At 72.9% G+C, this 55,959-nt stretch carries 59 protein-coding genes (2 of these 59 cut by a window edge); 41 read left to right on the top strand and 18 right to left on the bottom strand.

Annotated features, from left to right (window positions below; translation table 11 throughout):
- Positions 1 to 491: the 5' end (the start) of a DNA polymerase IV gene (dinB, locus tag PSU4_RS04775; RefSeq protein ID WP_147102748.1), read on the bottom strand. 709 nt of this gene lie to the left of the window's left edge; the window shows 491 of its 1,200 coding nt (coding positions 1-491); its start codon is at positions 489 to 491; its stop codon lies beyond the left edge, outside the window.
- A gap of 248 nt (positions 492 to 739) precedes the next feature.
- Between dinB and PSU4_RS04770 the strand changes: the two genes are divergently transcribed.
- The 5 genes from PSU4_RS04770 (at position 740) to PSU4_RS04750 (ending at position 2,517) form a co-directional block, all read left to right on the top strand.
- A complete protein-coding gene (locus PSU4_RS04770; RefSeq protein WP_147102747.1) occupies positions 740 to 1,117 on the top strand; it encodes a hypothetical protein in 378 nt (125 codons plus the stop codon).
- A 20-nt stretch (positions 1,118 to 1,137) separates the two neighbouring features.
- Positions 1,138 to 1,464, top strand: coding sequence for an ArsR/SmtB family transcription factor (locus PSU4_RS04765; RefSeq protein WP_147102745.1), 327 nt, complete (start codon positions 1,138 to 1,140; stop codon positions 1,462 to 1,464).
- Positions 1,457 to 1,888: an SRPBCC domain-containing protein gene (locus tag PSU4_RS04760; protein ID WP_186816740.1), complete on the top strand. Its 432-nt coding sequence runs from the start codon at positions 1,457 to 1,459 to the stop codon at positions 1,886 to 1,888. Before PSU4_RS04765 ends, PSU4_RS04760 begins: the two co-directional genes overlap by 8 nt.
- Positions 1,885 to 2,175, top strand: a complete 291-nt coding sequence (locus tag PSU4_RS04755) for a YciI family protein (protein WP_147102743.1) — start codon at positions 1,885 to 1,887, stop codon at positions 2,173 to 2,175. Before PSU4_RS04760 ends, PSU4_RS04755 begins: the two co-directional genes overlap by 4 nt.
- Before the next feature lie 111 nt (positions 2,176 to 2,286).
- A complete protein-coding gene (locus PSU4_RS04750) occupies positions 2,287 to 2,517 on the top strand; it encodes a hypothetical protein (protein ID WP_147102740.1) in 231 nt (76 codons plus the stop codon).
- On the opposite strand, the gene PSU4_RS04745 is transcribed toward PSU4_RS04750, so the two are convergent.
- Positions 2,463 to 4,733: an FUSC family protein gene (locus tag PSU4_RS04745; RefSeq protein WP_147102738.1), complete on the bottom strand. Its 2,271-nt coding sequence runs from the start codon at positions 4,731 to 4,733 to the stop codon at positions 2,463 to 2,465. The genes PSU4_RS04750 and PSU4_RS04745 overlap by 55 nt on opposite strands.
- A 131-nt stretch (positions 4,734 to 4,864) precedes the next feature.
- Here PSU4_RS04745 and denD point away from each other — a divergent pair, with 131 nt between their 5' ends.
- On the top strand, positions 4,865 to 5,833 hold the full coding sequence (denD, locus tag PSU4_RS04740; RefSeq protein WP_147102736.1) for a D-erythronate dehydrogenase: 969 nt from the start codon (positions 4,865 to 4,867) through the stop codon (positions 5,831 to 5,833).
- Positions 5,834 to 5,900: 67 nt separating this feature from the next.
- On the opposite strand, the gene PSU4_RS04735 is transcribed toward denD, so the two are convergent.
- From PSU4_RS04735 to PSU4_RS04715, 5 genes are all read right to left on the bottom strand, one after another.
- Complete coding sequence (locus PSU4_RS04735; RefSeq protein ID WP_147102735.1) at positions 5,901 to 6,881, bottom strand: aquaporin; 981 nt, start codon at positions 6,879 to 6,881, stop codon at positions 5,901 to 5,903.
- The gene (locus PSU4_RS04730) at positions 6,878 to 7,528 is read right to left on the bottom strand and encodes a MerR family transcriptional regulator (RefSeq protein WP_147102733.1); all 651 of its coding nucleotides are present in this window, start codon (positions 7,526 to 7,528) and stop codon (positions 6,878 to 6,880) included. Before PSU4_RS04730 ends, PSU4_RS04735 begins: the two co-directional genes overlap by 4 nt.
- A gap of 82 nt (positions 7,529 to 7,610) precedes the next feature.
- The gene (locus tag PSU4_RS04725; protein ID WP_186816739.1) at positions 7,611 to 9,209 is read right to left on the bottom strand and encodes an FMN-binding glutamate synthase family protein; all 1,599 of its coding nucleotides are present in this window, start codon (positions 9,207 to 9,209) and stop codon (positions 7,611 to 7,613) included.
- Positions 9,210 to 9,254: 45 nt separating this feature from the next.
- Positions 9,255 to 10,640: an MFS transporter gene (locus tag PSU4_RS04720; protein WP_147102731.1), complete on the bottom strand. Its 1,386-nt coding sequence runs from the start codon at positions 10,638 to 10,640 to the stop codon at positions 9,255 to 9,257.
- A gap of 210 nt (positions 10,641 to 10,850) precedes the next feature.
- Positions 10,851 to 11,621 carry an IclR family transcriptional regulator gene (locus PSU4_RS04715; protein WP_147102730.1) on the bottom strand — a complete coding sequence of 257 codons (771 nt, stop codon included), beginning with the start codon at positions 11,619 to 11,621 and terminating at the stop codon, positions 10,851 to 10,853.
- 163 nt (positions 11,622 to 11,784) lie between these two features.
- Between PSU4_RS04715 and PSU4_RS04710 the strand changes: the two genes are divergently transcribed.
- The 6 genes from PSU4_RS04710 (at position 11,785) to PSU4_RS04685 (ending at position 17,516) form a co-directional block, all read left to right on the top strand.
- Entirely contained in the window at positions 11,785 to 12,678 is an 894-nt protein-coding gene (locus PSU4_RS04710; RefSeq protein WP_147102728.1) for an SRPBCC family protein, read from the top strand.
- A complete protein-coding gene (locus PSU4_RS04705) occupies positions 12,675 to 13,586 on the top strand; it encodes an FAD binding domain-containing protein (RefSeq protein WP_147102726.1) in 912 nt (303 codons plus the stop codon). The genes PSU4_RS04710 and PSU4_RS04705 overlap by 4 nt, the downstream gene beginning before the upstream one ends.
- Positions 13,543 to 15,888 carry a xanthine dehydrogenase family protein molybdopterin-binding subunit gene (locus tag PSU4_RS04700; RefSeq protein WP_147102724.1) on the top strand — a complete coding sequence of 782 codons (2,346 nt, stop codon included), beginning with the start codon at positions 13,543 to 13,545 and terminating at the stop codon, positions 15,886 to 15,888. The genes PSU4_RS04705 and PSU4_RS04700 overlap by 44 nt, the downstream gene beginning before the upstream one ends.
- Positions 15,885 to 16,388, top strand: a complete 504-nt coding sequence (locus tag PSU4_RS04695) for a (2Fe-2S)-binding protein (protein WP_246114938.1) — start codon at positions 15,885 to 15,887, stop codon at positions 16,386 to 16,388. Before PSU4_RS04700 ends, PSU4_RS04695 begins: the two co-directional genes overlap by 4 nt.
- On the top strand, positions 16,385 to 17,161 hold the full coding sequence (locus tag PSU4_RS04690) for an alpha/beta fold hydrolase (protein ID WP_147102722.1): 777 nt from the start codon (positions 16,385 to 16,387) through the stop codon (positions 17,159 to 17,161). Before PSU4_RS04695 ends, PSU4_RS04690 begins: the two co-directional genes overlap by 4 nt.
- 121 nt (positions 17,162 to 17,282) lie before the next feature.
- Positions 17,283 to 17,516 (top strand): hypothetical protein, encoded by a 234-nt coding sequence (locus PSU4_RS04685; RefSeq protein ID WP_147102720.1) that lies wholly within the window; start codon positions 17,283 to 17,285, stop codon positions 17,514 to 17,516.
- Between the two features lie 44 nt (positions 17,517 to 17,560).
- On the opposite strand, the gene PSU4_RS04680 is transcribed toward PSU4_RS04685, so the two are convergent.
- Positions 17,561 to 19,453 (bottom strand): primary-amine oxidase, encoded by a 1,893-nt coding sequence (locus PSU4_RS04680; RefSeq protein ID WP_147102718.1) that lies wholly within the window; start codon positions 19,451 to 19,453, stop codon positions 17,561 to 17,563.
- 15 nt (positions 19,454 to 19,468) lie between these two features.
- Positions 19,469 to 20,938, bottom strand: coding sequence for an APC family permease (locus tag PSU4_RS04675; protein ID WP_147102716.1), 1,470 nt, complete (start codon positions 20,936 to 20,938; stop codon positions 19,469 to 19,471).
- Between the two features lie 310 nt (positions 20,939 to 21,248).
- Between PSU4_RS04675 and PSU4_RS04670 the strand changes: the two genes are divergently transcribed.
- The 5 genes from PSU4_RS04670 (at position 21,249) to PSU4_RS04650 (ending at position 25,479) form a co-directional block, all read left to right on the top strand.
- Positions 21,249 to 22,694: an APC family permease gene (locus PSU4_RS04670; RefSeq protein WP_147102714.1), complete on the top strand. Its 1,446-nt coding sequence runs from the start codon at positions 21,249 to 21,251 to the stop codon at positions 22,692 to 22,694.
- Between the two features lie 47 nt (positions 22,695 to 22,741).
- Complete coding sequence (locus tag PSU4_RS04665) at positions 22,742 to 23,446, top strand: IclR family transcriptional regulator (RefSeq protein ID WP_246114937.1); 705 nt, start codon at positions 22,742 to 22,744, stop codon at positions 23,444 to 23,446.
- A gap of 248 nt (positions 23,447 to 23,694) precedes the next feature.
- Complete coding sequence (locus tag PSU4_RS04660) at positions 23,695 to 24,543, top strand: IclR family transcriptional regulator (RefSeq protein ID WP_246114936.1); 849 nt, start codon at positions 23,695 to 23,697, stop codon at positions 24,541 to 24,543.
- A 115-nt stretch (positions 24,544 to 24,658) separates the two neighbouring features.
- Positions 24,659 to 25,054: a cupin domain-containing protein gene (locus tag PSU4_RS04655; RefSeq protein ID WP_147102711.1), complete on the top strand. Its 396-nt coding sequence runs from the start codon at positions 24,659 to 24,661 to the stop codon at positions 25,052 to 25,054.
- Complete coding sequence (locus PSU4_RS04650) at positions 25,051 to 25,479, top strand: carboxymuconolactone decarboxylase family protein (protein WP_246114935.1); 429 nt, start codon at positions 25,051 to 25,053, stop codon at positions 25,477 to 25,479. The genes PSU4_RS04655 and PSU4_RS04650 overlap by 4 nt, the downstream gene beginning before the upstream one ends.
- Before the next feature lie 3 nt (positions 25,480 to 25,482).
- On the opposite strand, the gene PSU4_RS04645 is transcribed toward PSU4_RS04650, so the two are convergent.
- Together PSU4_RS04645 and PSU4_RS04640 are read right to left on the bottom strand one after the other, a co-directional pair.
- On the bottom strand, positions 25,483 to 27,117 hold the full coding sequence (locus PSU4_RS04645; protein WP_246114934.1) for a class I adenylate-forming enzyme family protein: 1,635 nt from the start codon (positions 27,115 to 27,117) through the stop codon (positions 25,483 to 25,485).
- Positions 27,118 to 27,130: 13 nt separating this feature from the next.
- On the bottom strand, positions 27,131 to 27,889 hold the full coding sequence (locus PSU4_RS04640; protein WP_147102707.1) for an IclR family transcriptional regulator: 759 nt from the start codon (positions 27,887 to 27,889) through the stop codon (positions 27,131 to 27,133).
- Positions 27,890 to 28,261: 372 nt separating this feature from the next.
- Here PSU4_RS04640 and PSU4_RS04635 point away from each other — a divergent pair, with 372 nt between their 5' ends.
- Genes PSU4_RS04635 through PSU4_RS04620 form a run of 4 tightly spaced genes read left to right on the top strand, consistent with a single transcriptional unit; the run spans position 28,262 to position 31,706 of the window.
- Positions 28,262 to 29,152 (top strand): branched-chain amino acid ABC transporter permease, encoded by an 891-nt coding sequence (locus tag PSU4_RS04635; RefSeq protein ID WP_246114943.1) that lies wholly within the window; start codon positions 28,262 to 28,264, stop codon positions 29,150 to 29,152.
- Positions 29,149 to 30,201, top strand: a complete 1,053-nt coding sequence (locus PSU4_RS04630; protein ID WP_147102704.1) for a branched-chain amino acid ABC transporter permease — start codon at positions 29,149 to 29,151, stop codon at positions 30,199 to 30,201. The genes PSU4_RS04635 and PSU4_RS04630 overlap by 4 nt, the downstream gene beginning before the upstream one ends.
- A gap of 3 nt (positions 30,202 to 30,204) precedes the next feature.
- A complete protein-coding gene (locus PSU4_RS04625) occupies positions 30,205 to 30,951 on the top strand; it encodes an ABC transporter ATP-binding protein (protein ID WP_147102702.1) in 747 nt (248 codons plus the stop codon).
- The gene (locus PSU4_RS04620) at positions 30,948 to 31,706 is read left to right on the top strand and encodes an ABC transporter ATP-binding protein (RefSeq protein WP_147102700.1); all 759 of its coding nucleotides are present in this window, start codon (positions 30,948 to 30,950) and stop codon (positions 31,704 to 31,706) included. The genes PSU4_RS04625 and PSU4_RS04620 overlap by 4 nt, the downstream gene beginning before the upstream one ends.
- A 53-nt stretch (positions 31,707 to 31,759) precedes the next feature.
- Here PSU4_RS04620 and PSU4_RS04615 read toward each other — a convergent pair whose 3' ends face one another.
- Positions 31,760 to 32,320, bottom strand: a complete 561-nt coding sequence (locus PSU4_RS04615; RefSeq protein ID WP_147102698.1) for a carboxymuconolactone decarboxylase family protein — start codon at positions 32,318 to 32,320, stop codon at positions 31,760 to 31,762.
- A gap of 193 nt (positions 32,321 to 32,513) precedes the next feature.
- On the opposite strand from PSU4_RS04615, the gene PSU4_RS04610 reads away from it, so the two are divergent.
- From PSU4_RS04610 to PSU4_RS04550, 14 genes are all read left to right on the top strand, one after another.
- Positions 32,514 to 33,335, top strand: a complete 822-nt coding sequence (locus PSU4_RS04610; RefSeq protein ID WP_147102696.1) for an SDR family NAD(P)-dependent oxidoreductase — start codon at positions 32,514 to 32,516, stop codon at positions 33,333 to 33,335.
- A gap of 73 nt (positions 33,336 to 33,408) precedes the next feature.
- Positions 33,409 to 34,359 (top strand): thiamine pyrophosphate-dependent dehydrogenase E1 component subunit alpha, encoded by a 951-nt coding sequence (locus PSU4_RS04605; RefSeq protein WP_147102695.1) that lies wholly within the window; start codon positions 33,409 to 33,411, stop codon positions 34,357 to 34,359.
- Complete coding sequence (locus tag PSU4_RS04600) at positions 34,352 to 35,359, top strand: alpha-ketoacid dehydrogenase subunit beta (protein ID WP_147102693.1); 1,008 nt, start codon at positions 34,352 to 34,354, stop codon at positions 35,357 to 35,359. Before PSU4_RS04605 ends, PSU4_RS04600 begins: the two co-directional genes overlap by 8 nt.
- 10 nt (positions 35,360 to 35,369) lie before the next feature.
- A complete protein-coding gene (locus PSU4_RS04595; protein WP_147102691.1) occupies positions 35,370 to 36,269 on the top strand; it encodes a sugar phosphate isomerase/epimerase family protein in 900 nt (299 codons plus the stop codon).
- Positions 36,266 to 37,522: an ABC transporter substrate-binding protein gene (locus PSU4_RS04590; RefSeq protein WP_147102689.1), complete on the top strand. Its 1,257-nt coding sequence runs from the start codon at positions 36,266 to 36,268 to the stop codon at positions 37,520 to 37,522. The genes PSU4_RS04595 and PSU4_RS04590 overlap by 4 nt, the downstream gene beginning before the upstream one ends.
- 62 nt (positions 37,523 to 37,584) lie before the next feature.
- Positions 37,585 to 38,379, top strand: coding sequence for an SDR family oxidoreductase (locus PSU4_RS04585; RefSeq protein ID WP_147102687.1), 795 nt, complete (start codon positions 37,585 to 37,587; stop codon positions 38,377 to 38,379).
- 8 nt (positions 38,380 to 38,387) lie between these two features.
- A complete protein-coding gene (locus PSU4_RS04580; protein ID WP_186816737.1) occupies positions 38,388 to 39,383 on the top strand; it encodes a Gfo/Idh/MocA family protein in 996 nt (331 codons plus the stop codon).
- Entirely contained in the window at positions 39,380 to 39,733 is a 354-nt protein-coding gene (locus PSU4_RS31140) for a DUF4286 family protein (protein WP_186816736.1), read from the top strand. Before PSU4_RS04580 ends, PSU4_RS31140 begins: the two co-directional genes overlap by 4 nt.
- A complete protein-coding gene (locus PSU4_RS04575) occupies positions 39,730 to 40,434 on the top strand; it encodes an alpha/beta fold hydrolase (RefSeq protein ID WP_186816735.1) in 705 nt (234 codons plus the stop codon). Before PSU4_RS31140 ends, PSU4_RS04575 begins: the two co-directional genes overlap by 4 nt.
- Complete coding sequence (locus PSU4_RS04570; protein WP_186816734.1) at positions 40,431 to 41,336, top strand: amidohydrolase family protein; 906 nt, start codon at positions 40,431 to 40,433, stop codon at positions 41,334 to 41,336. Before PSU4_RS04575 ends, PSU4_RS04570 begins: the two co-directional genes overlap by 4 nt.
- Positions 41,333 to 42,031 (top strand): cyclase family protein, encoded by a 699-nt coding sequence (locus PSU4_RS04565; protein ID WP_147102680.1) that lies wholly within the window; start codon positions 41,333 to 41,335, stop codon positions 42,029 to 42,031. Before PSU4_RS04570 ends, PSU4_RS04565 begins: the two co-directional genes overlap by 4 nt.
- Positions 42,028 to 42,852 carry an SDR family NAD(P)-dependent oxidoreductase gene (locus tag PSU4_RS04560; protein WP_147102679.1) on the top strand — a complete coding sequence of 275 codons (825 nt, stop codon included), beginning with the start codon at positions 42,028 to 42,030 and terminating at the stop codon, positions 42,850 to 42,852. The genes PSU4_RS04565 and PSU4_RS04560 overlap by 4 nt, the downstream gene beginning before the upstream one ends.
- Before the next feature lie 49 nt (positions 42,853 to 42,901).
- On the top strand, positions 42,902 to 43,684 hold the full coding sequence (locus tag PSU4_RS04555) for an IclR family transcriptional regulator (protein WP_147102677.1): 783 nt from the start codon (positions 42,902 to 42,904) through the stop codon (positions 43,682 to 43,684).
- A gap of 2 nt (positions 43,685 to 43,686) precedes the next feature.
- On the top strand, positions 43,687 to 44,634 hold the full coding sequence (locus PSU4_RS04550; RefSeq protein WP_222596164.1) for a D-2-hydroxyacid dehydrogenase family protein: 948 nt from the start codon (positions 43,687 to 43,689) through the stop codon (positions 44,632 to 44,634).
- A gap of 2 nt (positions 44,635 to 44,636) precedes the next feature.
- Here PSU4_RS04550 and PSU4_RS04545 read toward each other — a convergent pair whose 3' ends face one another.
- Positions 44,637 to 45,431: an alpha/beta fold hydrolase gene (locus tag PSU4_RS04545; RefSeq protein WP_147102675.1), complete on the bottom strand. Its 795-nt coding sequence runs from the start codon at positions 45,429 to 45,431 to the stop codon at positions 44,637 to 44,639.
- A 172-nt stretch (positions 45,432 to 45,603) separates the two neighbouring features.
- Here PSU4_RS04545 and PSU4_RS04540 point away from each other — a divergent pair, with 172 nt between their 5' ends.
- From PSU4_RS04540 to PSU4_RS04520, 5 genes are all read left to right on the top strand, one after another.
- Positions 45,604 to 46,503 (top strand): isocitrate lyase/PEP mutase family protein, encoded by a 900-nt coding sequence (locus PSU4_RS04540; RefSeq protein ID WP_222596161.1) that lies wholly within the window; start codon positions 45,604 to 45,606, stop codon positions 46,501 to 46,503.
- A gap of 2 nt (positions 46,504 to 46,505) precedes the next feature.
- Positions 46,506 to 47,351 carry an SDR family NAD(P)-dependent oxidoreductase gene (locus PSU4_RS04535; protein ID WP_147102674.1) on the top strand — a complete coding sequence of 282 codons (846 nt, stop codon included), beginning with the start codon at positions 46,506 to 46,508 and terminating at the stop codon, positions 47,349 to 47,351.
- Between the two features lie 4 nt (positions 47,352 to 47,355).
- Entirely contained in the window at positions 47,356 to 48,051 is a 696-nt protein-coding gene (locus PSU4_RS04530) for a GntR family transcriptional regulator (RefSeq protein WP_147102673.1), read from the top strand.
- A 98-nt stretch (positions 48,052 to 48,149) separates the two neighbouring features.
- The gene (locus PSU4_RS04525) at positions 48,150 to 49,490 is read left to right on the top strand and encodes an MFS transporter (protein ID WP_147102672.1); all 1,341 of its coding nucleotides are present in this window, start codon (positions 48,150 to 48,152) and stop codon (positions 49,488 to 49,490) included.
- Positions 49,487 to 50,407 carry an alpha/beta fold hydrolase gene (locus PSU4_RS04520; RefSeq protein ID WP_147102671.1) on the top strand — a complete coding sequence of 307 codons (921 nt, stop codon included), beginning with the start codon at positions 49,487 to 49,489 and terminating at the stop codon, positions 50,405 to 50,407. The genes PSU4_RS04525 and PSU4_RS04520 overlap by 4 nt, the downstream gene beginning before the upstream one ends.
- A gap of 32 nt (positions 50,408 to 50,439) precedes the next feature.
- On the opposite strand, the gene PSU4_RS04515 is transcribed toward PSU4_RS04520, so the two are convergent.
- From PSU4_RS04515 to PSU4_RS04495, 5 genes are all read right to left on the bottom strand, one after another.
- The gene (locus PSU4_RS04515) at positions 50,440 to 52,152 is read right to left on the bottom strand and encodes a thiamine pyrophosphate-requiring protein (RefSeq protein ID WP_147102670.1); all 1,713 of its coding nucleotides are present in this window, start codon (positions 52,150 to 52,152) and stop codon (positions 50,440 to 50,442) included.
- Entirely contained in the window at positions 52,152 to 52,427 is a 276-nt protein-coding gene (locus tag PSU4_RS04510) for a muconolactone Delta-isomerase (RefSeq protein WP_147102669.1), read from the bottom strand. Before PSU4_RS04510 ends, PSU4_RS04515 begins: the two co-directional genes overlap by 1 nt.
- A 22-nt stretch (positions 52,428 to 52,449) precedes the next feature.
- Positions 52,450 to 53,172, bottom strand: coding sequence for an alpha/beta hydrolase (locus PSU4_RS04505; RefSeq protein WP_147102668.1), 723 nt, complete (start codon positions 53,170 to 53,172; stop codon positions 52,450 to 52,452).
- A 7-nt stretch (positions 53,173 to 53,179) separates the two neighbouring features.
- Entirely contained in the window at positions 53,180 to 54,322 is a 1,143-nt protein-coding gene (locus PSU4_RS04500; RefSeq protein WP_147102667.1) for a cobalamin-independent methionine synthase II family protein, read from the bottom strand.
- A gap of 80 nt (positions 54,323 to 54,402) precedes the next feature.
- Positions 54,403 to 55,086 carry a GntR family transcriptional regulator gene (locus PSU4_RS04495; RefSeq protein WP_147102666.1) on the bottom strand — a complete coding sequence of 228 codons (684 nt, stop codon included), beginning with the start codon at positions 55,084 to 55,086 and terminating at the stop codon, positions 54,403 to 54,405.
- A 248-nt stretch (positions 55,087 to 55,334) separates the two neighbouring features.
- Here PSU4_RS04495 and PSU4_RS04490 point away from each other — a divergent pair, with 248 nt between their 5' ends.
- On the top strand, positions 55,335 to 55,959 hold the 5' portion of the coding sequence (locus PSU4_RS04490) for a PIG-L deacetylase family protein (protein WP_147102665.1). Its footprint extends 119 nt past the window's final position; the window shows 625 of its 744 coding nt (coding positions 1-625); its start codon is at positions 55,335 to 55,337; its stop codon lies off the right edge, out of view.

Raw genomic sequence — 55,959 nt, 5'->3', positions numbered from 1 at the left:
ACCCGCAGCAGCCCGTCGGGTTTGGCGACGCCGCTGGCCACCTTGGCCAGGAACTTGGTGCGTGCCACCCCGACCGTGATGGGCAGCCCCACCTGTTCGGCGACCTCCCGGCGCAGCCGGGCGGCGATGTCCACCGGGGTGCCCGCGATCCGCCACAGGCCGCCCACCTCGAGGAACGCCTCGTCGATCGAGATGCCCTCGACCAGCGGCGTGGTGTCGTGGAACACCGCGAACACCGCCTTGGACGCGGCCGAGTAGGCGTGCATCCGCGGCGCCACGACGATCGCGCCCGGGCACAGCGCGAGCGCCTGCCGCCCGCCCATGGCCGTGCGCACCCCCGCGGCCTTCGCCTCGTAGCTGCACGCGAGTACGACGCCGCCGCCGACGATGACCGGACGGCCACGCAGCGACGGGTCGTCGCGCTGCTCGACGGAGGCGAAGAACGCGTCGAGGTCGGCGTGCAGGATCGTGGCGGCTCCGGACACGAACATATGTTCGCATCGGGCACCGACGATTGGCGAGGGCCGGTGGCGAGGGTGTTCACCGAGGGTCGCACCGCGCGCGAGGGGTCTGCGCCGCAGCGTGTCGAGCTCGGGGCGGAGGCGAACGTCGGTACCTGAAGGGCCGGGTCGGGGGTTCGCCCCCGCGCCCCGGGGGTCCGCCCCCTCGTCCCCGCGCGTCGTGCTCGCGACGCTGACGGCCGGGTCCGGACCGGCCGGACGGGGAGCGGGGGAGCGCGATGGGAGCGGTCACGGCCGTCGGCGTCGGGATGATCATGGGGATCGGTGTGGTGCTGGTCGTGGTGCTCTCGCCGCGCGGCGCGCGCGAGGGCACGGTCGGTGGGGAGTTCCTCGGGCGGTGGCCGACGCCGACGATGCGCTGGACGGCCCTCGCGATGGGTGCGGGGTCGACCGCGGCCGCGGCAGCCCTGCTGGCGGCGGGGCAGCCGGCGGCGGGCCTGGCCGCGGCGTCGTTCGGGGGGCTGGGCGTGTTCCTCGTCGACGCACATCGGCGTGAGGCCGGGTCGCGGCTGGTTCCGCGGGCGGCCACAGGACGGCTGCCGAGCGAGGGCGGCGGGTTCTGGCTCGTCATCCTCCTCTTGTTAGGTGACTCATAGGTCACCTATTGTGGCGCGGGATGGACGACGACCGCATCTTCAAGGCCCTTGCCGACCCGACCCGCCGCATGCTGCTCGACCGGCTCTTCGCACAGGACGGGCGGACCCTCGGCGATCTCGAGGCGGGCGTCGAGATGACGCGGTTCGGGGTGATGAAGCACCTGCGGGTGCTCGAGGACGCGGGACTCGTGGTCACCCGGCGCAACGGCCGGGAGAAGCTCCACTTCCTCAACCCGGTGCCCATCCGCCGCATCCACGACCGTTGGATCGACAAGTACACCGAGGGTCCGGCGTCGTTCCTCGCCGGCCTGCAACGCTCGTTCGAGGAGGAGGACCGGAGTGAGTGACCTCTCCACGCAGCTCTACCAGGTGCTGCTGCGCGCCACCCCCGAGCAGGTCTGGGAGGCCATCACCGCTCCCGACCGGACCCGGCTGTACTTCCACGGCGCCCACGTCGAGAACACCGCCGAGTGGCACACCTCCCGCGGCCCCGACGGCGCCGACTGGGGCGACGGACCGGTGTGCGAGTTCGACCCACCGCGCCGGCTCGTCCACGAGTGGCGCTCGGCCTACGACCCCGAGCTCGCGAAGGAACCACCCAGCCGCGTGAGCTGGGAGATCGAGGACACCGGCGACGGATCGTGCCGGTTGACCGTCGTCCACGACCGGCTCGACGACTCGCCCCGCACCGCCCGCAGCGTGTCCGGGCCCGGCTGGGGCACCGTCCTCGACGGCCTGAAGCGACTCGTGGAGGAGGTGACCGCACCGTGAGCCCGACACTGTTCGTGATGACCTACGAGCCGTCCGACGGCTTCGGCCCGCTCGCGCAGGAGCACGGGCCCGCGCACGTCGCACGGCTGCACGAGTTCCACGACCGTGGGGTCCTCGTGCACGCCGGGCCGCTGCAGGACCCGTTCGACGGCACCGCGATCGGCGTCTTCACCTCCCGCGAGGCGGCCGAGGAGTTCATCGCGGGCGACCCGTTCGTCTCCGGCGGCGTCGTCGCGCGCTGGACGGTCCGCGGCTGGGACGACCTGTTCACCGGCCCCCGGGACTGACCGACGCCCGTGCCGACGCCCGGACCCTGCGCGTCTCGGTCTGGGCGTCGGTCGCGTTCGTGGTGGTGTCGCTGGTGTGGGGGCCGGCCCCGCGAGGAGCTGCTCGCGTGCGTGGAGGACGTGCGGCGCGACCGCGGGTTCGCCGAGGTGTTCCTGCGGGCGTCCAAGGTCGGCAGCAGGCTCGACGTCGAGGTCGACTTCGTCGTCACCCCCGACTCGACGGCGCAGACCGTCACCGACTTCGACGCCGTGCGCGCCGACCTGCGGGACCGCTTCCGGGCGCTCGGTCAGGACCCGTCGATGTCGGTGGGCTTCACCGCCGACCGCTCGTGGGTGGCCTGAGCGGAGGCCGGGCCGGTGGTGCCGGGTGGCGTGGCGACCCGGTCCAGGTCGGCCGTGACCGTGACGAGCCAGGCCCACGCGTCGAGTACCCGCAGCCCGGCCTCGGCGTCGTCGGCCAGGTCGCGGGGCGCGTGCACGGCGACGGCGTCCCGGCACGTCGCGACGACCTGTGCGGGCACCGGCGTGCGCGCCGCGACCGCGTCGGCGGCGGCGCGCAGTGCGGCGGCGACCTCGTCGGCACCGGCCGTGAGCCGGTCCGCCTCGGCGGGCCACGGCAGCGCGGGCGCGTCGGGGTGGCGCTCCCGCAGCGTGGCGGAGTACGTCGACAACCGGTGCACGACGGTGACCGTGGCGAGCCAGTCGATCTCGGGTCCCGGTTCGCCCGGTTCGGTGCGCGACTGGACGTAGGTGTGGTCGAGCAGGTCGGCGAGCCTGTGCAGGTCGGTCGTCGCGGGTCGGGTGCCGCGCGCGAGCAGCGCGATGGTGCCGACGACCTTGTCGGCGCCCGCCCGCAGGGCCTCCGCCGCGATGCGGTGCAGCTCGCCGGAGCCGCCCCGCGGCCACACCGCGGCCCCGATGACGGCGCCGACCAGCCCGCCGAGCACGACGTCCTCCAGGCGCACCTCGGCCAGCTGCCATGTCGACGGGGTGAGCTGCGCGAACAGCAGCGACACGACGATCGTGAACCCGGCCTGGCCCGCCGCGACACCGAACAGCGGGCCGGCGACGAACGCCACGACCATCGTCACCGGCAGCAACCAGGGGTACACGTCGACCGGGACCCAGGTCAGGACCGCTGCGGCCACGGCAGCGCCGCCCAGTGTCCCGACGAACGCCTTGACCAGCGTCGACCGGCTCGCCACGGCCGAGGTCCGCATCAGGCTCAGCGTCGCGAGCAGCACCCAGAACCCGTGCGAGAGGTCGAACACGCCCGCGAGGAGCCGGGCGACGGCGAGCCCGATACCGACGCGGACCGCGTTCTGCAGGTACACCGACCGCGGCGTCAGGTTGGCGGTGACGCGGTGCAGCAGCAGCTGCCACGCCGACGCCCGCAGGAACCACAGCTCGCGGGGGAGCTCACCGGCGGGAGGGACACCGTGGAACCCGTGCGCGGCGAGTCCCGCGATGCGCGCGGCCCGGGCCGCTGCGGCCGCGGCGAGCCCGGCGCGCAGGTCGTCGGTCGGCCCGGTCGTCAACGGGAGATGGCGCACCCGCGATTGCAGGTAGACCTCCATCGTGGCGTCGAGCTCGGCGAGCGACGGGGGCGACCCGCCGCCGAGCGTGGCGGCGGTGCCGCGCAGCACCGTCGCGGCGGCGTCGAGCAGGTCGGCGGTAACGGGGTGCGGCTGTTCGGGGGTGAGCAGCGCGGCAAGGGTCGACGTGCGGGCGGTGACCAGGCGCGACGCCGCGGCCACGGCGAACAGGGACCGGTCGCGCAGCCCGTACCCCAGCGGCCGCTCCGGCAGGGGGACGTTGCTCAGCCGCAACGCCTCGGCGGCGTCGAGCGCGGCGGCACGGGCGTCGGTACAGACGTCAGGCAGTGCCGGGCCGTTCGACGGTCCCGCCCGCAGCGCCGCGGCCAGCACCTCGGCGAACCTGGCCGACGCCTCGACCGACGCCCGGAACCGCAGCGGCGGGTCGGGCCGGTCGGGCACCGGCAGCACGTACCGGTCGGCGATGGCGAGCGCGACGATGCCGAGCGTGACCCCGGCCAGCCGGTCGCCCAGCTGGTCGGGCGTGAACGGCGGGAAGCACGGCAGCACGAAGAACAGCTGCAGCCCGTTCGCGACGCCCGCGACCCGCTGCCCGGTGACCCCGGAGTAGGCGATCGCCGAACCCACGACGAGCATCACCGCGACGGCGGCAGCGGTGTTCACCGCGACGAACGTGCCGATGGTGACCAGCACGACGGCGACGGCCAACGCGATCGCGTACCCGCGCAGCCGTTGCTCGCGCGATCCCGTCACCTCCGACAGCGCCCCGAGCGCGATCGCGCCGAACAGGGCGTAGAGCGCCGTCGTGTCGTTGCGGATCACGTAGTGGCACAGGTAGAAGCACACGCAGGCGACGAGGGTGACGCGGACCGCGCGGTGCAGCGCCGTCCAATCCGGGTCGTGACGTGCTAGTGCCGCCGACGGCGCCTGCCAGAGGTGGGACGCCGCGGTGGGAAGGGCGGAGCCGGTCGTCAGGACGTCCTCCCTCCGCGACGGGGCCACGTGGCGCCGAACGAAACGTAGCGAGGGCGGGAGGCCACGGCCAAGACCTCTCGGCGCGGAGATCGCGGCCGTAGGCTCGGCCGGCGTCGACGGATCGGGTCGGGCGGGGACGCCCGGAGGGCGGGGGACGGATGAAGGTCGTCGTGACGGGTGCCGCGGGATTCCTGGGCGGCAGGCTCGCCCGCACGCTGCTCGACCGCGGGGAGCTCGACGGGCGGTCGGTCGACGAGCTCGTCCTGCTCGACGTCGTCGCCGCGAGTGCGGGGGAGGGCGACCCGCGGGTGCGCACGGTCGTCGGCGACGTCGCCGATCCCGCGCTGCTGGGCGAGACGGTCGACGCGCGGACCGGCGTCGTGTTCCACCTGGCCGCGGTCGTGAGCGGTCAGGCCGAGGCGGAGTTCGACCTGGGGATGCGGATCAACCTCGACGGGTCGCGGCTGCTGCTCGACGCCTGCCGGGCCGCCGGGTCGGTGCCGCGGGTGGTGTTCACCAGCTCCGTCGCCGTGTACGGCGGGGACCTGCCCGACGTCGTCACCGACGCGACGCCGCTGACCCCGCAGACCTCCTACGGCACGCAGAAGGCGTGCGCGGAGCTGTTGCTGGCCGACCACACCCGCAGGGGGCACGTCGACGGGCGGGTGCTGCGGCTGCCGACGGTGACGGTCCGTCCGGGGAAGCCGAACGCGGCGGCGTCGGGGTTCGCGAGCGGGATCGTCCGCGAGCCGCTGGCCGGTGTGACGACGGTGGTCCCGGTGCCGCCGGAGGTCAGGATGTGGGTGCTCTCGCCGCGCTACGCGGTGGAGTCGCTGGTCGCGGGGGCCGAGCTCGCGCCCGGGCGGCTGGGTGGGTCGCGGGCGATCAACCTGCCCGGTGTGTCGGTGTCGGTGGGGGAGATGGCCGCTGCGCTGGAACGCGTCGCGGGCCCGGAGGTCGCGGCCCGGGTGAGCTGGCGGCGTGACCCGGCGGTCGAGGCCATCGCCGCGACCTGGCCGGGAGCGTGGGACACCAGCCGCGCGGAGGCGCTCGGGCTGCGCGGCGACGCGGACTTCGACGCGATCGTCCGCGCCTACATGGAGGACGACCTGCCCCACAACCTGTGAGCGGCGATGGTCGCCATAGCGACCATCGCCGCTCACGAGCGGACCCGGCGCGGTAGTCGGCTGCCCGTCAGACAGCGCTCGGGACGCCCCGGTTCTCGGGGTCGGACCGGACGGCCGGCTCCGGTGCGGGAGGGCGGTGGCGCAGGACGACCAGGGTTGCGACGACCGTTGCGACGACGACCGTGGCGGCCGCGGCGAGCGTCGCCGCGTCGGGCGCGACGACCGACTGACCGCGCAGCGCCTGCCACGTCAGGATCGTGAGCAGCCCCGTGTAGGCGCCCGTCGCGACCCACACGAGCCGGCGCCGCACCGTCGACGACGCGAGCGCGGTGACGCGCGGCGCGAGCAGCTCCAGCGCGATCAGCACGAGCGGGATCGCCTGCAGCGCGTGCATTCCGACGAAGTGCGGGATGCGCAGGTCGCCGCCGACGGTGCTCCAGCCCAGCAGCGGCAGCCCCGGCCCGCCGTCGGCCAGGCCGACGCTGTGCGCCCCGATGATGTCGCCACCCTCGGCGATCTGGGCCGCGGTCGGGGTCGTCATCAGGAACCCGAGCGCCATCCCGATCAGGGCGAGCACCGAACCGACGCGGATCGCGAGGGTGCGGGCGGGGTCGCCGTCGCGGCGGCGGAACAGCTGCGCGCACACGTAGAGCGTCGCGAGCCACACGATGACGATCGAGATGCCCATCGCCCGCCACATCCACCCGTCGAACGTGGTGGCGTTGTTGAAGTGGCTGGTGGTACCCCGCACGACCTGCGTCACGATGACGACGATCTCGACGGCCAGGAACGCCCCGGCGACCGTCCCGGCCCACCAGGCGCGGCGTCGCTGCACCCGCAGCTGCGAGATCAGCCAGGCCCAGGCCACGGAGTAGACCGCGATGGAGATCGCGAACTTCGTGGGTTTGTCCCAGATCGGCAACCCGGTCAGGACCCGGTCGTCGACGACCATGCCGACGATCCCGACGGCGGTCAGCGCGAGCATCGCTGCGGCGAGGGCCATCAACGGCCGATGCCAGGCGAACGCGGTACGGAGGGTGGTGGTCATCGCTGCTCCGGATCCTGTGCAGGGGGGAAGTGCTTGGCGGACGTGTGCTCCTGCGCCATGCGGCGCAGGGCGGCGAAGAGTGCGTCGCCGACGACGGTGCCGACGAGCGCGGTCTGCACCCGCCGGTCACGGTCGGCGACCTGCACGACCGAGCCGAGGTCGGCCTCGGCGACCTGCTCGGCCGCGCCGGCGTAGACGTCGGCGAGGCTGTCGAGGTTCTCCAGGCCCAGCCGGTAGATGGTGGCCAGCGCGGCGACGGCGGCCTCGCGGGCCGGGGCGTGCGGGCTGACGTGCCAGCCCCGGTCGTCGATCAGCCCGGCGAGGCGGGTGCGGGCGCGGGCGTGGTGCTCGTCGTCGGCGTCGGCGCCCGTCGCGGTGACCGTCCCGACGGCGCGGCCGAGGACGTCGTGCAGCGAGGTGTCCGGGTCGTCCACCGCGGCGAGGACGTCGCGGACCGTGGCGACCGAGAGCCCGCCGACGTCGAGCAGCGAGCGGATCAGCCGCAGTCGTGTGACGTGCTCGTCGCTGTAGGAGGCCTGGTTGGGTGAGGTCGTCGTCTCGCCGCGGGGGAGCAGGCCCTCGCGGAGGTAGTACTTGATCGTCGGTACCGGGACCCCGGTCGCCTGGCTCAGTTCGGAGACGCGCACATGGATACCGTAGCTATCGGATAGCGGAGCTGTCTACTCCCCATTTCCGGAAGCTGGTGAGCGGCGATGGTCGCCACAGCGACTATCGCCGCTCACAGAGGCGTCCGAAGTGGTCGGGCGAGGCCAGGTTCCAGTCGCCCGCCCAGCCGCGCGGCGGTTCGGCGAGCAGCTCGCCGTTCTCGAGCCAGTCGAACAGCTCGGCGTAGGAACGGGTGTCCATGTGCCCGATCCGCCGGCGCAGCTGGTGCGGCCCGAGGTCGGCGGGCCCGCGCGAGCCCATCGACCCCATCAGCCGGTGCGCCTCGGCGACCGTCGCCTGCTGGAAGCGGCGCACCCGCTCGCCCTTGTCGTCGACGTCGAGCGCCGCGGCCCGGCGCGGGTCCTGCGTGGCCACGCCGACGGGGCAGGTGTTGGTGTGGCAGCGCTGGGACTGGATGCAGCCGGTCGCCATCATCATCGCCCGCGCCGAGTTGGTGAAGTCGGCGCCCTGGATGAGGCGTTTGACGATGTCGGAGCCGGTGGAGACCTTCCCCGACGCCCCGATCCGGACGCGTTCGCGCAGCCCGACGCCCACGAGTGAGTTGTGGACGGTCATCAGGCCCTCGGTGAGCGGGGCACCGACATGGTCCTCGTACTCCGGCGGGGCCGCGCCGGTGCCGCCCTCGGACCCGTCGACGACGACGAAGTCCGGCCCGGTGCCCTCGGCGACCATCGCCTTGCACAGGGCCAGGACGTCGACGCGGGAGCCGACGCACAGCTTGATGCCGGTGGGCTTGCCGCCCGCGAGCTGCCGCATCCGGGCGATGAACCGGACCAGCTCGCGCGGTGTCGTGAAGACCCGGTGTGCCGGCGGGCTCGTGCACGTCTGCCCCTCGGGCACGCCGCGGGCGGCCGCGATCTCCGCGGAGACCTTCGGCCCGGGCAGCACGCCACCGAGGCCGGGCTTCGCGCCCTGGCTGAGCTTGAGCGCCACGCACTTCACCGCGGGGTGGGCGGCCTTGGCGGCGAACACGTCCGGGTCGAAACCGCCGTCGGGGGTGCGGGCGCCGAAGTAGCCGCTGCCCAGCTCCCACACGAGGTCTCCGCCGTGTTCGAGGTGGTAGCGCGACAGGCCGCCCTCGCCGGTGTCGTGGGCGAACCCGCCGGCCGCGGCACCCTTGTTCAGGGCGAGGATCGCGTTGGCCGACAACGCCCCGAAGCTCATCGCCGACACGTTGAGCAGCGCCATGTCGTAGGGCTTGGTGCAGTCGGGGCCGCCGATGCGGACCCGGTGCGGCGCGTCGGGCGGGGGCAGCGGCACCGTCGCGTGCAGCAGGTACTCGTAGCCGACCTCGTTGACGTCGCGCTCGGTGCCGAACGCCTTCTCCCCGGCGGTTCCCTTGGCGCGCTGGTAGATCAGGCTGCGGGTGTCGCGGTCGAAAGGCCTGCCGTCGACGTTGCGTTCGACGAAGTACTGCTGGATCTCGGGGCGGATGCTCTCCAGCAGGTAGCGCATGTGCCCGACGACGGGGTAGTTGCGCAGCACGGCGTGGCGGCGTTGGGCGACGTCGTACACCGCGACGACGAGCAGTGCGCCCAGGATCGCGGCCGCCACCCACCAGCCGGGCCCCAGCGTCACCGCGGCGACGACGGCGAGCGCGCCGAGGACGGTGAGCGTCCCGATCATCGCGATGCGCAGCACGGCGACACGCTAGACCGGCGGGTGTCGCGACGCTCGGGCGGTGCGTCACTCGGGGAGCGGGCGGCCCCGGGTCTCCGGGCAGAACGGGGCGACGACGAGCCCCAGGATGTAGATGCAGCCGACGACGGTCGCCGCGATCCCGTAGCCGCCGAGCTGGGAGATGATCCAGCCGGACAGCAGGGGGCCGAGGAACGCGATGAAGCGGGCGGCGTTGAAGACGAACGCGGCGCCGGTGGCGCGCAGGTGCGTCGGGTAGAACTCGGGCAGCCACACCGGCATCCACGTGTACTGCCCGAGGGTGAAGAAGCCGTTGACGATCAGCACGATCACGACGAGCCCGATGCTGTGCGTCCACAGGAACAGCACGGGTGTCATGACCAGTGACGCGGCGAAGTAGAGCAGCACGGTGGGTTTGCGGCCGAAGCGGTCGGCGAGGAAGCCGAAGCTGACGTAGCCGAGGATCGCGCCGGCGTTGTAGATCATTCCGGCGCCGCTGGCCCAGGCCGTTGCGGAGTGGCCCTGGCCCGCGGCGAGGCCGGAGACGTAGAGGGGCACCCAGGTGGAGATGCCCCACCAGGCGAGCGTGGTCACCAGCGACATCAGCGAGCCGAGGATGGTCAGCCTGCGCAGCTTCGGGTCGGCCATGATCTGGCGCAGGGTGAGCCGGGTGAAGGAACGTTCGGACTCGGTGAGCTCGCTGCGCCCGCGGGCCTTCAGTGCTCTGCGACGTTCGGCGGCGCCGGTCCAGTTCGGCGACTCGGGGACCTTGCGGCGCAGCCACAGCGCGAACAGTGCGGGCAGCACGCCGATCGCGAACATGATCCGCCACGCGTCGGGACCGATGGGGGCGACGAAGAACCAGACGGCCGAGGCGATGAAGAACCCGAGCCCGAGCCCGCACTGCATCAGGCCGGCGGCCTTGGCCCGCGCCTTGGCCGGCCACATCTCCGCGACCAGCGACGTGCCGGTTCCCCATTCGGAGCCGAGGGCGAACCCGGTGATGAAGCGCAGCACCAGGAACGACGCCCACGACCACGACAGCGCCGACAGGCCGGTGAACGTGGCGTAGAGGACCATCGAGGTGAGCAGGGCGCGGCGGCGGCCGAAGTAGTCGGCGAAGATGCCGCCGAGGATTCCGCCCATTCCCCAACCCAGCAGCGTGATCGCGATGGTCACCCCGGTGAGGAACGCGACCTGGCTCTGCGGTGCGCCGGGATCGAGGCGGCGCAGGACGATGCCGGCGGTGAGGATGAGCGCGTAGGTCTCGAACCCGTCGAAGAGCCAGCCGAGGTTCGCCGCGAGCAGCGACCGCCATTGCGACCGGTCGAGGTCCTGGTACCAGCGGCGGCCGGTCGCGCCGTCCGGTTCGGTGGGGGGTGGGGTCTGCGTCGGGGACGCCGAGGTCGCCGTCGTGGTCGTGTCGTCCTGCACCGGTGCTCCTCTCCCGGGCGCCAGGGGCGCGGCGGTGGCTCGAGCCGTCGAGGTGAATGTCCGGTATCCGGCCACTCTGCCTATAGGACGGAATGTCCTGTGGATAGGACATCATGTGCAGCGCGAGACGCTAGGGCGGCGCGGTGAGAGCGTCAAGCGGCGACGAACAGAGAGGCGCAGATGCGGAGAGACGAAGAAAACTACTCCGAATCAGCGTGTCGGGAACGTGCCTCCGGTGCGTTCGGTGATGCGTACGCCACACGCGCGGACGAGCTCACCGGCGTTGCCCACCGTCCGCTCGTTGAGCTCGGACGCGAACGCGAGCGAGCACAGGGCCATCGAGACCTGGCCGTTGGTGTCGAAGACGGGAGCCGAGACGCCGGACTGGCCGGGCTCGTACTCGCGCAGGCTCTGCCCGTACCCGCGCTCCCGGGTGGCGGCGAGCTCGGCACGCAGCGCCGTCCGGTCGACCGTCGTCTCGTCGGTGAACGCCGTCAGGCCGTGCTTGTCGATGAGCCTGTCGACCTCGTCGGGGGCGGACCAGGCGTGGAACGCACGCATGATCGCGGGCGCGGAGAACGGGAACGTGTCGCCGACGCCCACCGTCATGCGCACGCCGTGGCCGCGGTCGGCCTTGGCGACCACGGCGTAGTCCGACGGACCGTGCCTGCGCAGGGCGAACACCAGGAAGCCGAGCCGACGGCTGAGGTCCTCCAGTTCCTGGCGGACGATGTCGCCCACCCAGTCCGGCGCCGACCCGGCGACGGCGAGCAGTCGCGGGCCGAGCCACCAGCCGCCGCGGTCGCCGCGGGTCGCGGCCCAGCCGGCGCGCTGGAGGGTGCCGAGGATGTTGTAGCAGGTGCTGCGGTTGAGCCCGAGCTCATCGATCAGCGTCCCCGTCGACACCGGGTCGGGCCACTCCCGCGCGATCCGCTCCAGCAGCCGGACCGCGTTCACGACCGCGGGCACGTCGCTCGCCATGTCTCCCCCCACCGCACTGCAGGGCCGCGCCGCAGGTGGGCGGGCCGCCGTTGCGGCCCACGGTAGCGCCGACGCCGATCACAGCGCCGCGACGTCGGTTGACGTCGCGCAACGCAGTGTTACTGTCCTGCATGCGAGATAACTAGTCCTCTCTGGTGGTCAAATGAAGCTCACCTCGTCCTTCCGGGTTCCGGCGCCGCCCGATCAGGTGTTCGCGCACTTCCTCGACCCGGACTCCATGCGGGTCTGTGTCCCGGGGTGCGAGGAGCTGGAACGTCCCGATCCGGCGCACTACCGCGGCCGGCTGGTCAACGAGATCGCCCACGTCCGGTTCAGCGCCGGGTTCACCGCCGACATCACCGAGGCCGCCGAGGTCACCGCCGGGCAGCCCGCGCACGTGCGGGCCGTCCTGCGCGGCGAGGACCGCCGGCTCGGCAGCTCGATCAAGGTCGACGCCCGCCTCGGCGTCCGGCCCGCCCCGGACCCGTCGGCCTCCGACGTCGACTGGGACCTCGAGATCGCGCTGTGGGGCAAGCTCGGGCGGCTCGGCGAGTCGATCGTCGGGCGGCGCAGCCGGGAGGTGGAGCGCCAGTTCGTCGAACGCTTCACCGCGGTCTGCGCGGCCGGACCGCCGGGGCCGGGAAACCCGGAGGTCCGCTCGCACGCGGCCGCACCGGTACCGGTTCCCGCGGCGGCCACGGCCGCCGCACCCCGAGCCGAGGCGGCGCCGGTGGCACGCAGGCCGCGGCCCGCCCCCGCGGTCTCGCTCGGTGCCGCCGGCGCGGCCACCGTCGTCGCGTCGCGTCGCGGTCCCGTCACGGCGGTCCCCGAGATCGTGCCGGTGCCGGCCGTGCGGGCACGCCCCGCGGCCCGGGTGCGGGCCGGCCTCGCAGCGGCCCGCACCACCGCGGCCGACCTCGGCGGCCGGGCCGCCGAACGCGCCGCCGAGTGGGTCGCCGTGCGGGCGACGCGGTTCCTCGACCGCCGCCGCGCCCGTGTCGCCGGAGACCGCCGCCGCGCCCGTGTCGCCGGAACCGACGACGGGGGAGCCCGATGACCGCCACCCTGCACCGCCCGCGCGACCTCGGCGCCGCGCTCGACCTGCTCGCCGACGCCGGCGACCCGATGGTCTACGGCGGCGGCACCGCCGTGCAGATCCTGCTCAAACAGGGCGTCCTGTTCGCCTCCGACCTCGTCGACATCGCCGGCGTCCCCGGGCTCGCCGACCTCGCCGCGACGCCGGGCGGGCTGCGCGCCGGAACCATGGTCACGTTGCGGCGCATGGAGACCGACCCGCTCGTGCAGGACCGGGCACCGCTGCTCGCCCAGGTCTACGGCCGCGTCGCCAACCCGCGGGTGCGCAACACCGCGAGCGTCGGCGGCAACATCGCCCACGGCGACTACCGCCTCGACCCGCCGACGGCACTGCTGGTGCTCGACGCCCGCATCGAGCTGTCCTCGTCGGCCGGGCCGCGCCACGTCCCGATCCGGGAGTTCTTCACCGGGTTCCAGGAGACCGCGGTCCGCCGCGGCGAGATGGTCACGGCCATCGACGTCCCGACCCAGCCCCTGGGCGGCGCGGCGTTCACCAAGCTGTCGAGCCTCGCCGCGAACGACTGGCCCGCCGCGTCGGCAGCTGTGCTGGTCACCGCGTCGGCGACCGGGGGCCGCGAGGTCCGCATCGGGCTCGGGGCGCTCGCCCCCACCCCGGTGTACGTCGCCGTCCCGGTGCCCGCCGACGCGTCCGCCGACGACGCCGTCGACGCCGCCCTCGCCGCCGCCGAACCCCTGATCGACCCGCTGCCCGACGTCCGCGGCGGTGTCGCGCACAAGCGCAGGCTCGGCCGCGTCGCCGTCGCCGACGCCACCCGCGCCGCCTGGGCCGACACCCCGCGCGACACCCCACGAGAGGAGGTCCCCGATGACCGTCGACTCACACTCCGGCGTCTCCGCCGTCGGCACTGACGGCGGTGCGGTCGGCGAGCGCTGGGCCCGCGTCGACGCCCGCGCCAAGGTCCGCGGCGAGCTGCGCTACGCCGCCGACGAGGCCCTGCGCTCCTGCCTGGACGTCGTCGTCACCCGCAGCACCCGCCCGCACGCCGTCATCGAGAGCATCGACGCCACCCGGGCGACCCAGGTCGACGGGGTCGTCGACGTCGTCACCGGAGCCGAGCTGCACGCGATCCTGGGCGACGCGATCTTCACCGGGCCCGCGTTCGCCGACCAGCCGTGCCTGGCCGTCGGCAAGGTCCGCTACGTCGGCGAGCCCGTCGCGGCCGTCATCGCCCGCGGCCACGCCGCCGCCCGCGCCGGCGCCGAGGAGGTGGCCGTCGACTACCGCGAGCTCGAGCCGATCCACGACGTCGACGCCGCCGTCCTCGGCGCGCCGTTCGTGCACGACGAGCTGCGGCCCTCGGTCGTGTTCGGCGACCTCGCGCACCTGCACGGAATCCGCGACACCAACGTCAACTACGAGTACGTGCTGCGCCACGGCGAGCCCGCAGCGCCGCCGCCCGGCTCGACCACCGTGCAGCACGAGTTCTGGTGCCCGCCGACCCACCACGTCCCGATCGAGCTGCCGTTCACCGCGGCGTGGCGCGACGGGGAGCGGCTGGAGATCCTGTCGACGACGCAGACCCCGTCGTACGTGCGGCAGTCCGTCGCCGACCTGCTCGGCATCCCGCTGGGCAAGGTCAGGGTGCGCAGCGCACCGCTCGGCGGCAGCTTCGGGGCCAAGATGTACGACCGGCTCGAGCCGCTCGCCGCGGCCCTGGCCTGGACCCGGCGCACCGCGGTGCGGATCGCGGTCACCCGTGAGGAGGCGTTCCTGCTGACGACGCGCCACGGCGCCGCCGTCACCGGCTCCATGACCGCCGACGCCGACGGCACCATCGTCGCCGCCGACGCCGATGTCCGCTACGACACCGGCGCCTACGCCGACGTCGGGCCGCGCATCACCGCGAAGTCCGGCATGGTCGCGTCGGGCCCGTACAAGATCGCGCAGGCCCACGTGCGGTCGCGCTGCGTCTACACCAACAAGCCGTCGGCCGGACCGTTCCGCGGGTTCGGGGTGCCGCAGGTGACGTGGTCGCACGAGTCGCTGGTCGACGAGCTGGCCCGCGTCCGTGGTGAGGACCCGGCCGCGTTCCGGCGGCGCAACCTGCTGCGTGAGGGCGACGTGTCCGTCGTCGGCACGCCGATGCACTCCGCGGACTTCGTCGGCTGCCTCGACGCCGTCACCGCCGCACTCGACTGGGACTCCCCGATCGAGCGTCCGACCGGGCGGTACCGGCGGGGGCGGGGCGTGGCCGTCGGCATCAAGGCCGTCCTCACCCCGACGATCTCCAACGCCGTCCTGCAGCTCAACCAGGACGCGTCGGCGACGCTGCTGATCAGCACCGTCGACATGGGGCAGGGCAGCGACACGATCATGGCCCAGATCGCGGCCGAGTCGCTGTGCCTGCCGGAGGGGTCGGTGCGGGTCGTCACCGCCGACACCGACGTCACCCCCTACGACACGATCACCGCGGGCAGCCGCTCGACCTATCACTCCGGCAACGCCGTCCGGAAGGCCGCGGACGCCATGCGGGACAAGCTGATCGACATCGCCGCCGCCCGGTTCGGCGTCCCGGCGACCGACGTGAAGCTCACCGGCGACGGCCTCGTCAGCACACAGACGCAGGAGACCGCGTCGATCCCGGAGCTGCTGCACGGCCACTTCGGTGCCCGCGGTACGACGCTGACCAGCGAGGCCGAGTTCCGCACCCAGTGGCAGCCCTACGACAAGCAGACCGGGCGCTCGCCGCAGGTCACCGAGCACTGGTTCGCCGGGGCCGCGGCGGCGCAGCTGACCGTCGACACCATGACGGGCCGCGTCCACGTCGAGCACCTCGCGATCGCGGGCGACGTCGGCCGCGCCATCAACCCCGCGCTCGTCGAACAGCAGCTCACCGGCGCCGCGGTCATGGGCCTCGGGCACGCCCTGTTCGACCAGATGGTGTTCGACGAGGGGCAGATCGTGAACGGCACGCTGCTCGACTACCAGCTGCCGTCGATCCACGACGTACCCGACAAGATCACGCCGATCGTGGTCGAGAACCCGCACCGGACCGGCCCCTACGGCGCGAAGGGCGTCGGCGAGACGACGATCATCCCGCTCGCCCCGGCCATCGCCAACGCGGTTCGCGACGCCGTCGGCATCCGGTTCACCCGGCTGCCGCTGACGTCGGAACGCATCCTCGACGCGCTGTCCGAGGAGGACTCGTGACCCCCATCGACCTGACCGTCAACGGCGAGCGCCGGACCGTGCCGGTCGGCGACGACGACCTGCTCCTCGACGTGCTGCGCGAGCTCGGGCACACCAGCGTCCGCGAAGGCTGCGGCGTCGGCGCCTGCGGGGCCTGCACCGTGCTCGCCGACGGCCACAGCGTCTCCAGCTGCCTGGCCCGCGCCGTCCGCTACGACGGCGTCGCGATCACCACGGCCGACGGCCTGCCCACCGACGACGACGTCGTCGAGGAGTTCGTCGCCGCCCGTGCGATGCAGTGCGGCTACTGCATCCCCGGGTTCGTGCTGATGGGCCACGAGCTGCTCGCCGAGAACCCCGACGCCACGGCGGCCGAGATCGACGCCCACCTCGAGGGCAACATCTGCCGCTGCGGCACCTACCTGGAGATCCGGACGGCGCTGCAGAACGTCGTGGCGCGCCGCCGGCACGACGACATGGCGCGCCGCCGGCACGACGACATGGCGAAGGAGTCCGCGTGAAGGCCACCACCGCACGAGGCACGATCGAGGCCGGCGACGTCGGCGAGGGCCGGCCCGTCGTCCTGCTGCACGCCCTCGCGTTGTCCGGCAGGCTCTTCGACCCGATCGCGGCGGAGTGGGCGCCGCGCCGGCGTGTCATCACTCCCGACGCCCGCGGGCACGGCGGCTCCGACTGGGACGGCCGCCCGTTCACCGGGGAGGACATGGCCGACGACGTCGCCGCGCTGATCGAGACGCTCGTCGGCGGCCCGGCCGACGTCATCGGCATGTCGATGGGCGGCTCGACGGCGGTGCTGCTGGCGCAGCGCCGGCCCGATCTCGTCGCCCGGCTCGTGCTGGCCGACGCCACCGCCGACTACGGGCCCGACCGGGTGCAGACCTGGGCCGAGCGCGCCGAGAAGGCCGTGAACGTGCCGCGCGAGAAGCAGGTCGACTTCCAGATCGACCGCTGGTTCAGCCCGTCGTTCGTCGAGGCGAACGCGGACGAGGTGCGCCGGGTGTGCGACATCTTCGTCGTCACCGACTCCGCCGCCCACGCCGCCGCGTGCCACGCGCTCGGCACCGTTGCCGCCGTCGGCGAACTGGGCACGATCAGCGCGCCGACGCTGGTGATGGTCGGCGACGAGGACTACGCCACCCCGCCCGCCATGGCCGAGCAGCTGGCCGCGGGCATCCCGGACTCCCGGCTGGAGGTGCTCACCGCGACGAGGCACCTGAGCCTGATCCAGCGTCCCGACGTGTGGCCGGAGATCGAGAAGCACCTCGATGCCTGAGCAGCCGGGGTTTGTTCCGGCGCACCAACCCCGGCCCGCACGCGTTGGGTCGCGACACATGTCGGACGGCAGGTCCGCGTCGATAGCGTGGCCGGACCGTCGCCGAGAGAGAGGTGCCGTCGTGGACGTGACCCTGCGCCCGCTGGTGGACGAGCTGTCGCGCCTTTCCGGGGCCGTCGACAGCGAACGCGCCGCGGCCGACCGCGCCGTCATCGAGCACCTGCGCGACGAGGTCACCGCGCTGCGCCGCGCCGTCGCCCACCTGCGGGTCTCGCACCAGCCGATCCCCGAGGCGCTGCGCCCGGTCGTCGCCCGCGCGATGGTCGAGACCGCCGAGCTCGCCCAGGCCGGCTGACAGACCTCGTGAGTGGCAATAGTCGCTATAGCGACTATTGCCACTCACAGGGATGCACAGTGGTCCGACACCGTCGGCGGGACGTCGAGGGCCGGGTTGCGGTCGAAGAAGCCCGCCGGCTTCAGGACGAAACCGGTGTAGTCGACGGGCATGACCGGCCAGTCCTCCGGGCGCGGGAAATGCGTGAGCCCGAAGGTGTGCCACACGACGATGTCCTCGCCGTCGACGGGACGGTCCGCCTGCACCCAGGCGGGCAGGCCCGCGCCGCCAGGGTTCTGGTTGACGAAGTCGCCCGCGGAGTAGCGCTGCGCCGGGTCGTACCGCGTCACCCACAGTGCCTTCGTCGCGAAGGTCGCCCGCGCCGCGATCGACGACGCGTCGTCGGCCAGGAGCGTGGGCTGGCCGGTCGGGTGCAGCACGTAGCCGACCTCCTGGCCCAGCGCGTTGCGCTTCTCCGGGTTCACGATGTGCCACACCCGTGCCGACGCGGCGTTCGCCTGACGCTGGGCGTCGGACTCGCGCTGCAACCGGGTCACGCTCCGGCGGAAGGCGTTGCCGTAGGGGTTGCCCTCACCCATCGGCACCCGCTGCGCCTCGACCTCCTCCACGGAGTTGTTCGCCCCGTCGACGGTCATGTCCAGGCGCGCCGAGAACAGGTGCTGGTGGAACGGCGCCCCCAGGCCCGGCGCGATCTCGGTGGCGTACTCGCCCGGCGTGCCGGAGGTGAAGACGATGCCGGTGGCCTTGCACTCCAGCTCGATCGTGCCGTCGAGGTAGAGGTACCAGTAGAAGCCGTAGTCGTAGTTGCCGATCGGGGTGAAGAACGAGATCACCAGCCGGCGCTGCCGGCGGGTCTCGCGCGACCCGGTGAACATGTCCGAGTGCTTCCAGAGGACGCCGTAGTCCTCCTCGTGCATGCAGATCGCGTTCTGGATCGTGCGCGGGTTGCCGAGGTCGTCGGCGATGACGGCGTCGGTGTAGAGGATGTCGCCGAGGCAGTCGCAGCCCAGCTGCAGCGAGTCGGAGTAGCGGGCGAACATGTACTCGCCGCAGTCGAAGTAGTTCTGCCAGAAGCGGACCGGCGCCGGGTCGGCGTACGGGACCACCATCTCGGCGACGGACGCGCGGTAGCAGATGGGCCGGTCGTCGAACGCGATCTGGTGCAGGGTCAGGCCCTCGCGCTCGTTGAACCCGATCCGCAGGTCCCACTTGCCCCAGCGGACGTGCCCGTCCTCGACCGTGAAGGAACGGCCCTGCGGCTGGGTGATCTCGATGGGCTTGAGCGAGTCGAGCGGCGGGCCCGCGACCTCGGGGTCGTCGAAGTTGCCCGACGTCGCCGGCACCGGGTGCGTGGCCTCGTCGATGATCCGGTCGACGCTGCGCCGGGTCAGGTCGACGTAGGCGACGAGGCCGTCGATCGGGTGCGCCCACGGGTGGTCGCGCTCGTGGTCCTGCTGGAACCCGAAGGCGCGCACGACGCGGCGGCCCGCCTCGTCCGGGTAGTCGTAGACGCCGGCCGACAGCGGCACCGCCCGCACCGACGCGGGGGCGATGCCGCGCTGCTCCAGGGCGGCGAGCCACCCGGCGTCGGCGTTGAGGATGTCCTCGATCATCTCGAACTCGGTGTCGATGATCGGGGGCTGGCCGTCGACCGGCGGGTCCAGCTCACGGCTCGACACCACACTGCGGTGATCGGTGGAGACGACGGTGTCCCAGGAGCGACCCGTCGCGATGTCGAGCAGCACGACGCGGAACCGGCGGTCGCAGTCGCCACCGGCGAGGACCTCGGACTTGGCGGGCTCCTCGGGGGCGAAGAAGGCGTAGCGGACGTGCTCGGTGAGCAGGCCGGCGTCGACGAGCACCTCGCGGACGGCGGCGACCTCCTCGGCGGTCGTCATCGTCAGGGGGTGGGTGGTGCGGGACTCGGCGAGAGTCATGGCGGTCCTTTCCGGTCAGGCGGCGTCGGTGGCCGGCGAGGGTGCGTCGGGAACCGGTGTGGGTGCAGCCGGGGTGGCGGGCCGGCGGCGCGACCACACGAGCCCGAACACGAAGGCCAGCACCAGCACAGCACCGATCGCCGTTGCGAGGGCGGGGGATCCGCCGATGAGCGTCGGGAAGTTGGAGACGGTCAGCCACAGGCACACCAGCAGCCCCGCCAGCCCCAGCAACGGGGCAACCAGCGTCTGCCACGGCCTGCTGTCGACCCGCTCGCGGCGGAAGAACACGATCACCGCGGCGCAGGTCAAGGCCATCAACGCGAGGACGCCGAGGGTCGCGGTGCCGGCCATCCACGCGAACACCTGCGTCACCGGGTCCATCCCGAGGATCGCGAACACGGCGACGAACACGAGAGCCGTGACGGACTGCGTCGCCGACGCGACGTGCGGGGACCGGTGCCGGGGATGGCTGCGTCCGCACGCGACGGGCAGCGCGCCCGAGCCGCCGAGGGAGAAGAAGTAGCGCGCCAGCACGTTGTGGAACGACAGCAGCGCCGCGAACATGCTCGTGACCAGCAGGACCTGCGCGATGTCGCCGCCGACGGGCCCGAGCACGTTCGTGATCGTCGTGATCAGCATGTTGCCCGGGTCGGCGGTGGCCTGCTCGACGGCGGCGCTGTCGCCCCACGCGGAGACGACCGACCAGCTCGACAGCGTGTAGAAGACACCGATCACGAGCAGCGCCGTGTAGGTCGCGCGGGGGATGGTGCGCTGGGGGTCGCGGGCCTCGTTGCGGAACACCGCGGTGGCCTCGAACCCCAGGAACGACGCGATCGCGAACATGATCGCGATGCCCAGTGAGCCCGACACGACCTGCGACGGCTGGACCAGCGCGGTCGACAGGCCCTCGGCGGAGCCGCCGCCGCTCCCGATCACCACGACGTCGAGCACGAGCACGATCGCCACCTCGGCGATCAGCAGCGTGCCCAGTACCCGGCTCGACAGCTCGATGTGCCGGTAGCCGAGCACCGCGACGATCGCGAGCGCGACGATCGACCACAACCACCACGGCAGCGCGGGGCCACCCCAGTGCTGCACCAGACCGTCGAACACCGCGCCGATGTAGCCGTACACCGCCAGCTGCACCGCGGTGTAGGTGACGAGGGCGAGGAACGCCGCGCCGGTACCGGTCGCGCGGCCGAGGCCGCGGGCGATGTAGGCGTAGAACGCGCCGGCGTTGGGGACGTGCCTGCTCATCGCGCAGAACCCGACCGCGAACAGCAGCAGGATCACGCAGCAGAGCGCGAAGGTCGTCGGGAAGGCGGGCCCGTTGCCGGCGGCGATCCCGAGCGGGACGGTGCCCGCGATGACGGTGAGGGGGGCCGCGGCGGCGACCACCATGAAGACGATCGATCCGACCCCGAGCGACCCGGTGAGGCCGCGTGCGGGTGTGGATTCCGGGGCGTGCCGGTCCGTAGTGCTCATCGCACGGCCTCGCTGACGCTCGGCCGGCGCTTCGCGCAGGCGCTGTGTTGATGACTCGTTCGCTGGCGCTCTCTCATCGACGAGACTGCCGGGGGGCGCGGGTGTGAACAGGAGACGACCGTCACTGCCCGCGACGAGGAGGTCAAAGGCCGGTCCCGGGCAGCGCGAATCCGGCCGGCCGACGTTCTCACGCCCCGGGAATCGGCCCGCGGGAATTCTCATTCGACCCGTCGCCGCAGGTCGGAGGCTGGATTCCGGGACGGACACGGCCGTAGGCTCCGGCTCGATCCCCGACCGGCGAGGAGGCCCGTTGCGCGACCGCCCCGTGCTGCCGCGGCTTCGTGAACGCTCGCCCGTGCACGGGCTGCGACGCCGCGGGCTCGCGCCGCTGGAGGTGTTCGCGCAGTCGGTGTCGGGTGCCGCGCCGTCAGCGGCGATGGCGGCCACCCCGGCGATCGTCGCGGCGTCGGCGGGTGGCGGGACGGTGTGGTCGTTCGTCGTCGCGACGGGACTGGCGCTGCTGATCGCGAGTTGCGTCGCCCGCTTCACCCGGCGGATGGCCGCGACCGGCGGGCTCTACAGCCTCACCGCGAAGGGCCTCAACCCCGGCGCCGCGTTCGCGTCCGGGGCGGCGCTGCTCGTCGGCTACGGGATGCTCGCCGCCGCGGCGCTGACCGGCGGCGCGACGTATCTGCAGGCGCTCGTCGCCCGGCTCGGTGGGCCCGTCTCGGTGTGGGTGCCCGTCGGGGCGGTCGTCGTGGTCGGGTTCGCCGCGGGCACGCTGGCGCTGCGCGGTGTGCGGCTGTCGGCGCGGGTGGTGCTGCTGGTCGAGCTGGTGTCGATCGTGCTGATGCTCACGATCTTCGGCCTGCTGCTCGCCTCGCCGCCCGCCGGACCCGACCTGCCGCAACCGAGCCCGGGGGTGGGCGGGATCGTCGCCGGGGTGCTGCCCGCGCTCGCGGCGTTCATCGGCTTCGAGATCGCGACGGCGCTCGGCTCCGAGACGCGCCGCCCGTTCCGCACCGTGCCCCGCGCGGTGACGTGGACGGCCGCGGTGTCGGGGCTGCTGTGCGTGTTCGCCGCGCAGACCCAGGTCGTCGGGTTCGCGTCGGTGCCCGGCGGGCTCGCCGCCCAGGACGCCCCCGTGCCGGTGCTCGCCGCCGCCGGCGGCTGGCCGTGGCTCACCCCGCTGCTCGACCTCGGCCTCACGATGTCGTTCTTCGCCTGCGCCCTGGCGACCACCAACGCGCTCGCCCGCGTCCTGTTCTCCCTGGCCCGCGACGGCGTCGCGCCGCGCGCGTTCGGCCGCACCCACCCCCGGTTCGCGACCCCGCACGTCGCGATCGCCGTCGTCGTGCCCGTGCTCGTGGTGGGGCTCGCGGCGACCGTCGCGGCCGGGACGGCGCTCGCGCCGCTGCTGGTGTTCCTGCTGACGGTCGCGACCGGCGGTTTCCTCGTCGCCTACCTGCTGGTGTGCCTCGCGGCCCCGGTGTTCCTGCGCCGCATCGGGGAGCTCACCTGGAGCGCCGTCGCCGCGACCGCCGTCATCGTGCCGATCCTGCTCGCCGCGCTGGTCGCCTACGTCCTCGCCTCGGGCCGGACACCGGTCGTCGTCGTGCTCGCCGCGCTGGCCGCCGCGGCCGTCGGCTGGTTCGTGTGGGCGAGGCTGCGCCGCCCCGCCGAGGTCGCGTCGATCGGTGTCTACGACGAGACCGTCGCCGCCGACGTCCTGGGCGACCCGGGCCGGGCCGCGTGACCGCGCCGCGGGACCCGCTCCCGCTCTCGGGCCGCCAGCCCCGGGCCGTGCGCAGCGCGCTGGCCGTGCTGGAGGAGGTCGTCGCCGCGGGGCCGGGCATCACCGCCAAGGAGATCTCCGCGGCGCTGAAGATGCCGCAGGCCACCACCTACCGGCTGCTGAACCTGTTGGTGGGGGAGGAGTACCTGGTCCGGCTGCCCGACCTGAAGGGGTTCGCGCTCGGGCGCCGCGCCGCCCGGCTCGCCGTCCCGGTGACGACCACCCCACCGACCGCGGCCCGCGCGGTCGTCGACCATCTGCGCGGGCTGGTCCGCTGGGGTGTGCACCTCGCGTCGTTCGGGGCGGGGCAGGTGACTCTCGTCGACCCCGACCCGGACCATCCCCCCAGCGACGCCGCGCTGCTGGCCCGCTACCCGCAGGTGTCGGCGCTGGGCCGGCTGCTGCTGGCCGACCAGCCGGAGTGGCGCGCGCTCGTCCGTGAGCTGCGGGTGTTCACCGAGCACACGGTGTCGTCGACGAGCGAGCTCGCCGCCCGCATCGACGAGGTCGCCCACGACGGCATCGCCCGCCAGTGCGGGGAGCTGCGCGCCGACCGCGGCTGCCTCGCGGTGCCGGTGCGGGCGCCCGGCGACGGGCGGCTCGTCGCCGGTCTCGCGTTGTCGGGCCCGGCGACGCGGGTGGCCGACCCGAACATCGAGCTCGTCGCGCTGCTGCGCGAGCACGCCGACCGGCTGGCCCCGCTGCTGGCCTGAACCGACGCACCGGGCGCAACCCCACTGCTGTCGCCGGCGGGCTGCCGCGCAGTGAGGTTGCGCCCGGGTCTGGGTGGGCCCTGCCGGACGGCCTCTGTTCGCTCGCATCGTGAGCTGCAGCGTCAGAATGTGGGAGGTCGTCAGGGGACGTCACGGCGCGTCGGCGATACGATGCGCGGCGTCACGTGGGGTCGGTGCACGCCGGCGGCGACCCGCTCCGTGGGTGGCCGAGGCAGGCGAGGACGTGGGTGAGAGCTGTGACCGAGAACGCCGCCGGTGTCGACGGGCCCGAGGCACACGCGGGGGAGGGTCGCGGTGCCGCGGCGCCGCTGCTGGTGCTGCGCAAGATCGTCCAGATCCTCGACGCGTTCTCCATCGAGTCCTCCGAGCTCGGCCTGCAGCAGATCGCCCGCGCCACCGGCCTGCCCGCCAGCACCTGCCAGCGGTTGGTGCGCAACATGGTCGCGGAGGGCTTCCTCGACCGGGTCGACGACCGCTACCGCATCGGCATGGGCCTGGTGCAGCGCTCCGCGCCCGGCACGTTCGGCCTCGATCTCGTCGCGCTGTCGCGCCCGGTGCTGCAGGCGTTGCGCGACGAGACCGGCGAGACCGCCAACCTGTACGTGCGCAGCGGCCCCTACCGGACGATCGTGGCGCTCGCGGAGTCGCGGCACCCGGTGATGCGGCTGTTCGTCGTCGGCATGGTGATGCCGCTGCACGCCGGATCGGCGGGCAAGGTGCTGATGGCCTGGGACCCGACCGCGTGCACGGAGGCGGTCGGCCACGGGCTGGGGCGCTTCACCGACCACACGGTCGTCGACGTCGACGTCCTCACCGCCCAGCTGGCCGACGTGCGTGAGCTCGGGTACGCCGCCACCTTCGAGGAGCGCGACGCGGGCGCGGCCTCGATCAGCGCGCCGGTGTTCGGGCTGTCCGGTGAGCTGGTGGCCGCGCTGGGCATCGGGGCGCCGCTGCAGCGGTTGGGCCCCGGCGACGTCGAGCGGCTCGCTCCCGTCGTCGTGGCGTCGGCCGCGGAGGCGTCGCGGCGGCTGGGGTTCCGCACCGACGTCCGCGCGGCGGTCGAGCGCACGGGCTGAACCCGCCGCCCACTCCTCGGGGCCCGTCCGGCGTTGTGGCAGATTGTCTGACAGTCCGACGAAACACGACCGGTCAGCAACGACAGGACCGGTCGGTGACGACAGGGAGGTCGACGTGGAGATCGTCAGGGGGCGCGCCCCGGAGGGCACCCCGACGCAGGTGCGCAGCGACACGTTCACCGGGACCGTCTACGGGGACCCGGTCCTGCCGGCCACCGACGGGACGACGATCGGCTCGGTCACCTTCACCCCGGGCGCGCGGACGTACTGGCACAGCCACACCGCCGGCCAGCTCCTCGTCGTCACCGCGGGGCTGGGCTGGGTGTGCACCAAGGGGTCGACGCCCGAGGTGGTGCGCGCCGGTGACCTGATCTGGGTGCCGCCGGGCGAGGAGCACTGGCACGGCGGGACCGCCGACACGATCATGACCCATCTCGCCGTGTCGCTGGGCCCGACCAACTGGGCCGACGAGGTCGCCCAGCACGACTACCTGTCCCGGGAGGACACGTGAGCGAGTTCGGACCGGGCAGCACCCACTGGGACGCGGGCCTCGCGGTGCGTCGCGCCGTCGTCGGCGACGCGCACGTCGACCGCTCGATGGCCGCGGTGAGCGAGTTCTCCCGGCCCGTCCAGGAGTTCGTGACGGGCGCGCTGTGGGGCGGGGTGTGGACCCGTGACGGGCTCGACCGGCGCACCCGCAGCCTGCTGACGATCGTCATGCTCACCGCGCTGGGCCGCAACCACGAGCTGTCGGTGCACGTGCGCGGCGCGGTCCGCAACGGGTGCACGCAGTCCGAGATCCAGGAGGCCCTGCTGCAGACGGTCGCCTACTGCGGCGCGCCGGCCGCGCTGGAGGCGTTCCGGGTCGCGGAGTCGACCCTCGCCGAGCTGTCCGACGACGACATCGAGGCCGGTGGGAAGGCGGCGCGGGAGTAGGCGTCAGCCGGCGCGGCGGACCCGCTCGGCCGCATCCGCGGCGAGCGTGAGCCGGGTCAGCTTCCCGGTCCCGGTGCGCGGCAACGCGTCCACGACGACGACCTCCCACGGCACCTTGTACCCGGCGATCGCCGCGCGGCAGTGCTCGCGCAGCTCGTCACCGGTCACCTCGGCGCCGGGGACGAGTGTCGCGAACGCCATGACGACCTCGCCGCGTCCCGGGTGCGGTGCTCCGACGACGGCCACCTCCGCGACGGCCGGGTGCGCGGCCAGGAAACCCTCGACCTCGGCGGGCGCGACGTTGATGCCGTTGGTCTTGATCATGTCGGTGAGCCGGGCGCCGAACTCGACGAACCCGTCGGCTCGGATGCGCAGCCGGTCGCCGGTGCGGTACCAGCCGTCGGGGGTGAGCGCCGCGGCGTTGTTCTCGGCGGTCTCGGCGTCGTCGCCGAGGTAGCCGCGCATGACCCGGCCGCGGACCTGCAGCTCCCCGAACTCGCCCACGGGCAGGACGGCGCCGGAGTCGTCGACGACGCGCAGCCGGTTTCCGGGCAGCGCCGGGCCCTGGGTGGCCAGGCGCAGGTCGAGCGGGGCGTCGTGCGGGGTGACGCAGCAGTTGCCGTAGGTCTCGGTGGAGCCGTAGATGTTGCAGATCTCCGGGATGTCGAGGACGTCGACGATGCGGCGCAGCTCGTCGGGACGTCCGATCGACAGCCCGGTGCGCAGCGTGGTGACGGCGCGGACCTGCTCGGCCACCCCGGCCAGGGCGTCGGCGAGGGTCGGCAGCAGGTAGGCGGCGGTGCAGCGCTGTTCGGCGAGCATCGCCGCGGTCGCAGCGGGCTCGAACCGGTCCTGCGCGACCAGGCATGCGCCGTGGGTGAACGTGGCGGGCAGGGCGTTGGCGGCGCCGAAGCTCCAGAACAGCGGGGAGCCCAGCCACACCCTGTCGTCGGCGCCCAGGCCCATGCGTTCGCCGATGTGGAAGCCGTTGACGACGGTGTCCCGCTGGCGCAGCGGCACGGCCTTGGGGTGGCGGGTGGAGCCGGAGGTGTAGAGGACGAACGCCGTGTCGTCGGGCCCGGCGGCGCACACGTCGGACGGTGCGACGTCGGTGACCGCCGACCAGCGACGCGCCCCACGGGGTACGTCGGTGCCGGGGTCGCGGTCGAGGACGACGACCTCGCGCAGCGCCGGGAACGCCGCCGAGGTCCACTGTCCGGGATCGGCCTCCCACAGCTCGGGCGCCGGCTCGCGCAGCGCGCCGAGCAGGTCGCTGGAGCGGACGGCGGCATCCATGACCAGCACGGGGGCGCCGCACGTCGCGAGCAGGTGCCGCAGGTCCCACGCCTTCACCCAGGTGTTGACGGCGTCGACCCGCGCCCCGGTGCGCATCGCCCCGAGGGCGGCGGCGAGCCATTCGGCACTGTTCCCGGCGAGCAGCGCGACGGGTGCGCCCGGCCCGGCGCCCAGCCCGGCGAGCGCGGCGGCGGCGCGGCGGGCGGCGTCGTCGAGCTCCCGGTAGGTCCAGGCCGTCGACGCTCCGGGTGCGCCCGCGACGACGGCGGGCGCGTCAGGGGAGACCGCGGCGAGGTCGGCGACGAGCGCGGGCAGCGTGGGAGCGCCGGGGACGTCGGGCACGGGGCCTCCTGGGTCAGCCGGCATCGGCGGCCGCGGCCGGGTCGACGAGCTCCGCCTCGATCGCCGCCGAGGTCGCGTGCATGGCGTCGGTGACCTCGCCCAGGCGGCGCGCGGGCAGTGTCGTGCGCAGCGCGGAGACGTGGACGGCCGCGACGACGACGCCTCCGGGATCCCGGACGGCGGTCGCGAGGCCGACGACGCCGCGGATGCTCTCGCCCCGGCTGATCGACACGCCGCGGCTGCGGATGCCGGCGAGGTCGCGGTCGAGCTCGGCGGGGGAGGTGCGCGTCTGCGGGGTCAGTGCCGGGCGGGGCTTGCGCAGCATGGCGTCGGTGACCTCGGGCCGGTACGCGGCGAACAGCTTGCCGACGGCGGTGCTGTGCAGGTGCAGGCTGCGCCCCAGGGGGATGTCGAGGTTGACGTGCTGGCGCCCGGCGTGGCGGGAGACGTAGACGACGCGGCTGCCGGTGGCGACGGCGAGGTAGGTGTCGAAGCCGGTGCGGTCGGCGAGTACGTCGAGATGGGGTGCGGCGACGCGGCGGACGGCGACGCTGTCGAGCACGCCGATCGCGGTGCGGATCGCACGCGGGCCGAGGCCGTAGCGGCGGCCGGACAGGTGCAGTGTCTTGGCCTCGACCATGGCGCGCAACAGGTCGTGGGTGCTCGACAGCGGGAGGTCGAGGCGGGCGCTGAGCTCGGAGACGGTGCCGGGCCCGTGGGCGGCGAGGTGGTCGACGACGTCGAAGATGCGGCCGAGGCGCCGACTGTCCACGGTGTGCTCCCGCGTCCGTGGCGGCCCCGGTGCAGGGGAGGCGGCGCCGCCTGTTCTCCGCCGCTCCGGGCCGGGGTTCCGGGATCCCGAAGGGACGGCCGCGTCCGAAGGTAGGTCGCGGCGGCCCGCGCGGACAAGGCGCTTTCGCGTTCACGGAGGAACGTGACGGCGGGCCCGGACGCGCCCAGACTCCGGCGCGCGCGGGTGCTCCGACCTGCATCCAGCCGGTCCTTGACTCACCTCGGAGCCACGGTTAGCTTCCCTTCACATCTTTGAGTGCATATTCAGGATGTGAAAACTCGGCCCGGTTCGACCGGGCAGCTCGTCCCGGAACAGACGATCCTCGGTCCAACGGCGGAGCGTGATCCCTTGGTGACGACTCTCGTGCAGACGCTGGTGAGCGGAATCCTCGTCGGCGGCCTTTACGGGCTGTTCTCCAGCGGCCTGACCCTGATCTTCGGCATCACCCGGGTCATCAACTTCGCCCACGGCGACTTCGTGACCCTCGGGATGTACGGGGCGGTCCTGCTGTTCGCGAGCGCGGGGCTGAGCCCCCTGATCGGCATCGTGCCCGTCGCGATCATCTCGTTCGTCCTGGGGCTGATCGTCTACCGCGTCATCGTGCGCCGGACGCTGTCGGTCAAGGGCATCTCGGCCGTCGACGCCCAGCACGGCCAGCTCGTGCTGACGCTCGCGGTGTCGATCCTCATCTCCAACGTGCTGCTGATGATCTTCGGACCGTCGCCGCAGGCGGTGCAGGGCGTCCTCCCGGCGGTCTACGACGTCTTCGGCGTCTACATCGCGCAGGCGCGGCTGGTGTCGTTCCTGATCGCGCTCGTGGTGTTCGGGCTGCTCTACCTCGCGCTGCAGCGGACGTTGTACGGCAAGGCGATCCGCGCGACGGTCGACGACCGCGACATGGCATCGATGGTCGGCGTCGACCCGAACAAGGTCTACGCGGTGAGCTTCAGCGTCGGGATCATGCTCACCGGCGTCGCGGGCTGCGTGCTCGCCACCTACTACCCGGTGACGCCGACGACCGGTGCCGGCTTCCTCATCATCGCGTTCGTGACCGTCGTGATGGGCGGGCTGGGCAACGTCGTCGGCGCGTTCGTCGCGGGCCTGCTCGTCGGCATCATCCAGCAGGTCACGGCCATCTACGTCGCCGTCGACCTGCAGGACGTCGGGCTGTTCCTGGCGTTCGTGCTGGTGCTGGTGCTGCGACCGCAGGGCATCCTCGGCGGACGGAGGGCCTCCGCGTGAACGCCGTGACGCGCCGGCTGCGCTCCACCGGCGGCCTGGGCATCGTCGTGCTCGTCCTGGTCGCGAGCCTGCCGCTGTGGTTCATCCAGACCAACTTCGTGCTCAGCGTCGCGACGCTGAGCCTGATCTTCATGGCCGCCTCGCTGGGCTGGAACGTCATCAGCGGGTTCGGCGGCCAGATCTCGTTCGGGCACAGCATCTTCTTCGGCCTCGGTGCCTACACGACGGCGATCCTGCAGGTCCATTACCACCTCAACGCCTACCTGGGGATGCTGCTCGGCGTCGTCGTCGCGGTGGTGCTCGCGGTCCTGCTCGGCGCGGTCACGCTGCGGTTGCGGGGCATCTACTTCTCCCTGGCGACGTTCGCGCTCACGCTGGTGTTCGCGATCCTCACCGGGCACTACGAGGGCTTCACCGGCGGCGAGGTCGGCCTGACCCTGCCGCTGCTCGGCGACGCGCCGGGAGAGTTCTCCTTCGAGAACAAGGTGACCTTCTACTGGATCGCGATGGTCCTGGCCGCGCTCGCGTTCGTCGCGACCTGGCTGGTGCTGCGGTCGCGGCTGGGTCTGCAGCTGCGCGCGATCCAGGCCGACCAGGAGGCCGCGCAGGCCTCCGGCGTGCTGGCGTTCCAGGTCAAGCTCACCGGGCTGGCCATCAGCGCGGTGCCCGCCGCGCTGGCCGGGTCGGTCTACATGCAGTACGTCGGGTTCATCGACCCCGACAGCGCGTTCGGCGCGACCCTCGCCACCCAGATCGCGGTCATCGCGTTCGTCGGTGGCGCGGGCAAGCTGTGGGGGCCGGTCGTCGGCGCGGTGATCCTGGTGCCGCTGCAGCAGCTGCTCAACTCGTCGCTGTCGGCCTACCCGGCCGGGTTCAACCTCGTCGTCTACGCCCTCGTCGTGCTCGTGATCCTCTGGATCGAGCCGCGCGGGATCATGTCGATGCGCATGCGGCGCCGGCGTCCGCGCCCGCCCGCGGGTGGCGCGCCACCACAGGTACCGGACCTCGAGCCGGCCGCGGCCGTCCCCACGAGCAGAGAGGCGGGCTGAGCCGTGCCGGGACCACTGCTGCGTGTCGAGGGCCTGACCGTCCGCTTCGGCGGCCTCGTCGCCGTCAACGACGTCCACTTCACCGTCGACGAGGGCGAGCTGCTGGGCATCATCGGCCCCAACGGCGCGGGCAAGACGACGATGTTCAACGCCGTCGCCGGTGCCGTCCGCCCGACGTCGGGCAGCATCCGGATCGGCGACGAGCTGGTCAGCGGCAAACCACCGGAACGCGTCGCGCGCCTGGGCATCGCCCGGACGTTCCAGTCGGTGCGGCTGTTCAAGGCGATGACCGTGCGGGAGAACGTGACGCTGTCGGCGAGCACCGTGTGCCCGTCGATGGCCGCGGCCCACGCGCGCGCCGACGAGGTCGCCGAGCTGCTGGGGATGACGGCGCTGCGCCGGATCCGCGTCGAGGAGCTGCCGCTCGCCGACCAGAAGAAGGTCGAGATCGCCCGCGCGCTCGCGTTGCGTCCCAGGCTGTTGCTGCTCGACGAGATGATGAGCGGGCTCAACCAGGCCGAGACGCGCGACCTCATCGGCGTCATCAAGGCGCTCAACGGCGACGGCCTCACCACGATCGTCATCGAGCACGTCCTGCGGGTGATCATGGAGCTGAGCCACCGCGTCCTCGTCCTCGACCACGGCGTGCGGATCGCCGAGGGCCCACCCCGGGAGGTCATGCGCGACCCGCGGGTCGTCGAGGCCTACCTCGGCCGCAGCGCCGCACAGAACCTGGGGGAACCGGCATGAGATGGCCCTGGCGTCCGGCCGTGGCCGCGCGCGACTCCAGCCCGGCGTCGCTGCGCGTGCAGAACCTCTCGGTCGACTACGGCAACATCCGCGCGCTCGTCGACGTCTCCTTCGAGCTGCGGCCCGGCGAGTTCATGGGCGTGCTCGGCGCGAACGGGGCGGGCAAGTCGACGCTGCTCAAGGCGGTGTCGGGGCTCGAGCGCCCGGCGGCGGGGTCGATCCGGCTCGGCGACACCGAGCTCGTCGGCACTCCCGCCCACCGCATCCCGGCGACGGGACTGGCGCACGTGCCGGAACGGCGGCGGGTGTTCCCGTCGTTGTCGGTGCAGGACAACCTCGCGCTCGGGGCCTGTGCGACGCCGGCCGACCGGTCGCGCGCCGAGCTGCTCGACGAGGTGTTCACGCTGTTCCCGCGGCTCGAGGAGCGGGCGACGCAGCTCGCGGGGTCGCTCTCGGGCGGCGAGCAGCAGATGCTCGCGGTGGGCCGCGCGCTGATGCTGGCACCGCGGCTGTTGATGCTCGACGAGCCGTCACTGGGGCTGGCGCCGGTGATCGTCGAGGAGATGTTCGACCGGCTCGCGGCGATCCACCGCGAGCTCGGCGTCTCGATCCTGCTCATCGAGCAGAACGCGACGCAGGCCCTCGAGGTCATCGAGCGCGCGATCGTGCTCACGACGGGCGAGGTCACCTTCACGGGGACCCGCGAGGAGCTCGGTGGCAGTGAGTACCTGCAACGCGCCTACCTGGGCCTGTGAGCAGGTGGCGGGCGGTGGCGGGCCCGATCGGGGGACGGGCCCGCCACCGGCTCTCACGCGAGGGGCTTCTCCGGCAGCGGGAACTGCTCCAGGTACCCCGCGTAGTCGGGTTCGACGTCGATCTGCAGCGTTGCGAGGATGCGGATCACCGCGCTGTAGAACGACGCCACGATCACCAGGTCGACCAGCCGGGCCCGACCGAGTCGGGTCTCCAGTGCCGACCAGGTGGCCGGGCTCATCGACCGGTCCGCGGTGACCTCCCGGGCGCCGGTGGTCACGAGCGTCTCCAGCTCGCCGAGGGCGTGCTCCTCGCCGTTGCTCGCCCTGACGAGCTGGGTGACGTCGTCGTCGGTGACGCCGAAGTCGTGCCCGATCTTGACGTGGTGGCTCCATTCGTAGGGGCTCGCGGTCAGGTATCCGACCTGCAGGATCGCCAGCTCGCGCAGCCGTGGGTCGAGCTCGCACCCGTGCCGGATCCACTGGCCGAGGACCTGGAAGTGCCGCAGCCCGTCGGGGCTGTTGGCGAGCCCGCGGAAGAGGTTGATCGGCCTGCCGAGCAGTTCGCGATCGGTCTCCGCGAGGTCCGACTCGGACAGATAGGGCACCAGTGCCATCGTCGCTCCGTGTGGCGGTCCGGGGTGTCCGCGGGGGTGCTCCACGACCGTCGGACCGCTGGTCGGCGCCGGGTTCCCGCGGGTGCCCCGGCGGTGTTGACGGGGCGACGGCCCATGATTACCGTCGTTCACGAATTGACGCAAGTATTCACTATTTGAATTTGTCGGTGCGAGATCGACGAAGGGGTCGGCGATGGCACAGCCGGGAACCGGCAGGGTGGCGGGCAGGGCGGCGCTCGTGATGGGCGGCGGCCAGACGCCGGGACAGACCGCCGGCAACGGGCGCGCGACGTCGGTGCTGCTCGCCCGGGAGGGCGCGAAGGTGCTCGTCGCCGACCGTGACCTCGCCGCCGCCGAGGACACCGTGAAGCAGATCACCGGTGAGGGCGGCGAGGCCGTCGCGATCGCCGCCGACGTCACCATCGAGGACGAGGTCGCCGCGGCCGTCGCCGCCTGTGCGCAGCGGTGGGGCAGCCTCGACATCCTGCACAACAACGTCGGCATCTCCATCGCCGGCGGGGACGCCCCCGTCGCCGACATCGAGGCCGACGCGTTCGCCCGCATCACCGCGGTGAACCTGCAGGGCATGGTGATGACCTGCAAGCACGCCATCCGGGTCATGCGCGACCAGCCGCGCGGCGGCGTCATCACCAACATCTCCTCGATCGCCGCCCAGATCAACTACCCTTTCGTCACCTACCGCACCTCCAAGGCCGGGGTCGTGACGCTCACCGAGCACATCGCGATCACCAACGCGCAGTACGGGATCCGGGCCAACGCGATCCTGCCCGGCCTGATGGACACCCCGATGGCGATCGAGAACCGCGTCGGTCTCGGCGGGCGCACCCGCGAGGACGTCTACGCCGAGCGCAACTCCCACGTCCCGCTGCGCAACACGATGGGCACCGCCTGGGACGTCGCCAACGCCGCGCTCTTCCTGGCCTCCGACGAGGCGGCCTTCATCACCGGCGTCGCCCTGGCCGTCGACGGCGGCCAGAGCCTCGCCACGGGCTGACGCCCTTGTGAGCGGCAATAGTCGCCATAGCGACTATTGCCGCTCACAGCGGACATGAGAGGACAGGACAGAGATGGACGGCAGTCAGCCGCTCGCCGACCTGCGTCAGGTCTGGCGGATGCGCGCCTTCGAGGAGCGGGTCCGGGAGCTGCGGCTCGCCGGTGACGCCGTCGGCTCGATCCACCTGGGCATCGGCCAGGAGGGCGTCGCCGTCGGCGCGTCCTGCCTCATCGGCCCCGACGACGCCGTGTTCGCCACCTACCGCGGCCACTCCTGGGCCATCGCGTGCGGGGTGGAGCCGGAGAAGCTGTTCGCCGAGATCCTCGGCCGCGCCACCGGCATCAACGGCGGCCGCGGCGGGTCGGCGCACCTCACCGCCCCCGGCTACCGGTTCTTCGGCGAGAACAGCATCGTCGGCGCGGGCGCCCCGATCGCGTGCGGCGCGGCGCTCGCCGGCCGCCACGACGGCACCGACCGCGTCGCGCTCACCGTGTTCGGCGACGGCGCGATGAACCAGGGCGCCGTGCACGAGGCGATGAACTTCGCCGCCGCGTTCTCGCTGCCCGTGGTGTTCCTGTGCGAGAACAACTCGTGGTCCGAGCTCACCGCGATCGACGAGATGGTCGGCGAGCCGCAGCTGTGGCGGCGCGCCGCCGGCTACGGGATGCCCGGCGAACGCATCGACGGCAACGACCCCGAGCAGGTCCGCGACCGCCTCGGCGACGCGTTCGAGGTGGCCCGCGAGGGCGGCGGCCCGACGCTGGTCGAGGCCATGACGCAGCGGCTCGTCGGCCACTACATCGGCGACGCCGACCAGTACCGCCGTCCCGGCGAGCGCGAACGTGACGCCGAGAACGAGCCCGTCGCCCTGCTGACGCGGCGCCTGCGCGACGCCGGGGTCCCCGACGACGAGATCGCCGGCACCGAGCGCGCCGCCCGCGAGGAGATGGACGCGGCGTCGGCCGTGGCGCTCGCCGCGCCGCCCGCCGACCCCGCGACCGCGAAGGAGCACCTCTATGCCTGACACGTCCGTGGCAGCGCGCCCGGAGGCCAGGGAGCTGACGTACGGCGAGGCCGTCAACGCCGCGCTGCGCCGCTGCCTCGACGAGCGTCCCGACACGCTGCTCTACGGCGAGGACATCGCCAAGCCCGGCGGCGTCTTCGGCGTCACCCGCGGGCTGCGCCGCGACTTCGGCGACCGCGTCTTCGACACCCCCATCAGCGAGTCCGCGATCCTCGGCTCCGCGGTCGGGGCGGCGATGCTGGGGCGGCGCCCGATCGTCGAGATCATGTGGGTGGACTTCTCCCTCGTCGCGTTCGACCAGGTCGTCAACCAGCTCGCCAACGTGCGCTACGTCAGCCGCGGCGAGCTCACCGCACCGGTCACGATCCGCACCCAGCAGGGCAGCGCACCCGGTGCGTGCGCCCAGCACAGCCAGAGCCTGGAGGCGCTGTTCCTGCACGTCCCGGGCCTGCGGGTGTGCATGCCGTGGACCGCGCAGGACGCCTACGACCTGCTCGTCGCCGCCGTCGCGAGCGACGACCCGGTGCTCGTGATCGAGAACCGGACCCTGTACCCGGCGGGGAAGGGGCCGGTGGCGCTGGGCGGGCCCGTCCAGACGCCCGGCGGGCTGCGGGTGCGCCGCGAGGGCAGCGACGCCACCGTCGTCACCTGGGGCGCGATGACCGCCCGCGTACTGGCGGCCGCGGCCGGCCTCGCCGACGAGGGCATCTCCCTGGAGGTGCTGGAGACGGTGTGGCTCAACCCCTTCCCGACCGACGAGATCGTCGCGAGCGCCACGCGCACCGGGGCGCTGGCCGTCGTGCACGAGGCGAACGTGACGGGCGGGTTCGGCGCCGAGGTCGTCGCCCGTGTCGCCGGCCGGGGCGTCCCGCTGCGGGTGCCGCCGCTGCGTCTCGGTCTGCCCGACACCCGGGTGCCCGCGGCGCCCAGTCTGGTCGCCGGCCTGCTGCCCGGCCCCGACGCCGTCGCGGGCTCGGTGCGCGACTGGCTCCGAACCTGAGAGGACCACGGTGGACATCGTCCTGGGCGTCGACACGCTCTCCTACCACTGCCGCCTCGCGGCCGGTGAGATCTCCCTCGAGGACGTGCTGCGCGAGATCGCCGACCTCGGCTACGCGTTCGTGCAGTTCAACGCCGTGCACGTGCGCGAGCGCGACACCGCCGCCCTGGTGGGCCTGCGCGCGCTCGCCGACGACCTGGGGCTGGGCATCACGCTGTCCGGCGACGTCGTCGGCCGCGTCGGCAACGGGGACACCGTCGACGGCGGCGTCGAGCGCATCACCGCGTGGGTCGCCCTCGCCGAGACCATCGGCAGCCCGTTCGCCCGCGTCTCCTCCGGGTTCTACCGCGCCGAACTGTTCGACGAACCCGGGCTCATCGCTGCCGAGCAGCGCTACGTCACCGACACGCTGCGCCGCGCCGTCGACGAGGTCCCCGGCGACGTGCAGATCCTGCTGGAGAACCACTCCGACTTCACGGCCGACGAGTACGCCGAGATCATCGCCGGTGTCGGCTCCGACCGGGTCGGGGTGTTCCTCGACCTGATCAACCCCATCTCGTCGCTGCAGGACCCGCTGCCGGTGATCACCCGGCTCGCCCCGCTCGCGCCGTCGGGTCACGTGAAGGACTTCCGGCTCGTCTCGCGCTACGTGCAGGACCGCTTCCACCGGCGCGGGTTCGACGTGCAGTGGTGCTACCCGGGCGAAGGGGTCGCCGACCTCACCTCGCTCGTCGGCGTGCTGGCGGGATCCGCCGACCGCGCCGAGCCGTACCGGCTCTCCGTCGAGGGCCTGGACAACCACCCCGGCGTCGCCGACCAGCGCGAACGGCTCGCGGCCTCGCTGACCTTCCTCCGCACGCTCATCACCGACGCCCCCGCGGCGGCGGCCACGTCAAAGGAGACGCGATGAGAACCAGGATCGTCGGGACGGCAGCGGCCGCCGCCCTGCTCACACTCGCCACCGCGTGTGGCGGGATCGCCACCCAGGACCAGGGCGGGCAGTCGCTCGACTGCGGCGACACCGTCAACATCGGTGCGCCCTACCCGCTGTCGGGGGTGTGGGCGGAGAACGGGCAGAACTCGCTCAACGGCATGCAGCTCGCCGCCGACGAGATCAACGCCGCGGGCGGGATCAAGGGCCTCGACGGCGCCAGGATCAAGGTCGTCAGCGGTGACACCAGCTCCGACAACCCCGGGCAGGCCAAGACCGTCACCGAGAACCTGCTGCAGTCCGACGACGTCTCGGCCGTCGTCGGGTCCTACCTGTCGAGCATGACGCTGACGACGGTCGTGGCCACCGAGACCAAGAGGGTCCCGCTGATCACACAGTCGTTCGTCGACGACCTGACGGCCAAGGGCTACACGTACCTGTTCCAGATCCCGCCGAAGGCGTCGGCGTTCGGCTCGGAGACGGTCACCGACGCCAAGGGGGTCTACGCGGCGCAGAACCGGCCGCTGCGCACCCTGGCCGTCGCGGGCTCCGACGACGCCTCGACCAAGGCCCAGACCGCCGGTGTCGTCGCCGGTGCCGGTAAGGAGGGCGTGCAGGTCGCGGAACAGGTCACCTTCCCCAACGGCCTGTCGGATGCCACCGCGATCGTCAACCGCGTCTCCGATGCGAACGCCGACCTGATCGTGCTGGGCGGCAACGTCTCCGACCTGTCGCTGATCATCAAGGGCATCCGGGCGCGTGGCGTCACCACCCCGATCGCGACGTCCGGTGGCGGCGGTGCGCTCGCCCCGCAGTTCGCCAAGGCCCTCGGCGACAGCGCCAACGGCATCATGGCGTCCGCCGCCTGGAACGGCGACGTCACGCTCACCGGCGTCGCCGACGCGGCGAAGGAGTACCAGCAGAAGTACAACGCCTTCATGCCGCAGGAGGCCGGCGAGTCGTGGGCCGCGATCTACGAGCTCGCCCAGGTGATGGACGAGGGCAAGACGTGCGACCCGCAGAAGATCCGTGACGCCCTGGCGGGCACCGACTTCACGACGGGCCAGGCCGCGGCCGTCCCGCCGGGCAAGGTCGGGTTCGACGCCACGGGCGCGAACAAGTACATCAAGCCGATCCTCGTGCAGTGGCAGAACGGGACGCTGAAGACGGTGTTCCCGAAGGACGTCGCCTCCACCGACGCGCTCCCGCTGGGGGCCGGGCCGACCGCGTGACCCCGTGACGGTCCGGGCGCCGCGGTGCCGTCGACCCCACCGCGGCGGCCCGGACCCCTGCTGTGACAACGAGAGAGGACGCGATGGACCTCGGCCTGGCCGGTACCCGGGCGCTCGTCACCGCGGCGAGCTCGGGACTCGGCAGCGCGTGCGCCGCGTCCCTGGTCGCCGAGGGGGCGCGCGTCGTCGTGTCCTCGCGCGATCCCGGCCGCCTCGCCGCGGCCGCGCGTGACGTCGGCGCGGCCGGGCACGTCGCCGCGGACCTGGAGAGCGCCGCCGACATCGCGGCTCTCGTCGCCACCACCGTCGGGGAGCTGGGCGGGCTCGACGTGCTCGTCGTCAACTGCGGGCCACCGCCCGCGGTCACCTTCGCCGAGGCGGCGGACGACGACTGGGACACCGGCCACCGCCAGGTCCTGATGAGCGCCGTGCGGCTGCTGCGCGCGGCCCTGCCGCACCTCGTCGCGTCCGGCCGTGGGCGGGTCGTCGCCCTCACCGGCTACGGCGTCCGCGAACCCAAGCCGGGACCCGTGATCTCCGAGGCCACCCGGGCCGGGGTGAGCGTGCTGGCCAAGGTCGTCGCCGACACCCACGCCGGCGACGGCGTCACCGTCAACACGATCGCGCCCGGGCCGATCCTCACCGACCGGCTCCGCGAGCTGCAGGGCAAGGCCGCTGCCGCGGCCGGGATCGACCTCGACGAGCAGCTGCGCCGCCACTGCACCGAGATACCGGTCGGGCGGATCGGGCGGCCCGACGAGGTCGGCGACCTCTGCGCGTTCCTGTGCTCGGCGCAGGCCGGCTACGTCACCGGACAGACGATCGTCGTCGACGGCGGCGTGAACAGGGCGATCTGATGGCGCGCATGCGGATCGCGGTCACCGGGGCCGCCCACTGGCACCTCGACCTGTTCCTGCCCACACTGCGGGAGGAGGCCGACGTCGTGGCCGTGCACGACGTCGATCCCGTCGCGGCGCAGCGCATCGCCACAGGACTCGGGGTCCGCGCCCACACCGAGGTCGCCGCACTGCTCGACTCCGCACAACCCGACTTCGTCCTCGCGCTCGGCCCGCACGACGAGATGGCCGCGACCGCCCGCACCCTGATCGAGCGCGGCGTGCCGTTCGCGATGGAGAAGCCCTGCGGGCTCGACCCGCGGGAGGTCCACGACATCGCCGACCGCGCCCGCGACGCCGGCGTCTTCGCCGCCGTGCCGTTCGTGTGGCGCCAGTCCGAGCTGCTCACCCTCATGCGGGAGCGGTTCGCCGACACCGACCTGTCGTACCTGTCGTTGCGCTGGATCGCCGGCCCGCCGACGCGCTACCTCGACTCCGGCTGCGGCTGGATGCTCGACCCCGCCCGCTCCGGCGGCGGCTGCACGGTCAACCTCGGCGTGCACTTCATCGACCTCGCCCGCGTCCTGCTCGGCGACGACGTGTGGGTCTGTTCGGCGACGATGTCCAACGCCGCCTACGGCCTGCCCGTCGAGGACTACTCGCTGGTCACGCTGCGCTCGGGCGGGCGGGTGTTCGTCGCCGAGGTCGGCTACCTGATGCCCGCGCAACACTCCGACTTCGACCTGCACTTCTCGATCAAGGCCCGCGACCACTACGTCATCGCGACCTCGCCGACCGACGTCGAGATCGTCGCGCCCGACGGCAGCCGCGAACACGTCACGGCGCACACGACGAACGTGCCCCACTACCCGGTGTTCGTGCGCGACGCGCTGCGCCGGGTCCGCGAGGGCGAGCCGCCGCTCGCCTCGCTCACCGACATGGCCGCGGTCATGGACCTGACCCGCGACGCCTACGCACTGGCCGGGCCGCTGCCGGTCCGACCGTCCCGGGAGGAAGAAACATGAGCGCGAAGGGCCTGCTGCTCGTCCTGATCGACATCGACCCGCAGTACGAGGAGGAGTTCAACCGCTGGTACACCGAGGAGCACTTCCCGGAGCGGCAGCAGTGCCCGGGGTTCCTCACCGCGCGGCGGTTCGTCTCCGTCGAGGGCGAGCCCAAGTACCTGGCGCTCTACGACCTCGACGACCCCGAGGTGCTGGAGACCGAGGAGTACCGGCGCATCCGGCCGCCCAGCGAGTGGACCAAGACGCTGCAGCCCCACTTCACGACGATGGTCCGCAACGTCTACCGGGAGATCACGCCGACGATCCCTCACGGGTACGAGGTCCACGCAGTGAGGGAGCCCCAGGAGTGAGCGTCCTTTTCCTTCATCCCGTCGGGCTCGACCGCGAGGCCGCGCGGTTCCTGGACCTGCCCGACGTGGCCGCCGTGACCTTCCCCGGTCACGGCGGCCGAAACCGCGCCCGGCCCGGGCTCACCCTCGCCGACATGGCCGACGAGATCGCGGGCCACGCGACCGGGCCGTTCGACGTCGTCGGCGCCTCGCTCGGCGGCATGGTCGCCATGCACCTCGCGCTCGACCACCCGGGGCTCGTCCGGTCGCTCGTGCTGGCCTGCACCACCCCCGACGGCGTCACCGACGTCATGAAGGCCCGGGCCGCCGCCACCGAGGAACGCGGTTCTGCGGGCATGCTGGACGACACCATGACCCGCTGGTTCACCGCCGACGGGCTCGCCTCCGGCGCGCCGTACCTCGACCACGCGCGGCAGCGGCTGCTCGCCATGGACCCCGGTGCCCTCGCCGACACCTGGCGGGCCATCGGCACCCACCACGTCCTCGACCGGCTCGGCGAGATCACCGTGCCGACGACGTGCATCGCCGGCCGTGTCGACGCCTCCACGCCGCCGGCGGTCATGCGCGACCTCGACGCCCGGCTGCCGACGTCACGGCTCGTCGAACTGGACGCCCCGCACATGGCCTTCATGGAGAACGCCGACGAGTTCACCGCCGCCGTACGAGCCCATCTGGCATGGGTGGAAGGGGAAGATCGATGATCATCGACCTGCACCGGCACCTCTGGTCGATCTTCGAGCGCTACACGAGCGTCCGCGAGATCGCCGCGCGCGGCACCGCCGTCGGGCACGCCCACGGCGACGGCGTCGTCCAGGACGTCGAGGTCCGGGCGGGGGAGATCCGGGCCGAGATGGAGAAGGCCGGCGTCGACCGCTCGTGCCTGCTGCTCGGTGACTACGGGCTGCGCCTCGGCGAGGGCGACCGTTCCATCGCCGAGGAGAACCGGCTGGCCACCGACCTGGCCCGCGCCGACCCCGACCACTTCATCGCGTTCTTCGGCGTCGACCCCCGCCGCGCGGGCGCCGCCGAGCTGTTCCGGGACGCCCTCGACGCCGGCGCCAAGGGCCTCAAGCTGCATCCGTGCTCGGGGTTCTCCCCGGCCGACCCCGTGTGCCGCCCGCTCTACGAGCTCGCCCGCGAGTACTCGGTGCCGGTCGTGTCGCACACCGGTCCGCTGGCCGCGCCGCTGGTCAGCACCTACTGCAGCCCGCTGCACCTCGACGAGCCCGCCGCCGACTTCCCCGACGTGAACTTCGTGATCCTGCACGCCGGGCAACGCGCCTACTTCGACCTCGCCCTCGACATGGCCCGGTGGAAGCCGAACCTCTACCTGGAGCTGTCGCTGTGGCAGGGCCTGTTCCTGGAGGACGAGGCCAGGTTCGTCGCCCGCGTCGCCGAGATCCGCCACGGCATCGGCCTGGAGCGGGTCGTCTTCGGCAGCGACTGCCCCGGCGTCTCGACGGTCATGGCGCTCGACGGCTGGGTCGACACTTTCCGCAGCCTCCCGGAGATCGCGGCCCGTCACGGCGCGACCGTCACCGACGACGACGTCACCGCCATGCTGGGCGGCACCGCGTCGAGGCTGCTGGGGCTCGGGTCATGAGCCGGCCCGTGGGGACGGGGGAGTGGGTCGACCTCTCCCAGCTCATGTACGAGGGGATGCCCCGCGCGCTGCCGGAGAGCCAGGTCTGCGTCACCCCGCAGTACGTCGAGACCGGCCCGCCGGAGTCGGCGGTGCGGATCACCCACCTCACGCTGTCGACGCACGTCGGCACCCACGTCGACGCCGCCCTGCACTTCCTGCCCGGCGGGAAGTCGATCGACGAGTACCCCGTCGACGCGTTCACCGGGCCGGGTGTCGTCGTCGACGCCCGCCGCGACGGCGTCGTCCCCGTGACCCGCGCCGAGATCGAGGCGATGGACCTCGACGTGCGCGAGGGCGACATCGTCTTCTTCTGCTTCGGCTACGGCCGCCGCTTCGGCACGCCCGCCTACCGCGACCACCCCTACCTGGGTGACGGCGTCGCCGACTGGCTCGTCGAACGCGGAGTGAGCATGGTCGGCGTCGACACCACGACGCCCGACCTCGGCGGCGCCCACCGCCCGCCCGACTACCCCTATCCCGTGCACATGACGCTGCTGCCGCGCGACATCCTGATCGTCGAGCACCTCGGCCCGCGCCTGGAGGAGCTGGTCGGACGCCGCGTCGAGATCAATGCCGTGCCGCTGCCCATCCGCGGTGGCGACGGCGCCCCCGCGCCGGTGATCGCGCGCGTGCTGGAAGAGGAGACCCCGTGACCGCCCCAGGCCTGGACGCCGTCCTGCCCCACGCCGAACCCAACCCGCGCCGCCTCGACGGCAAGATCGCGATCGTCACCGGCGGCGGCTCGCGCGGCGAGGGCATCGGCACCGGCCGGGCCGCCGCGATCCTGTTCGCCCGCCACGGCGCGAAGGTGCTCGTCGTCGACCGGGACACCGCCGCCGCGAAGGCGACCGTCGACGGGATCGACTCCGAGGGCGGCGAGGCCGTCGCGTTCGAGGCCGACCTCACCTCGGCCGCGGACTGCGAGGCGATGGCGGCGGCGGCGGTCGAGCGCTGGGGCCGCATCGACATCCTCGACAACAACGTCGGCACCGAGGGCGCGGGCACGATCCTGCAGGCCACCGACGAGGACTGGGACCGCGTCATCACGGTCAACCTGCGCACCGTCGTGTCGGCCAGCCGGGCCGTCATCCCCGTGATGGCCGACGGCGGGGGCGGCGCGATCGTGAACCTGTCGTCGATCTCCGCGATCCGCCCGCGCGGCCTCACCCCCTACACCACGGCCAAGGGCGGCGTCATCGCGCTCACCACGGCCATGGCGATCGACCATGCGGCGCAAGGGATCCGCGTCAACGCGATTCTGCCCGGGCCGATCTACACGCCGATGGTCGCCGCCGAGGGGATGGACCCCTCGCTGCGCGACAAGCGCCGCGGCGCCTCCCCGCTGGGCATCGAGGGGACCGGCTGGGACGTCGGCTACACCGCGCTGTTCCTGGTGTCGGACGAAGCCCGCTACATCACAGGGACGACACTGCCCGTCGACGGCGGCGTCTCGGTCCGCAGCCCGGACCGCTGAACGCACCCGCACGACGATCACGACCGAGACGGCACGACGAGGACGGCACATGGCGGACGAGACCCGAACCGGCACCAGGATCCAGTCGGTGTCGCGCGCTGCGCAGCTGCTCATGCTCATCGCGTCGCTGCCCGAGGCCGAGCGCTCGGTCAACCGGATGGCCGCCGAGCTCGGCACGTCGGTGCCGACGGTGTACCACCTGCTCAACACCCTCGTCGACGCCAAGCTGCTCACCCGCGACGAGCGCAAGCAGTACCGGTTCGGGCTGGCGATGGAGGTGCTGTCGGTCGCCTACGCCCAGCAGACCGTCCCGCCGCCCGAGCTGGTCGCGCCGCTGCGGCGCATCATCGAGGACACCGGCGAGAGTGCCTACCTGACGGCGTGGCGCAACGGGAACCCCGTCGTGCTCGCGCACCTGTCGGGGACGCACGCGGTGCAGGTGACCAACCTGCGGCCCGGCTACCGCGGCGTCGCCAACGCCCGCGCCTCCGGGAAGGTGCTGCTGGCCTTCGCCGAGCCGGACGACCGGGAACGCTACCTGGCGATGCACCCCCTCACCGCCGTGACGGACCGGACGATCACTGACCCCGACGTGTTCGCCAAGGAGCTCGCCCAGGTGGCGCGCAACGGCTACGCCACCGAGGTCGAGGAGTTCTCGGCGGGCGTCGCGTGCATTGCGGTGCCGGTGTGGCGCAACGGGATGCTGATGGGCTGCTACACCGTCTCCGCGCCGGTGGAGCGGTACCGCAAGCAGCGCACCGGCTACCTCACGGTGCTGCGCGACGCGGTGGCGATGCTCGACGAGGACAAGGACGAGGACGAGGAGACATGACGCTGCGCTGTGCCGTGCTCGACGACTACCAGGGCGTCGCGCTCACCTCCGCCGACTGGTCGCGCCTCGACGCGACCGTCGACGTCTTCGCCGACCACATCGCCGACGAGAGCGCCCTCGTCGAGACGCTGGCAGGCTACGAGGCCGTCGTGCTCATGCGCGAGCGCACACCGTTCCCGCGCAGCGTGCTCGAGCAGCTGCCCGACCTGCGGCTGCTGGTCACGACGGGGATGCGCAACGCGTCGGTCGACGTCGCCGCCGCCACGCAGCGCGGGATCGTCGTGTGCGGCACCGGCGGGCTCACGACGTCCACGGTCGAGCTGACGTGGGCGCTGATCACCGGGCTCGCGCGCAGCGTCGTCGTCGAGAACACCGGCCTGCGGTCCAACGGGCGCTGGCAGCAGACCGTTGGCACCGACCTCGCCGGCGCCACCCTCGGCGTGCTGGGCCTGGGGCGGATCGGCTCCCTCGTCGCCAAGGTCGGTCTGGCGTTCGGGATGGACGTCGCCGCGTGGAGCCAGAACCTCACTGCCGGCGCGGCCGCGGCCGCCGGGGTGCGCCTCGCCGGGTCGAAGGCCGAGCTGGTCGCGGCCGCCGACTTCCTGACGATCCACCTCGTGCTGTCCGACCGCAGCCGTGGTCTGGTCGGGGCCGACGACCTCGCCGCGATGAAGCCGTCCGCGTTCCTCGTGAACACCTCGCGGGCCCCGATCGTCGACCAGGACGCGCTGGTCACGGCCCTGCGCGAGGAGCGCATCGCCGGGGCCGGGCTCGACGTGTACGACGTCGAACCGCTGCCCGCCGACCACCCGTTCCGCACACTGCCCACCGTGCTGGCCACCCCGCACCTGGGCTACGTCACCCGCGGCGGGTACGCCATCTTCTGGCGCGAGGTCGTCGAGGACATCGCGGCGTTCATGGCCGGTGCCCCGGTCCGGACGATCACGTGAGCTCAGCCAGCCCCGAGGAACGCCGCCATCGCCGCCCCCAGTGCGTCGGAACGGTTCGCCGCGCTGATGTGGTCGCCCTTCACCGTCGCGAACGTGCTTCGCGGCAACACGTCTGAGAGGACCCGGGCGTCGGCGGGGTCGTCGCGGTCCCCGCACACCACCAGCGTCGGGACGTCGACGCGGGCCACGTCGGCGGCCGGGGTGTCGACGGCCGTGCCCAGGGTGAGCCGCAGTGCCGTCCGGTCGGCCCCGATGCGCGCGACGAAGTCGGTGATCCGCCCCTCCGCGCTGCCCGGTGCGAACGTGCCGTCGGCGGGCGGGGGATCGGTGAGGACGTGCAGGAACACGTCGGCGAACGAGTGCCCGCGCATGTGTGTCACCCCGGCCAGGCCCATCCCGGCGACGACGAGCCTGCCCGGCCGGGCACCGCGCACCACGGCGCGCAGCGAGGTGCGGCCGCCGAGCGAGTAGCCGCCGAGGTCGAACTCGCCGTCGGTCAGGCCCAGGTGGTCGAGCAGGGCGAACACGTCGTCGGTGACGACGTCGGCCGGATAGGCGGCCGGGTCGTGACTGCGGTCGCTGTCGCCGTGCCCGCGCAGGTCGGGCAGGATCACCCGCCGCCCGGTGGCCGCGACGGCCGCCGCGTGCCCGGGAGCGATCCAGTTGATCACCGCGGTCGAGGAGAACCCGTGCAGCAGCACCGTCGGCCGGCCCTCGCCCACCTCCCGGTAGGCGAGCCGCACGCCGTCGGCGGCGGAGAGGAACGAGGGGACCGGAAGCGCAGGCGCGACGTGCACGGCCCCAATTGAACAGCTCCCGCCGGGCGGACCGATGCCGGTACCGACGACGTCACTCCACGACACCGTTGCGGCCGCCGTCACGGCGGTGGCCTGGCGTTCGGCACTGCCTGTCCATTGTCCGACAATGGCCTGTTGACACTCGACGGAGCCGACGGTCACCGTTTGCGGCGTGAGGACTCGTGAGGGACAGCTGCCGTGGGGGACGGCGGCGCTTCGTCGCCGCCTCCGTGACCTCGTCGCGCAGCCCGGATGCGTCGTCGCACCCGGCTGCCACGACGCCCTGGCCGCGCGCATCGCCCAGGACGAAGGCTTCGAGGCGGTGTACCTGTCGGGCAACGCAGCGTCCGCGGGGCTGCTGGGCCGGCCCGACATCGGGTTGGCAGGGCTGTACGAGATGACCCAGCGTGCGCGCTGGGTGACCGGTGCGGTGAACGTGCCGGTGATCGCCGATGCCGACGCCGGCTACGGCGACGCACACGCCATCGCGCGCACCGTCACCGAGTTCGAGCGGACCGGCGTCGCCGCGATCCACATCGAGGACCAGGACCTGCCGAAACGCTGCGGTGCGATGGGCGGTGTGCGGATCGTGCCGTTCGACGACGCGGTCGCACGGGTCCGCAGTGCGCTGGCCGCCCGCACCGACCCGGATCTGATGATCATCGCGCGCACCGACGCGCTCGCCCTGGGCGATCTCGACGAGGCCGTCCGCCGGGCGGAGGCGTTCGCGGAGCTGGGCGCGGACCTGGTGATGGTCGAGGACGTCGCGTCGGAGGAGCAGGTGCGGGCGTTGCCGGGGCTGCTCCCGGGCGTCCCGCTGCTGTTCGACGCGTTCGAGGTGTGGCCGTGGACAGTGGTCGACACCGCCGAGCTCGACCGGCTGGGCTACAAGGTCGTGATCATGTGTCTGTCGACGACGCTGGCGTACGCGCAGGCGGCCCGGACGGTGTTGCGTGCGATCAAGGACGGCGGGTCCACGGCGGACGTGACGGGGATGCTGATGCCGCTCGCGGAGTACGAGCGGGTGCTCGGAGCCGACGAGTTCGGTGTGGGACGAGAGGCGGGGGAGTAGTCATGGTGAGCGAGAACCGGGTTTCGATGGTGACCGGGGGCGCGGGCGGTTTCGGCCGCGCCATCGCGTCGTCCTTCGCGACGCGCGGCGACCACGTCGTCGTGGTCGACCTCGACGAGGCAGGAGCGGCGGAGGTCGCCGCGGGGCTGCCGGGACCGGGCCGCCACGTCGGCCTGGGCTGCGACGTCCGCGCCGAGGAGTCGGTGGTCGCGGTGTTCGACGCGGCCGAGGAGCGCCTCGGCGGTGTCGACACGCTGGTCAACAGCGGCGGTGTCCGCGAGATCGTCGACGTGCTGACGATCTCGGTGGCGCAGTGGCACGACGTGGTGGCGACCAACCTCACCGGCACCTTCCTGACCTGCCGCGAGTTCGCGCTGCGCGCGGTCCGGCGCGCCGACGGGGCGTCGCGTTCGATCGTGAACATCGCCTCTGTCGCGGGCCTGACCGGCATCGGGAACCGCCCGGCCTACTCGGCCAGCAAGCACGGGGTGGTCGGGCTGTCGAAGAACCTCGCCACGGACCTCGCCCGCCACGGCATCCGGGTCAACGTCGTGGCCCCCGGCACCATCCGCACGCCGATGACCGAGGGCTACTACGCGGACGAGGAGTTCGTCGCGTCGCTGGCGACGGTGGTCCCGCTCGGCGCGGGCGGATCGGCGACGGACGTCGCGGAGACGACCGCATTCCTCACCGGCCCGGCGAGCGGGTTCGTGACCGGAGTGGTGCTGCCCGTCGACGGCGGCTGGTCGGCCTCGAAGAGCTACAGCGTCAACCCCGACAGTGCCTATTTCGCAGCCGCGAACAGCAGCGCGGGCGTCGCCGGCGACGCGGCACACGGCCCCGCGTAGCGTCATGGCCGAGCTCCTGGAACGGCGGACCCTGCGCGAGCAGCTGGTCGACGGCCTGCGCGCGGAGATCATCACCGGTGAGCTGGCGGCGGGTACCGCGCTCGTCGAGACCGCGCTCAGCGCCCGGTTCGGGGTGAGCCGGGGGACGGTCCGCGAGGCCCTGCGCGAGCTCCACGACCAGGGCCTCGTGGTGCACCTGCCGCGGACCGGGACGATCGTGCGCCGGCTCAGCCCCGACGAGATCACCGGGATCTACGACGTCCGGGCCGCGCTGGAAGGGCGGGCAGCCGTCGCGATCTCGTTGTCCGACGACTGGGAGCAGCACTCCGACCGGCTCGAGCAACTGGTCGACGAGATGCACCGCGCCCGCGACAAGCCCTTCCTGGCGAGGCTGCAGACCGACCTGGAGTTCCACCGACAGCTGTGCCGGCTCTCGGGCAACGAGACGCTCGCCCGGACCTGGGAGCACCTGGTCACGCAGATGAGCTCCGTCCACTCCGGAATGGGCGAGTCGGTGGTGCTGCCGCTGATGGGCGCGGAGGACCATCTCGTGTTCGTCGACGCGATCCGCTCCCGCGACCCCGCCTTCATCCAGCGCACGATCGACCGGGTGATGGCCCACTCGGCGGCGCAGCTGTTGGCCGCCCTCGAGGATCCCGCCCGGCACACCACCGGGTTCGCGGACTTCCCGGCCACCTGAACCACGACCGGCGACCAGGCCGGTGCTGCGCGGCTCTTCCCGTCGCCGCAGCCTCACGCAGTCCACTGTGGATGCACTCGTCGAGGAGGACACCCCGCATGGCCCACCATCACCCCGAGCAGGCGACACGCAGAGCCGACGGCGGACCCGACGTCGACCCCGACCGGCGCGCGCCGCGGAAGGTCGTGCTCGCCAGCGTCATCGGCACCACGCTCGAGTTCTACGACTTCATCGTGTACGGCTCGGTCGCCGCACTCGTCTTCAACAAGATCTTCTTCCCCGCCAGCAGTCCGGGAGTCGGCACCCTGCTGGCGCTGTCGACGTTCGCCGTCGGCTTCCTCGCCCGCCCTGTCGGCGCCGCGGTGTTCGGCCACCTGGGAGACAGGATCGGCCGCCGCCGCACCCTGATGCTGACACTGATGATGATGGGCGGGGCGACGGTCCTGATCGGAGCGTTGCCGACCTACGCCTCGGTCGGCATCTGGGCGCCGCTGCTGCTGGTGCTGCTGCGTGTTCTGCAGGGCGCCGCGGTCGGCGGCGAGTGGGGTGGTGCGGTCCTGCTGATCAGCGAGCACGCCGGCGCCGGCCGCCGGGGCCGCGCCACCAGTTGGGTGCAGCTCGGGAGCCCGGTCGGGCTGCTGCTCGCCAACGGGGTCGTGCTCGGGGTCGTCGCGGCAGCCGGGACGGACGCGTTCGAGCGCTGGGCCTGGCGGGTGCCGTTCCTCATCAGCATCGTTCTGATCGTCGTGGGCGTCGTGCTGCGCCGACAGGTCGACGAGTCCCCCGTGTTCCGGCAGATGCAGGCCGAGCAGAGGACCGCCACGTCGCCGGTCGGGGAGACGCTGCGCCTCCACTGGCGCCGGCTGCTCATCGCGATCGGGGTGACCGTGGTGTCCTTCGGCGGCTACTACGTGTTCACCACGGTCGGCCTCGCCTACCTGAGCCTGAAGAAGATCCCCAGCTCCTACGGGCTGTACGGGACCGTGATCGGGGCGGCCTTGTGCATCCCCGTGATCCTGCTCAGCGGGGCGCTGTCCGACCGGGTCGGACGACGGCCGATGTATGCGATCGCGTCGGTCGTGATGGGCCTGTGGGCGTTCGCGTTCTTCCCGTTGATCGACAACCTCGGCGGACCGGGCGTGGTCATCGCGATCGCGGTCGGTGTGGTCAGCTGGGGAATCCTGTACGGATCCCAAGGTGCGTTCCTGTCCGAGCTGTTCCCCTCGCGCGTGCGCTACAGCGGGGCCTCGCTGGCCTACCAGGTGACCGGAGCGCTGGGCGGGCTCGTACCCGTCGTGTCGCTGTCGTTGCTCGAAGGATTCGGCACCGGCCTGGCCATCACCGTCTTCGTGGCGATCACCGCCGTGATCACACTGGGTACGCTGCGGATCGCCCCCGAGACCGCGCACCTCGACGAGGCAGGACTGGAGGCCGCGTGAACGCGGACCCGAACGGCCCGGCCGTCCAGCACCACCGGGCCGACCTCGACGACGTCCGTCTGCACTACGTCACCGCGGGGGTCGGACCGACCGTCGTGCTGCTGCACGGCTGGCCGCAGACCTGGTACTGCTGGCGCCATGTGATACCGCTGCTCGTCGACGGCGGGTTCCGCGTCGTGGCGCCCGACCTGCGTGGGCTGGGCGACTCGTCACGTCCGGCCGGCGGGTACGACACGCGGACGGTCGCGGGCGACGTGCACCGGCTGCTGTGCGACGAGCTCGAACTCGACCGGTTCCACGTCCTCGGGCACGACTGGGGCGGCATCGTCGGCTACAGCCTCGCGGCGCACCACCCGGGTGCCCCCGCGACGCTGACCGTCGTCGACGTCGCGATCCCCGGCGACGGCAACCCGAACATCAGCCAGGGCGGGCGGCGCTGGCACCACGCGTTCCACCAGACGGCCGACCTGCCCGAAGCGCTCGTGGCCGGACGCGAGGAGCTCTACCTCGGCTGGTTCTACGACAACTACGGCCACCGGTCGGACGTGATCACCGCCGACGACCGTGCCGAGTACCTGCGCACCTACTCGGACCCGGCGGCGATGCGCGCCGGCTTCGCGTACTACCGCGCCCTGGACCGCGACGCCGCGGACAACGCGCGGCGGGCCACCGAACAGCGGATCGCGATCCCCGTGCTCGCACTGGGCGGCGCGGGCGGCTGGGGGCGCGGTGCGGAGGTCGCCGCGTCGCTCGAGCGGCTCGTCGACGACGTGACCGGCGGCGTGATCGCCGAGGCGGGGCACTGGATCCCGGAGGAGCAGCCCGCCGATCTGGTGCGCCGGTTCCGCGAGTTCGTGCGCGGTGTCGAGGAACGAGGGCCGGCGCGCGAGCGGGGCCCCGCCCCACAACCCTCGTGAGTGGCGATAGTCGCTATAGCGACTATCGCCACTCACAGGCAGTCCACGTTCACCAGCGCCTGGCGGCCCTCCGAGCGCACCACGCGCAGCGCCTTCTCCAGCGCCGGGACCAGCTCGGCGCGGGAGCGGACGCGGATGCCGACGCCGCCGGAGGCCTCCGCGTAGGTCTCGAACGCCGGTACGGGGTCGAGCCGGGCCAGGGGTGAGAGGTCGGCCGACGCGGCGGCGTGGCCGTCGGGATGCACCTTCAGCGCGGAGGCCTGCACCGCGCCCCAGTGGTCGTTGCTGCAGACGACCGTCAGCACCGGGAGCCCGTGCATCGCCATGGCCTGGTGGCAGGCAGCGGGGTTGGCGAACAGGTAGGCGCCGTCGCCGAGCGTCGAGATCACGGTGGCGTCGGGCCGGGCGAGCTTCACCCCGATGGCTGCGGGCAGGCCCCAGCCGAGCCCACCGGCGGGCGGGGTGCCCAGGTAGGAGCCGGGGACGGTCGGGGCGAGTACCTCGGCCTGGGCCCAGTACTCGTTGACGACGACGGTCCCGGAGTCGATCACCGACGCGAGGGCGGCGTTCATCGTGGCCTTGGTGATCGGGCCGTCGCCGGGGGCCCGTTCGGCGTCGAGCAGCGCCTGCCGACGGGCCCGCCACCGGCCGCCCAGTTCCTCGATCCGCGACGTGCGGCCGGTGTCGATGCGGTCGGCGCGCGCCTGCAGGGCCGGTCCGAGCGCACTGATCAGCGGGCCGCAGGCGGCGGTGATCGTCAGGTCGGAGCGGTGCGAGCGGATGGGGTAGCGGCTGAAGTGCGGGTCGGGCCCCACCTGCACGACGACGGCATCGTCGGCGGGACGGACCGCCGCGGGCAGCCACGGGACGTCGAGGTCGAGGGTGACGACGACGTCGGCGTCGGCCAGCACCTCACCGGGGCGGTAGCCCAGGTGCATGGGGTGGTCGGCGGGCAGGCTGACGTGCCGCGGACCGCTCTCCACCACGCCGATCCCGTACCGGCCCGCCAGGTCGGCGAGCGTGGCCACGCATGCGTGGTCGGCTCCCGAGTCGCCGGTGACGATCAGCGGGAACCGGGCCGTCGCCAGGTGCTCGGCGAGGGTGTCGACGGCGGCCGGGTCGGGGTGGGCGCGTGTCGGTACCGGCGCCGACGCCCCGGCAGGGGCGGCGAACGTCGGGGCGGCGAGCACCTCGCGCGGCAGCGACAGGTACACCGGGCCGGGCGGGTCGGTGCGGGCCCGGTCGAGCGCCCGGTCGACGACCTCACGGACCTGGGCGCCGTCGCGCAGCTCGTAGTCCCATTTGACGAGCTCGCGCAGCATCCCGGCCTGGTCGAACATCTCCTGCGCCCAGTGGATGCCGTAGTCGCGGGAACCGAGGATGCTGTCCTCGAACAGCGGGGTGCGTCCCGCGGACAGCAGCACCGGCACCCGGGCGCTGGCGGCGTTGGACACCGCGCACACGGCGTTGGCCGACCCGACGCTGGTGTGCAGCATGACCGCCTGCACCCGGCCGTCGCCCAGGCAGGAGCCGTGGGCCATCGACACCGCGAGGTTCTCGTGCGCGCACACGATCACCTCGGGCAGGCCGAGACCCGACTCCTTCTGTCGCGCGTATGCCTCGACGATCGTCGCGAAGTCGGTGCCCGCGTTGACGAACAGCCGGTCGACGCCGCGGTCGCGCAGGGCGACGAGGAACGCCTCGGCGACGGTCTCGGGTGTCGATGTGTCGGGCGAGCCCATCATCACTGCTCCTGCGGGTGCGTCGCGACGGCTTCGACCGTGACGTCCAGCCACGGGAACATCGGAAGCGAGGCGAGGACGTCGTGCAGCTCGGTGGCGTCGGCGACCTCGTAGAGGCCGATCGTCGCGTTGCGCCCGGGGACTCGCCACAGCCGTTTGAGGTTGCCGGCGGCGCGCAGCTCGTCGGCGCGGGCACGTTCGCCCTTCTTCAGCCGGGCGCGTTCCTCCTCGGGGGTGTCGGCCGGCAGCGTGTTCTCGGCGCGGACCAGGAACTCCATCGTGCGTTCGCCTCCAGAAGAGCTATGCCGCGTCGGCGGTGGCCGGCGCCGCCGAGAGCAGGGACTTGGCCAGGGCCTCGGGCGCGGTGACCATCGCCTCGTGGCCGGTCGGGATGGTGGAGACGGGCCAGCCGGCGGCCTGCGCGCGGGCGGCGTGCGCGGCGAAGGCCCGCATCCAGTCGGTGCACTCGACGAAGTGCGCGGGGACGTCGGCGTGGTCGCCGGTGAGCTCGAGCCGCTGGGTGTAGCTGCGCCACGGGTGCGGGGTGAGCCGCGGGGAGAGCCACGACAGGTCGGCGTCGTCGGTGACGCCGAGGACGTGCAGCGAGCGCTGCGGGATCAGCCACCCGAAGCCCGCCGTCGTGACCGACTCGCGGTAGTGCCCGGCGACGTCCTCGGGGAGCAGGTCGATCGCCGCGTCGCCGTCGCCGCCGACGAAGGCGTCGAGGTAGATGCGCAGGGCGAGGCGGTCGGGCCGGCGGTCGGCGACCCCGGTCACGACCTGCCCCGCGTAGCTGTGCCCGACGAGGATCGCGTCGTGGCAGTCCTCGGCGTCGAGCAGGGCGACGACGTCCTGGATGTGGGTGTCGAGCCCGACGGCGGGGCTGAGCAGATGCGCGCGCTCGCTCAGCCCCGTGAGCGTCGGCGCGAGCACGGCGTGCCCCGCCTCGCGCAGGTACGGCTCGACGCGCCGCCACACCCAACCGCCGTGCCAGGCTCCGTGCAGGAGTACGAACGTGCTCACGCGTTGATCACCAGAGTTTCTCGGTCGCGATCTCGGCGCCCCGGACGAGGGAGCGCATCTTCTCCCACGCGAGCTCGACGACGACGCCGCCCCAGCCCGCGAAGGTGCCGAACCCGCAGTCGGTGCCCGCCATCACCCGTTCGCGACCGACGATGTCGGTGTAGCGCAGGATGCGTTCGGCGACGAGACCGGGATGTTCGACGAAGTTGGTGGTGGTGTCGATGACACCCGGACAGAACACCTTGTCGTCGGGGATCTTCGCGGCCGCCCAGCCGGCCCAGTCGTGGCCGTGGCGGGGGTTGGCGGCCTCGCACAGCAGGGTCGCGGGCTTGGCGCCCAGCACGACGTCGGCGATCTTCTCGACCTCGATGTCGAACGTGTGCGGACCCTCGTAGTTGCCCCAGCACAGGTGCATGCGCACCTTCTCGGCCGGGATGTCGCGCAGGGCGTGGTTGAGCACCTCGACCTGCACCTGCGCCCGCTCGAGGAAGTCGGCGTCGGACAGGTTCTTGAACTTGTTGTGCCGGCCCATCCCGAGGTCGGGTGCGTCGATCTGCAGGTCGAACCCGGCGGCGACGATCGCGTCGTACTCGGTCTTCATCGTCTCGCCGATCGCGTTCAGGTAGGAGTCCTCGTCGGGGTAGAACTCGTTGGGCTGGAACAGGGCGACGATCCCCGGTGAGGGCGCGTTCATGAACCCGCCGACGACACCGGCACCGTCGACGGCGGCGGCGAGGTTGGCGAGGTCGGTGTCGAGCGGTCCACGGTCGACGTAGGCGAGCTCGGCGCGGCAGATCGGGCGCAGGTAGGCGACGGTGTCGCCCGAGGCGTGCAGGCGGTCGCGGTAGCCCGGGTACTCGTCGAGGTCGGCCGGGGTGGCCCGGGGCGCGTCGCCGATCTCGAAGCCGGAGATGCGGTGCCGCAGATAGGTGGCGTAGCCGATCTTGCTCATCTCGCCGTCGGACACGACGTCGATCCCGACCTCGGCCTGCTTCGCGACCTGGTCGCGCACGCAGTCGCGGACCGCGTCGGCGAGCTGCTGACGGTCGACGCCCTCGCCGCGGTCGTCGGCGTTGAGCAGGTCGAGCAGGTGTCCGGGCCGGGGGAGGCTGCCGACGTGGGTGGTCAGGATTCGATCGGTCTGGGGCATCCTTGCTCCTGGTCGTCGATCTGGTTGTCCGATGTGCCGGGTACGACGGGCCGGGGCCGGTCGGGCCGCCGGCCGTGGGTTCACCACTGGTGCAGGTTCGCGTCCAGCTGCTGGAGGGCGTCGACGACGCTCATCAGGTGCGCGCGCATGGTCTGCTCGGCGCGGTCGGCGTCGCCGGAGCAGACGCTCTCGATCACCTCGATGTGCTCGCGCATGCCGACCGCGGGCCGGCCGGGCAGCAGCGCGACCGTGTAGTGGTAGCGCACGCTCTGGGTGCGCAGCCGGTCGAGCATGATGCCCGCGGTCTCGTGCCGCGAGATGTCGCGGACGGCGCGGTGCACCTCCTGGTTCACGCGCGTGTAGGCCATGACGTCGCTGCCGTCGACAGCGGTGCGCAGCTCGTCGCCGAGCGCGCGCAGCCTCGTCCGCTCGTCGGTGGTGATGCGCTGGGCGGCCTTGGCCGCGCACAGGCCCTCGACGACGGCGCGCGCCTCGGTGATCTCGACGGCCTCGTCGAGGGAGATGGGACGGACCCGCGCACCGCGGTTGCGTTCGCGCAGCACGATGCCCTCGCTCTCCAGCTGGGCCAGCGCGGTGCGCACGGCGCCACGGGAGGCCTGGTAGAGCGAGACCAGGTCGGCCTCCGGCAGCCGCTGGCCGGGCGCGTACCGGCCGGCCATGATGCCGTCCCGGACGGCCGTGACGACGCCGTCGACCGTCGCGGTCGACGGCTCGTCGGACGCCGTCTCGTAGCTCGCGGCCATGCGGTTCCCCCTGTGTCGGACCCCGGGTGGGTCCGGTATCGGGGACACGCTACTCGTAACCAAGATTGTTAACAATCTAGTTGCCACTATCGCGAACACGGCGCTATGGTCCGTGCCACACCGAAATGGCGACAGAGCCCGCCGGCGGGGGTCTCCCGCAGGCCGCAGGCAGTACGCGGACGCGGCCGTGGGCCGCCCCGGTGACAGTACGACGGCACGCACGACTGCGCGCCGGGGAGAGGACGTCGATGAGGACTTCCGCCGAGAACGGTGGACCGCGGGTCGTGGTCGTGAGCGCCCACGCAGCCGACTTCGTGTGGCGCGCGGGCGGGGCCATCGCCAGGTGCGTGGAGGACGGCGGATCGGTCACCGTCCTGTGCCTGAGCTACGGGGAACGCGGCGAGTCCGCCGCCCTGTGGCGCGAACCCGGGGCCACGCTCGAGACCGTCAAGGCGGCCCGGCACCAGGAGGCGACCAACGCCGCCGAGACCCTGGGCGCCGCCATCGAGTTCCTGGACGCCGGGGACTACCCGCTGACGGTCACCGACGCGGTGCTCGACGCCCTCGTCGCCCTGTTCCGCCGCGAACAGCCCGACGTGATCCTCACCCACGCGGCACGCGACCCCTACAACCTCGACCACGCGCTCACCCACGAGCTGGTGCTGCGGGCGCGGATGGTCGCCCAGGCCCACGGCCTGCCCGACCGCGAGACCGAGCCGCTCGGGGCGGCGCAGGTGCTGGCCTTCGAACCGCACCAGCCCGAGCAGTGCGACTTCGTCCCCGACCACCTGCTCGACATCACCTCGGTGTTCGAGCGCAAGCACGCGGCCATGAAATGCATGGGCGGCGCGCAGGGCCACCTCGTCGACTACT

It is taken from the genome of Pseudonocardia sulfidoxydans NBRC 16205 (genome assembly GCF_007989085.1).
In the GTDB taxonomy this organism is placed as follows: Bacteria; Actinomycetota; Actinomycetes; order Mycobacteriales; family Pseudonocardiaceae; genus Pseudonocardia; species Pseudonocardia sulfidoxydans.
Note: the sequence above shows the minus strand (reverse complement) of the source record. Positions and strands in the feature narration are given on the sequence as shown.

Excerpts from the sequence above, each read along its gene's own strand:
- PSU4_RS04770 (WP_147102747.1), top strand. The coding sequence starts at position 740 with ATGGGAGCGGTCACGGCCGTCGGCGTCGGGATGATCATGGGGATCGGT.
- PSU4_RS04765 (WP_147102745.1), top strand. The coding sequence starts at position 1,138 with ATGGACGACGACCGCATCTTCAAGGCCCTTGCCGACCCGACCCGCCGC.
- denD (WP_147102736.1), top strand. The coding sequence starts at position 4,865 with ATGAAGGTCGTCGTGACGGGTGCCGCGGGATTCCTGGGCGGCAGGCTC.
- PSU4_RS04735 (WP_147102735.1), bottom strand. The coding sequence starts at position 6,881 with ATGACCACCACCCTCCGTACCGCGTTCGCCTGGCATCGGCCGTTGATG.
- PSU4_RS04715 (WP_147102730.1), bottom strand. The coding sequence starts at position 11,621 with ATGGCGAGCGACGTGCCCGCGGTCGTGAACGCGGTCCGGCTGCTGGAG.
- PSU4_RS04710 (WP_147102728.1), top strand. The coding sequence starts at position 11,785 with ATGAAGCTCACCTCGTCCTTCCGGGTTCCGGCGCCGCCCGATCAGGTG.
- PSU4_RS04705 (WP_147102726.1), top strand. The coding sequence starts at position 12,675 with ATGACCGCCACCCTGCACCGCCCGCGCGACCTCGGCGCCGCGCTCGAC.
- PSU4_RS04700 (WP_147102724.1), top strand. The coding sequence starts at position 13,543 with ATGACCGTCGACTCACACTCCGGCGTCTCCGCCGTCGGCACTGACGGC.
- PSU4_RS04680 (WP_147102718.1), bottom strand. The coding sequence starts at position 19,453 with ATGACTCTCGCCGAGTCCCGCACCACCCACCCCCTGACGATGACGACC.
- PSU4_RS04675 (WP_147102716.1), bottom strand. The coding sequence starts at position 20,938 with ATGAGCACTACGGACCGGCACGCCCCGGAATCCACACCCGCACGCGGC.
- PSU4_RS04620 (WP_147102700.1), top strand. The coding sequence starts at position 30,948 with ATGAGATGGCCCTGGCGTCCGGCCGTGGCCGCGCGCGACTCCAGCCCG.
- PSU4_RS04615 (WP_147102698.1), bottom strand. The coding sequence starts at position 32,320 with ATGGCACTGGTGCCCTATCTGTCCGAGTCGGACCTCGCGGAGACCGAT.
- PSU4_RS04610 (WP_147102696.1), top strand. The coding sequence starts at position 32,514 with ATGGCACAGCCGGGAACCGGCAGGGTGGCGGGCAGGGCGGCGCTCGTG.
- PSU4_RS04605 (WP_147102695.1), top strand. The coding sequence starts at position 33,409 with ATGGACGGCAGTCAGCCGCTCGCCGACCTGCGTCAGGTCTGGCGGATG.
- PSU4_RS04600 (WP_147102693.1), top strand. The coding sequence starts at position 34,352 with ATGCCTGACACGTCCGTGGCAGCGCGCCCGGAGGCCAGGGAGCTGACG.
- PSU4_RS04590 (WP_147102689.1), top strand. The coding sequence starts at position 36,266 with ATGAGAACCAGGATCGTCGGGACGGCAGCGGCCGCCGCCCTGCTCACA.
- PSU4_RS04580 (WP_186816737.1), top strand. The coding sequence starts at position 38,388 with ATGCGGATCGCGGTCACCGGGGCCGCCCACTGGCACCTCGACCTGTTC.
- PSU4_RS31140 (WP_186816736.1), top strand. The coding sequence starts at position 39,380 with ATGAGCGCGAAGGGCCTGCTGCTCGTCCTGATCGACATCGACCCGCAG.
- PSU4_RS04570 (WP_186816734.1), top strand. The coding sequence starts at position 40,431 with ATGATCATCGACCTGCACCGGCACCTCTGGTCGATCTTCGAGCGCTAC.
- PSU4_RS04565 (WP_147102680.1), top strand. The coding sequence starts at position 41,333 with ATGAGCCGGCCCGTGGGGACGGGGGAGTGGGTCGACCTCTCCCAGCTC.
- PSU4_RS04555 (WP_147102677.1), top strand. The coding sequence starts at position 42,902 with ATGGCGGACGAGACCCGAACCGGCACCAGGATCCAGTCGGTGTCGCGC.
- PSU4_RS04535 (WP_147102674.1), top strand. The coding sequence starts at position 46,506 with ATGGTGAGCGAGAACCGGGTTTCGATGGTGACCGGGGGCGCGGGCGGT.
- PSU4_RS04530 (WP_147102673.1), top strand. The coding sequence starts at position 47,356 with ATGGCCGAGCTCCTGGAACGGCGGACCCTGCGCGAGCAGCTGGTCGAC.
- PSU4_RS04525 (WP_147102672.1), top strand. The coding sequence starts at position 48,150 with ATGGCCCACCATCACCCCGAGCAGGCGACACGCAGAGCCGACGGCGGA.
- PSU4_RS04515 (WP_147102670.1), bottom strand. The coding sequence starts at position 52,152 with ATGATGGGCTCGCCCGACACATCGACACCCGAGACCGTCGCCGAGGCG.
- PSU4_RS04510 (WP_147102669.1), bottom strand. The coding sequence starts at position 52,427 with ATGGAGTTCCTGGTCCGCGCCGAGAACACGCTGCCGGCCGACACCCCC.
- PSU4_RS04500 (WP_147102667.1), bottom strand. The coding sequence starts at position 54,322 with ATGCCCCAGACCGATCGAATCCTGACCACCCACGTCGGCAGCCTCCCC.
- PSU4_RS04495 (WP_147102666.1), bottom strand. The coding sequence starts at position 55,086 with ATGGCCGCGAGCTACGAGACGGCGTCCGACGAGCCGTCGACCGCGACG.